Genomic DNA, 54,782 nt, shown 5'->3' with positions numbered 1-54,782 from the left:
CGCCCTTAGGATACAACCATGTCCGGCGTCGCGAACCGTCGCCGGGTGCTGTCATCCATCACATTGATCTGAGGGCACTCCATGCAGTCGACCCGTCTACTCGCCGGCCTGGGCCTGGCGCTCTGCCTGGGCAGTTCCGTGGCGCTGGCCAGCCCTGTCCATCACCACGTTGACGCCCATGCCGCCCGTAACGGCCACGCACAGCAGCGGCCACCAGCGGATTTCGGCCCGGTGCGCCAGTCGATCCATGCCCAGCGCCACCACATTGGCCGCGGCCCGGCACTGCCGGCGCACGTGAAAATCGTCAAGGGCAGACCGCTGCCGCCTGGCTGGGGCCACCGGCTGAGTACCAGGCAACTGCATCACCTGCCGCACTACCACGGCTACGAGTGGCGCCGCGCTGGCAGCAATCTGCTGCTGGTCGACAGCCGTAATGGCATCGTCCACGAGGTTCTGCACGGCGTACTGGACTGAGCTCCCCGCTCAGTCCTGGGGAACCCAGACCTTGCCTTCCATCAGACGGCGTGCGCTGCGGCTCATCACCACCCGGGTTATCCGCCAGGTGCCGTCGCTCTGCCGTGCCTCGGCGCCCACCGCGAGCACGCCCGAGGCGTGGCCGAAGCGCAGTGTGCTGGCCAGTTCGCGACCGATCATCCGCCGCACCAGGGTACCGGGAACGGCCGCGGCGGCGGCCAGCGCCACCGCCCCGGTGCCGGTCATGGCGTGGTGCAGCCGGCCCATCGAGAGGATGCGCGCCTGCAGGTCGATCTCCGCGGCGCGCACCCGCTTGCCGCCGGCGGCCTGGAAGTCGGCGGCGGGCGCCACGAAGGCCAGCTTGGGGGTAGCCGGGCGCAGCCGGGTGGCCTCCTCTGTCGTCGTCGCCAGGCCCATGGCCACCGCCGCACAGGCGCGGATCGCCTCGCAGCGGGCGAGTAGGGCGGGATTGTCGTTGACTTCCGCCTGGCCTTCGTCGCCGCGCAGGCCGAGGGCCCTGGCCTCGATGAACACGGTGGGATTGCCGGCGTCGATCAGGGTCACTTCGAGCCGTCCCGCGTCGGGCACCTCCAGGACATCGAGCGGCCGGCCGGTTGGGAACAGGGCGCCGTCGGCGGCCGGATCGAGAAATTCCAGGCGGATCTCCGCGCCTGGAAAGCTCACCCCGTCGAGCATGAAACCGCCGCTTTCCAGCGGCTGTCCCTGGCGGACGGGGACATGGGCCAGGATCTGCTTGCCGATATTGGCCTGCCAGAGGCGCACCACGGCCATTCCCTCGGCGGGCGCCGCGACCAGCCCACGGGCGATGGCGAAGGGGCCGACGGCGCCGGTCAGGTTGCCGCAGTTGCCGCTCCAGTCGATGATCGGGGCGTCGATCGCCACCGCGCCGAACCAGTAGTCGAGGTCGCAGTCCTCGCGCGTGCTGGGCGAGACCAGCACCACCTTGCTGGTGCTGGAGAAGCCGCCGCCCAGGCCGTCGATCTGCTTGCCGTACGGATCGGGACTGCCGAGGGCGCGCAGCAGCAGCCGGTCGCGGGCCGGACCGGGCTCGCGGGCGGCGGCGGGCAGGTCGCCAAGGGCGAGGAACAGGCCCTTGCTGGTGCCGCCGCGCATGAGGGTGGCCTGGAGGGCGAGCGGCGGGAGGGAAGCGCTCATGGGGGCTCCTGGGAAAGAGCTGAAGGGAGGTTCGGGGCTGAGGATCAGGGCGCGCCGGCCTGGCCGACGCGCAGCGCCAGCGGCCAGCGGACCGTGCGGCGCGCCGTGGGATCGCCCCAGACCTCGGCCAGTTCGGCGGCAAAGCACTCCACGGGCCTGCGGCCCAAGGCCTTTTCCTGTTCCCGCACGGCGGACCAGGTGTCGATGTAGCCGAGCAGATCGGCCAGCCGCCACTGCACCTCGATCGCCAGCGCAGGTGTCTGGCATTCCGCGAAGGGGAAGGGGAGGCTCCGGTAGCCTTCCTCGACATGGTGCCGCTCGGCCGGCCACCAGGGGCCGAGCACCTGGTAATAGAAGTGCTCGACGACCGGAGCGGGCGCGCCTTCCACATGCAGCACTCCATAGCTGATCAGCGCCAGCATCGCACCCGGCCGGGCGACCCGCCGCACTTCTGCGTAGAAGCGTTCGAGATCGAGCCAGTGGGCGGCCTGGGCGACTGTGACCAGATCGACGCTGGCCGGCGGCAGGCCGCTGTCCTCGGCAAGCGCGATGCGGTACTCCACGCCCGGATGCGGCTCGGCATTGGCGATCTGCGCCGCACTGGCATCGGTTGCCACCACGCGCGCGAAGCGCCCGGCCAGCAGTACCGAGAGCTGGCCGGTGCCACAGCCGCAGTCCAGGGCGCAGGCGGTGGCCGGCGCGAGTCCTGCCAGGTAGTCGATCAGTGCGGCGGGATAGCTGGGGCGGTGCGTCGCATAGCCAGCCGCCGCTGCGGAGAAATGGTCCTTGAAGGGGCGTGGTGCTGTCATGGGGAGGCGTCCGGCATTCCGATTCGACTTGGCTCTGATTGGCCCTTGGACCGCCTGCGTCTTGCGGTCCGCAGGCAGGGCCGGCCTGCAGGCATCCGCGATGCTTGGGAACACCGGCAGGCCCGACGAGCCTACGCTATCAGGCCGAGCGGCCGAGATCTATTGCAGGGACGTCCGCGGGGCCACCGGGCGGTCGTCCTCATCGGCGATGGTCACCTCCACCCGCCGGTTCATGGCGCGGCCGGCCGGGGTGGCATTGCTCGCCACCGGATACCGCTTGCCATAGCCCTGCATGGCGATGCGTCGCGGGTCGATGCCCATCTTGATCAGGGCGATACGAACCGCCTCGGCGCGGCGTTCGGAGAGGCGCTGGTTGTAGGCGTCGGAGCCGGTGCTGTCGGTGTAGCCCTCGACGATGACCTGGCGCTGCGGGCTGGCCTTGAGGAACTCGCCCAGCTTCTGCAGGTCGCGCATGCCGCCGGGCTTGAGTTCGGCGCGGTCGTAGTCGAACAGCACGTCGCTGAAGGTCACCAGGGTACCGCGCTCGGTATGCTTGGCCTGCAGCTCCTCCTGCAGTTGGCGGATCTGCGCGTCGCGGGACTGCAGGCGCGCTTCGCCGCGTTGCGCCGAGGACCGCTGGATTTCCTGTTCGGCGTTGCGCAGGATGATGGTCTGTTCGGCGAACTCCACGCGGCGCCGGGTCAGATAGGCCAACTGGTCGACCTTCTCGGCGCTGGCGCCGCTCTGGTGGGCCTTTTCGGCCTGGTCCAGCAGGTTACCGGCATCCTGGGTTTCCAGGGCGGCGAGCTGGCTGGCGCGCGGATTGTTTTGCAGGGCGATGAAGGCGTCGCGGGCCTGTTCCAGATTGGGGTTGGGCTTGATGGCGCAGGCGGCGAGGCCGATGGCCAGCGCCAGCAGAGACGGCAGGGTGGCGAGCTTGTGCATGGGATTATCCTCCGGCGGTGAACGGGTCGTCGATGGCGAAGCGGCATCTCACTGGATGGTGCGCATGCCTTCTTCGCGCAGTTCCTGGATGCCTTGCTTCATCTCCTCCACAGCCCTCTGTGCCTTGGACGCACGGGCCTTGCGCTCGGCGACGTGGGCATCCCACTCGGCCTGCTCGGCGAGGATGCGGGCCCGCTCGTAGTCCTTCTTCTGCATGGCCAGCTCGGCCTCACGCCATTTTTCCTGTGCCGCGCGCATTTCCAACGGGGCGTATTGAGTGCCGCCAGCACTCACGGCGTCCCTGACGGAGGATTCGGTGAGGGCGAACTGCTCGGTCGGCGGGTTGCCCGCGCAGCCGACCAGGAACAGGCCGCCGAGAGCCAGGGCCGTCAGCCCGGGTATCGGCAGGCGCGAGGCGGTGCTTGTGTCGTTATTGTTCTTCATGGTCGGCCTCCGGTCGAAATTGCCAGGAATACGCGAAACAGGAAGCACCGCCGAAAAAGGCCGGGGCTTATGTTGTGAGCCCGTGCAGCAGCAAATGTTCCTTGGCGCTGCCCGGCGGGCGTCCCCTGTGCGCGACAACCGGAGCCTGCGCAGCGTCGGCGAGCGTGGTCCGGCGATCCTGGAGAGCTGCCAGTTCATCGAGAAAATCACCCACTTCGACCGCGAGCGGACTCACGAGCGCCTGGTCTCGATCGCAACCCCGCGAACGTCTTCGCCGAGACCGAGCAGGCGGCTTTCGGCACCGGTGTACTGGTCGAGGACATCGACTTTTCCGACGACAAGATGCTGCAGGGGCGCACCCTGTCCTATTCCGACACCTAGCGCTATACATTTTCACCGTACTCAGACTCACCTTTCTGGGGCGGCCAGAATAACGGCAGGCGTGGATTTCTCCCCTCTCCCATGCTTGGGAGAGGGGCCAGGGGAGAGGGAGATGGTCGAGTGGAGGAGAGCCGCCGCTAAGGCGGGAGGGGGCTGGCGGGACCATGCGGTCCCCGTCAGCTCAGAGCGGCTCGCTCCACAGGCAGAGGCCCAGGGTGGCGCTCTGGTCGGGGGCGAGCTCCACGGCGTCGTCCAGCACGTTGGCCGTCTCGATGCAAAGCATGCGCTGCCAGGCGTCGTCGGCGAACTGCGAGAGGCGCGCGGCCTTGTCGATCCAGGGGTTCCAGACGATGGCCGAGTGCGAACCACGGGCTTCGAGGCAGATCCGTCGCTTCCAGCCGGGGTCGACCAGGTCGAGGCGCGGCGGGGTGTCCAGATAGATGCGGTCGGTCTCGCCGGTGAAATGCAGGATGCCGCGCTGCTGGCGCTCTTCCCAGTCCTCCAGGGTTTCGATGTAGCGCAGGCCGTCGAGGCCCTCGATGCTCGTCTCGCGGATGTCGCTGACCGCCAGGTAGGTGTGCAGCGCCTGGCTCAGGGCGACCCGGTAGCTGCCGGGGTTGTGGGTGGTCAGGCTGAGGTCAAGGCGCTCGTCGAGGCGGATGGCCAGGGTCAGGTCGAGCGCGTGGGGCCAGCCGGGCAGTCCACCGGCCGGCTGCGGCAGGCTGAAGGCCAGGGTCACCGCGCCGTTCTCCTTGGTGATGTCCTGCAGCTGCCAGTCGCGGCCGCGCACCTCGCCGTGGGCCGGTGCCGGGCCGAGGCCCTCGCGCATGGCGCGCACGCCGGCCGGGTTGCGTGCCAGATCGCCGAACCAGGGCCAGCACACCGGCACGCCGCCGCGCACCGATTGGCTCCGGCGAAACTCCGCCTGCTCGCTGAGCCAGATCAGTGGCGGCTCGTCAATGCGCTGGTAGCTGAGCACCTGGGCGCCCTGTTCGGCGACCAGCAGTTCGGCCGCGGCGGTCCTGATCCGCCAGCAGGGCAGTTCGCCCATTTCGACCCGTTCGACCTGGGGGGCTGTAGAGTGTTGGTTCATGATGAGATCCTCTCAATGCAGATGCTGCATTATTAGATCCCACGTGGTGGAAAAGCTCCATCACGCGGAAGGGGGCCTGCTCGGCTAGGAGAGGGGCGTTAGCGGCGCGGCACCGCGCGGGTGCGGCCGCCGCCGTCGATGGCGACGAAGACGAATACCGCCTCGGTCACCTTGCGCCATTCGCTGAACAGCGGGTCGTCGCTCCACACCTCGACGAGCATCTGGATCGAGCTGCGACCCTGCTGCAGGAGCTTGGTATAGAAGGAGAGTTGGGCACCGACCGCCACCGGCACCATGAAGGCCATGCGGTCGATCGCCACTGTGGCCACCCGTCCGCCGGCCAGTCGGCTGGCCGTGGCGGTGCCGGCCAGATCCATCTGGGCGACCAGCCAGCCGCCGTAGATGTCGCCGAAACCGTTGGCATCGCGGGGCAGTGCGGTGATCTGCAGGGCCAGATCGCCCTGGGGAACCGGGTCATCCTGTTCGAATTCGTTCATGAGGTAGGTTCGTCGGGCGCTTGTCGGGCGGCTGGGAGAGTGCCCCGATTATAATGGGAAGGCCTGGCGGCAGGCGAGCGTGGCCGGAGTGGGATTGTCAAGCACGAGGTTTTCGCCGCATATTTCGCGGTGTGCCGAGTCATGTGGGAAAAGTTCCGTCGGATTGTTTGAAGTCACAAAGCTGTCATGTTCCGTTCATAGAGTGGTCATGCGGCCTGCTGATACTGGCCCACGATCCGACCAACACCGTCCTGCTAGGGAGCAAGGCATGAAACTGAAGTGTTTGATGGCGTCCATGACGTTCGTTGCCGCTGGTATGGCGACCGCGAGCGCGGTTGCCGCCGTCGATCCGGCCCTGCCGGCCTACGAGAAGACCTCCGGCGTTTCCGGTAACCTGTCCAGCGTCGGTTCCGACACCCTGGCCAACCTCATGACCCTGTGGGCCGAAGAGTTCAAGCGCCAGTATCCGAACGTCAACATCCAGATCCAGGCCGCCGGCTCCTCCACTGCGCCGCCGGCCCTGACCGAGGGCACCTCCAACCTCGGCCCGATGAGCCGCGCCATGAAGGACAACGAGCTGCAGGCCTTCGAGGAGAAGTATGGCTACAAGCCGACCGCCGTGCCGGTGGCCATCGACGCTCTGGCGGTGTTCGTGCACAAGGACAACCCGATCAAGAGCCTGGACATCGCCCAGGTCGACGCCATCTTCTCCAGCACCCGTCTGTGCGGCGGCGCCAAGGACATCAAGACCTGGGGCGACCTGGGCCTGACCGGCGAGTGGGCGGCCAAGCCGATCCAGCTGTTCGGCCGCAACTCGGTGTCCGGTACCTACGGCTACTTCAAGGAAGAGGCTCTGTGCAAGGGTGACTTCAAGGCCAACGTCAACGAGCAGCCGGGCTCCGCCTCGGTGGTGCAGTCGGTGTCCAGCACCCTGAACGCCATCGGCTACTCCGGCATCGGCTACAAGACCTCCAGCGTGCGCGCCGTGCCGTTGTCGAAGAAGGGCGGCGAAGCCTTCGAGGCCAACGAGGCCAACGCCCTGGCGGGCAAGTTCCCGCTGGCGCGCTACCTCTACGTCTACGTGAACAAGGCGCCGAACAAGCCGCTGAGTCCGATGGAGGCCGAGTTCGTCAAGCTGGTCCTGTCCAAGCAGGGGCAGGAAGTGGTGGTCAAGGACGGCTACATTCCGATGCCGAAGCGGGTCGCGGACAAGACTCTGAAGGAGCTCGGCCTCTAATTCGGGGGCTGCCAGCCCGGCACGGAGGCCGGGGATTGAAGGCGGGAGCGCCGTGCCCGTCACTCGTTGCGAGTGACGGGCCTTGGCTCGTCACCGCGTTGTAATCTTTCTGTCACAGATGGCGATTAGAGTGCCGCCGGCCGACGCTCGTTGAATGAACGGCGAGCGACGGCCAGGCCGCAAAGCCGCTGCAGCAGCTCATCGACGGCCCGCTGAACGCCCATGCAACCGAGCCCTAATGATGACCGACATGGCAAAAGACCTCCCGACCGCCGTCCCCCAGACGCCGCGCCTGGACTTCAATACTCCCGCCCTGCAACGCAAGCGCCGGCGGCGTGCCCTTCAGGACCGCCTGGCGCGCTGGTACGTCACCATGGGCGGGCTGGCCGTGCTGGGGGCCATTACCCTGATCTTCTTCTATCTGGCCCAGGTGGTTCTGCCGATGTTCCAGGGCGCCGAGCTGAGCGCGCGCGGCGAGCCGCAGCGGCCCGCCTGGCTGGCCGATCAGGGCCGGGCGCTGCTGATGGCGGTCGAGGAGCAGAACAGGGTCGCCATGCGCCTGGATGCCCGCGGCCAGGTACTGTTCTTCGAGCCGGACGGCGAAACGCTGCTCAGCCAGGTCGCGCTGCCGATCCCCGCGGGGGCCGAGATCGTTTCCCTGGGGCAGGACCAGCCCGGCAGCAACCGCCTGGTGCTGGGGCTCTCCAACGGCCAGGTGCTGGTGTTCAGCCATGCCTACCGGGTGACCTATCCAGATAACCGCAAGACCGTCACCCCGCGCATCGAATACCCATTCGGCGAAGCGCCGATCCAGCTCGATCCGCAGGGCCGCCCGCTGCACCAGGTGGCGATGAACGTTGGCAGCGACGGACTGCTGCTGGCCGGCTCGACCGGCAACCAGGTCCTGGCCCTGGAGCTGAGTCGCGAGGAGAACCTGATGACCGGCGAGGTCACCCTGGACGAGCGGCGCCTCGAGCTGCCGCAACTCACGGGATCGGTCAAGGCGCTGCTGATCGATCCGCGCCAGCTCTGGCTGTACGTGATCAGCGGACGTTCCACCGCCGATGTGTTCGATCTGCGCCAGCAGCGGCTGAACGGCCGCTACAAGCTGCTCGCCGATCCCCAGGCGGAGGTGACCGAGGTGACGGCCCTGCTCGGCGGCATCTCGCTGATGGTCGGCGACTCCAGGGGTGGCATCCAGCAGTGGTTCATGGCGCGCGGCGAGACCGGCGTCGAGCTGAAGAACATCCGCGGCTTCCAACTGGCCGACAGCGCCATCGTCCAGATCCTCCCGGAAGAGCGCCGCAAGGGCTTCCTCGCCCTGGATGCCGCCGGCAACCTGGGCGTGTTCCACAGTACCGCGCACCGTACCCTGCTGGTCGAGCCGGTGGCCAAGGCTGGCGCGCTGGCCGCGCTGTCGCCGCGCGCCAACCGCGTACTGGTGGAGTCCGGCGGCCAGCTGCAGGGCTTCGGGCTGGACAACCCGCACCCGGAAGTCTCCTGGAACTCCCTGTGGGGCAAGGTCTGGTACGAGAGCTATGACGAACCCCAGTACGTCTGGCAGTCGACCTCCGGCAACTCCGACTTCGAGCCCAAGCTGAGCCTTTCGCCGCTCGCCTTCGGCACACTCAAGGCGGCTTTCTACGCCATGCTGCTGGCCGCGCCCATGGCCATCTGTGCGGCTATCTATACCGCCTACTTCATGGCTCCGGCGATGCGCACCAAGGTCAAGCCGGTGATCGAGCTGATGGAGGCGCTGCCCACGGTGATCCTCGGCTTCTTCGCCGGCCTGTTCCTCGCTCCCTACGTGGAGGCCCATCTGCCGGGCATCTTCAGCCTGCTGCTGCTGACCCCGCTGGGCATCCTCGCCGCCGCCTACGGTTGGAGTCGCCTGCCGGAGAGCATCCGCCTGCGCGTGCCGGACGGCTGGGAGGCGGCCCTGCTGATCCCGGTGATCCTCGCTGTCGGCGCCCTTGCCCTGGGCATGAGCGGTCACCTGGAGAACTGGTTCTTCGGCGGTGACATGCGCCTCTGGCTGTCCAACGACCTGGGCATTCCGTTCGACCAGCGCAACGCCCTGGTGGTTGGCCTGGCGATGGGCTTCGCGGTGATCCCGACTATCTACTCGATCGCCGAGGACGCTGTGTTCAGCGTGCCGAAGAGTCTCACCCTGGGCTCCCTGGCGCTCGGCGCGACGCCCTGGCAGACCCTGACCCGGGTGGTCATCCTCACCGCCAGCCCGGGGATCTTCTCGGCGCTGATGATCGGCATGGGCCGCGCCGTCGGCGAGACCATGATCGTGCTGATGGCCACCGGCAACACGCCGATCATGGAGGCCAACATTTTCGAGGGCCTGCGCACCCTGGCGGCCAACGTGGCAGTGGAAATGCCCGAGTCGGAGGTCGGCAGCAGCCATTACCGTGTGCTGTTCCTAGCCGCGCTGGTGCTGCTGCTGTTCACCTTCGTGATGAACACCGCGGCCGAACTGATCCGTACCCGCCTGCGCAAGAAGTATTCGTCGCTCTGAGCTCCGAGAAAAGGTAGACGACCGTGAAACAGCAAAATCTGAAGACCTGGTTCAAGAGCGGCTCGCCCTGGGTATGGTTCACCGGCGGCGGGGTGTCCATCGCCGTGATCATGACCATCGGTCTGCTGGCGCTGATCGCGGTGCGCGGCCTCGGCCACTTCTGGCCGGCCGACGTGCTGGAGGCCGACTACCGGGTTCCCGGCGAGCCGGTCCGGGTGTTCGCCGGGGAGGTGGTGGAGGCCGAGGAGGTGCCGCGCGCGCGGCTGGCCGCCAGTGGCCTGCCGGTGGATGCCAACGGCGGCGAGTTCATGACCCGCGAGCTGCTCAAGGTGGGTAACCGCGAGCTGTACGGCGCCGATTTCAGCTGGGTGGTCGGCGAATGGCTGGAGAATCCACGCAGGCCGGAAAGCCTGATGGCGGTCGAGCGCCGCGAGTGGGGCAACTTCTATGGCTACCTGCTCGGCATGAAGGAGAATGGCCGGCTGGTGGCCGAGGGTGAAGGCGCCTGGAATGCGCTGCAGCAGCGCATCGATCGGGTCGCCGACCTGCACGGGCAACTGGCCCGCCTGCAGAAGAAGGACATCGGCCGTATCAACCACGCCCTCGAGCGGCTGCGCCTGAAGACCCGCGCGCTGGAGCTCGATGGCCGACTGGACGCCGCCGCGCAGGCCGATCTCGCCGCCGAGCGCGCCCAGTGGGACGCAGAATACCAGCAGCTGGAAGGCCGGCTGATCGCGCTGCAGCAGGAGTTCAACCGCGACAGCATGCTGGTGCGCACTGCCGACGGCCACGAGCAGGAGATCAGCCTGGGCAAGGTGGTCCGCGCCTACCAGCCGAACGCCATGGGCCTCGGTGAGAAACTCGGCTTCTACGCCGCCAAGCTCTGGGAGTTCGTCTCCGACGAGCCGCGTGAGGCCAATACCGAGGGCGGCATCTTCCCGGCGATCTTCGGTACCGTGCTGATGACCCTGATCATGGCCGCCATCGTCACCCCGTTCGGGGTGGTCGCCGCCGTCTACTTGCGCGAATACGCGAGGCAAGGGCCGCTGACCCGGGTGATCCGCATCGCGGTGAACAACCTGGCCGGCGTGCCGGCGATCGTCTACGGTGTGTTCGGCCTGGGCTTCTTCGTCTACGTGCTGGGCGGCTCCATCGACCGCCTGTTCTTCCCCGAGGCCGCGCCGGCGCCGACCTTCGGCACCCCGGGCCTGATGTGGGCCTCGCTGACCCTGGCGATCCTCACCCTGCCGGTGGTGATCGTCGCCACCGAGGAAGGCCTGGCGCGCATTCCGCGCGCCCTGCGCGAAGGCTCGCTGGCGCTCGGCGCGACCAAGGCGGAAACTCTCTGGAAGGTAGTGATCCCCATGGCCAGCCCGGCGATGATGACCGGCCTGATCCTCGCCGTGGCCCGCGCCGCCGGCGAAGTGGCGCCGCTGATGCTGGTCGGCGTGGTCAAGCTGGCGCCGAGCCTGCCGCTGGACGGCAACTACCCGTACCTGCACCTCGATCAGAAGATCATGCACCTGGGCTTCCACATCTACGACGTCGGCTTCCAGAGCCCCAACGTCGAGGCGGCCCGCCCGCTGGTGTATGCCACTGCGCTGCTGCTGGTGCTGGTGATCGCCCTGCTCAACATGAGTGCGGTGTACATCCGCAACCACCTGCGCGAGAAGTACAAGGCGCTGGAACACTAAACACTGGCTGGAAGCCGGCGGCCCGAACCCAGGAGGGGTTCCAGCCGGCCGGCTTCGGGCTCCACGCTTGAACGGAGTGAGTCATGCGACACGAATCCCCCAGCCACGGCATCAACCTCGACGCCCTCGGCCGCAAGAAGCAGACCTTCGACCTGGCCAGCGAGCCGGTGGCCCTCGAGGTGCCCGGCCTCAAGCTGTTCTACGGCGACAAGCAGGCGCTCCACGACATCCGGATGAATGTTCCGAAGAACCGCGTGACCGCCTTCATCGGTCCGAGCGGCTGCGGCAAGTCGACCCTGCTGCGCTGCTTCAACCGGATGAACGATCTGGTCGATGGCTGCCGGATCGAGGGCGGGATCAACCTCGACGGGCAGAATATCTACCGCAAGGGGGTGGACGTCGCCGAACTGCGCCGGCGGGTCGGCATGGTGTTCCAGAAGCCCAACCCCTTTCCCAAGAGCGTCTACGAGAACGTGGTCTACGGCCTGCGCATCCAGGGCATCAACAAGAAACGCGTGCTCGACGAGGCGGTGGAGTGGGCGCTGAAGGGCGCAGCGCTGTGGGAGGAGGTCAAGGACCGCCTGCACGACTCGGCCCTCGGCCTCTCCGGCGGCCAGCAGCAGCGCCTGATCATTGCCCGCACCATCGCGGTCGAACCGGAAGTGCTGCTGCTCGACGAGCCCTGCTCGGCGCTCGACCCGATCTCCACCCTCAAGGTCGAGGAGCTGATCTTCGAGCTGAAGTCCAGGTACACCATCGTCATCGTCACCCACAACATGCAGCAGGCCGCGCGGGTGTCCGACTACACCGCGTTCATGTACATGGGCAAGCTGATCGAATACGGCGATACCGATACCCTGTTCACCAACCCGGCGCAGAAGCAGACCGAGGACTACATCACCGGCCGCTACGGCTAGCGGCCGGCCGATCGGGGACCGGGACCAAGCAGCTTGAGCCTTCAGCTTTCGTGCGGAGCGAACCATGATCGACAAAGACAATATATCCCTGCATATCTCCCAGCAGTTCAACGTTGAGCTGGAGGATGTGCGCAGCCACCTGCTGGCCATGGGCGGCCTGGTCGAGAAGCAGGTCAACGATGCGGTCACCGCCCTGATCGAAGCCGACTCGGGGCTTGCCACGCAGGTGCGCGAGATCGACACGCAGACCAATCAGATGGAGCGCAGCATCGACGAGGAGTGCGTGCGCATCCTCGCCCGCCGCCAGCCGGCGGCCTCCGACCTGCGGCTGATCATCAGCATCTCCAAGTCGGTGATCGACCTCGAGCGTATCGGCGACGAGGCCACCAAGATCGCCAAGCGTGCCATCCTGCTCAGCGAGGAGGGCGAGGCGCCGCGCGGCTATGTGGAGATCCGCCACATCGGCGAGCAGGTGCGCCGGATGGTCCAGGAGGCACTCGATGCCTTCGCCCGCTTCGATGCCGACCTCGCGCTGTCGGTGGCGCAGTACGACAAGACCGTCGACCGCGAGTACAAGACCGCCCTGCGCGAGCTGGTCACCTACATGATGGAAGACCCGCGCTCGATCTCCCGCGTGCTGAACGTGATCTGGGTGCTGCGCTCCCTGGAGCGGATCGGCGATCATGCGCGCAACATCGCCGAATTGGTAATCTACCTGGTGCGCGGTACCGATGTGCGGCACACCGGGCTGGCGCGCCAGAAGCCGGCTGGGGAGAAAAGCGCCGATGAAACGCCGGCTCAGGACTGAAGCTGCCTGCCGCTCGTCGGCTCGGACGCCATCTTCGTCACAGGCTTGACTTCGCCGTCTCGCGATAAGCGGACGACGCTGTTAGTCTTCGCGCTCCGTCCATATTGTTGAGCCATGCATCGATGCTGGGACGCTCGCTACTGTTCGCCATTCTTTTCGCCTTGGCCGCACCGGCGACGGCCGTGACCATCTACGAACACGTCGATGCCAACGGCGTGGTCAGCTATGGCGACCAGGCCCGCCCTGGCGCGCGGGTTGTCCACATCATTCAGCCTGGGCGCGGCCTGCGCGGCTTGCGGTCGGTACCGACGCGGTTGCCGGGGACGATGTCGCGAAGCGACGCGCCGGATGACCGGGTGCGTCTGGATACTCTCAAGCATGCCGGCGGCCATACCCTGCGGGTGCAGAACGACATGTTCGCCCCGGTGGAGGTCGAGCTGCGCCTGGACGGGCTCGGCAACGTCAGCGGTGCGCCGAACGGGCCGATCCGCTGGATAGTTCCGCCGCGCAGCCAGATCCGCCTGGCCACCCTGGCGCCGCGCGATCCGGACAAGCCGCTGCGTTACACTCCCAAGCTGCGCCATGCCCTCGGCGATCCGCGCCTCCGGCCGCTGCCGCACCGTTATCCTCTGCCCTGGCGCGGCGGCCCGTTCCGCCTGACCCAGGGCTCCAACGGTCAGTACAGCCATTACACCCCCAAGGGGCGCTACGCCGTGGACATCGCCATGCCGATAGGTACGCCGATCGTCGCCGCCCGCAGTGGGGTGGTGGTGCAGACCGAGAACGCCCAGCGCGGGCGCCGCCCCAGCCCGGCCGGTAATCACGTGCGCATCCTCCACGACGACGGCACCATGGGTGTCTATCTGCACCTGCAGGAGGGGTCGGTGCGGGTGAGCGAGGGACAGCGGGTTCAGGCCGGCACGCCGATCGCCCGCTCCGGCAACACAGGCCGCAGCACCGGACCGCACCTGCACTTCGTGGTGCAGCGCAACGTCGGTCTGGCGGTGGAATCGATTCCCTTCCAGTTCAACCAGCCGGTCAACGCCCTGCCGAACTTCGCCGTCGGCGGCGACTGAGCCTCCCTTGCGCGCGGCCGGAGCGCATCCGGCCACGTCTCGCTCCTCAGCCCAGCCTCAGCACCTTGGCCAGGACGACCCTCGGACCCTTCATTTTCTTGACGATGATCCGCAGGCCCTGGGTTTCCAGCACCTCATCCTCTTCCGGCAGCCGCTTGAGGGTCTCGTGGATCAGCCCGGACAGGGTGTCGGCCTCGACGCCCGGCGGCAGGCTGATCTGCAGCAGGCGCTCGACCTTGAACAGCGGAGTGTCGCCGCGCACCAGCAGCTTGCCCGGCTGGTAGGCGACGATGCCGCGCTCGGCCTTGCGGTGCTCGTCCTGGATATCGCCGACCAGCACCTCCAGCACATCCTCCATGGTCAGATAGCCCACCACCTTGCCGTCGGCCTCCTCGACCAGGGCGAAATGCGAGCCGCCGCGGCGGAAACGCTCGAGCAGTTCGGTCAGCGGCATGTGCCGGTCGACCCGCTCGATCGGACGCATCAGCTCGTCGAGCTTCAGCGCCGAGGGCAGCATCTCCAGCAGGGACATGTGCATCAAGAGGTCCTTGATGTGCAGCACGCCGACGAAGCGCCCGGCGCTCTCGTCGTACACCGGGTAGCGGCTGTACTTGTGCCGGCGAAAGGTGCTCATGACCTCGTCCAGCGGCGCGCTGCGCTCCAGGTAGACCAGGTCCTCGCGGGAGTTGGCCCAGTCCACCACCTCCAGCTCGCCCATCTCCACCGCCGAGGCGAGCACGCGCATGTCCTGGTCGCTGGGGTCGTGGGCCCGGCTGGAATGCAGGATCAGCTTCAGTTCGTCGAGGCTGTACTGGTGCTCGTGATGGGCGCCCGCCCCGCCCTGACCGGCAATGCGCAGGATGGCGTTGGCGCTGGCGTTGAGCAGCCAGATCGCCGGGTACATCAGCCAGTAGAACAGGTACAGCGGCACCGCGGTCCACAGCGACAGCCGCTCCGGCTGGCGGATCGCCCAGGACTTGGGGGCCAGCTCGCCGACCACGATGTGCAGGTAGGAAATGATGAAGAAGGCGGTGAAGAAGGACACCCCGTGGACCAGTGCCGGCGTGTCGATGCCAAGCTTCGACATGAGCGGTTCGAGCAGGTGGGCGAAGGCCGGCTCGCCGACCCAGCCGAGGCCTAGCGAGGCGAGGGTGATGCCCAGCTGGCAGGCCGAGAGGTAGGCGTCCAGCTGGCTGTGCACGCGGCGCAGGATCTGCCCGCTCCAGCCGTGCCGGCCGGCGATCAGCTCCACGCGGGTAGTGCGCAGCTTGACCATGGCGAATTCGGCGGCGACGAAAAAGCCATTCAGCAGGACCAGGAACAGGGCGAAGAGAATGAGGCCAAGGTCGGCGAAATAGGCGAAGCCAGTACTGGGGGAGGGGTCCATGAAGTATTCGCGGAATGACTGACAAGAGGGGGCATATGAGGGCGTTGGGCCACACTTTCAAGAGGCATTGCCGAGCGCCCGGCGAACCACCAGCTGCGCCGGGGGGAAGTGGCAGGTGAACAGGCTGCCCTTGCCGGGCTCGCTGGCGATTTCCAGACGGGCGTTGTGGTGGATCAGCGCATGCTTGACGATAGCCAGGCCCAGGCCGGTGCCGCCGGTGCTGGCCGAGCGGCTGGAGTCGACCCGGTAGAAGCGTTCGGTCAGCCGCGACAGATGTCTGGACTCGATGCCGATGCCGGTGTCCTGCACGCTCAGGTGCCCGCCGTCCTGGTCGCTCCACCAGCGGATGCGGATTTCGCCGCCGGGCGGGGTGTATTTCACCGCGTTGAACACCAGGTTGGAGAAGGCGCTGCTCAGCTCTGCCTCGTTGCCCCTGAGTTCGAGCCGCGGCTCGGCTTCGAGCAGGATGCGGTGGCTGCCCTCGCCGGAGAGGGCCTGGGCGTCTCTTATGATCGCCTGCAACAGCGGCTCCACCGCCACCGGCTGCTTGTCCAGGAGGTTATCGCTGGCCTCCAGTCGGGCCAGCAGCAGCAGGTCGTCGAGCAGGTTCTTCATGCGTTCGGCCTGCTGCTGCATCTGCTGCAGGGGGCGGCGCCAGCGCGGGCTCACCTCGTCGGCATGGTCCAGCAGGGGCTCCAGATAGCCGGCGATCACCGTCAGCGGGGTGCGCAGTTCGTGGGAGACGTTGGCGACGAAGTCCTTGCGCATCTGCTCCAGCTGGCGCACATGGGTCACGTCGCGGACCAGCATCAGCTGCTCGTCGTTGCCGTAGCGGGTGATCTGCAGCTGCAGGTGGAGGCGGTCGTTGAGCGGCGAGGGCAGTTCGAGGGCGTCCTTGAAGTCGCCCTGCGCCATATAAGCCTTGAAGCGCGGATGGCGGACCAGATTGGTGATCGGCTGGCCGCTGTCCTGTGGCGTCTTCAGGCCGAGCAGGGTTTCCGCGGCGCGGTTCCACCACTCCAGGTTGCCTTCGGCGTCGAGCATGATCACCGCATCCTTGAGGGCGGCGGTGGACTCCTGCACGCGGTCGATCACCGCCTGCAGGCGGCCGCGCACGCGCTGGTCGCGGCGCTGGATGCTGTAGAGGCTGTCGAATACCTCGCCCCACAGACCATGGCCGTCCGGCGGTGGCTCGTCGGGCTGGTAGGTCTTCAGCCAGCGATGCAGGCGGATGAGCTGGTAGAGGTTCCAGGCGAGGTAGGCGGCCAGGCCGACGGCCAGCGACCAGCCGTAGTTTCCGGCGATGAAGCCGAGCAGCAGGCCGGCGGCGGTGGGCGGTAGGAGGCTGCGCAGCAGCAGGCCGAGCCAGTTGTGTTTCACGGGCGGAGCGTCCTTGACCTTCGGGCCGATTTGGCGCCGGGTTCAGCTCTTGGTGGAGAAGCGATAGCCAGTGCCGCGCACCGTCTGCACCAGATTCTCGTAGGCTCCGCCGAGGGCCTTGCGCAGGCGGCGAATGTGCACGTCGACGGTGCGTTCCTCGACATAGACGTTGCCGCCCCAGACCTGGTCGAGCAACTGGCCGCGAGTGTAGGCGCGCTCCTGATGGGTCATGAAGAACTGCAGCAGGCGGTATTCGGTGGGACCCATCTCGGCCGGTTTGCCGTCGATTGTGACCCGGTGGCTGACCGGGTCAAGCAGCAGGCCGCCGACCTCGATCGGCGTTTCGCTGTCGCTGGGACCGGTGCGACGCAGCACGGCCTTCAGACGGGCGACCAGCTCACGCGGCGAGAAGGGCTTGGTGATGTAGTCGTCGGCGCCGACCTCCAGCCCCTGGATCTTGTTGTCTTCCTCGCCCTTGGCGGTGAGCATGATCAGTGGGATACCGGCGGTCAACTCGTCGCGTTTCAGGCGGCGGGCCAGCTCGATGCCGGAGGTGCCGGGCAGCATCCAGTCGAGAAGAATCAGGTCGGGCTTGCGGTCGACGATGATGGCGTGGGCCTGTTGGGTGTTTTCCGCTTCGAGGCACTCGTAGCCGGCCATTTCCAGGGCAACGGCGATCATCTCGCGGATGGGGGCCTCGTCGTCGACGATAAGGATTGTCTTGCCAGCCATGGGCAACTGTCCCGTTGTGGTTCCTGTCAGTGCAGCGCATTAGATAACGGAATTATTGCAGCCGTGTGACAGATAGAGGCTTCCGCGGGAAGGCCTGGCCTGCGCAAAGCCTCAGGCTAGAGCCTGTAGTCGAGGAGCAGGCCGATCAGAATCGCCAGGCCGGCCCAGTGGTTGTGCAGAAAGGCCCGGAAGCAGGCCAGCGGATCGCGCCGGCGGGTGGCGACGAACTCCCAGGCGAAGCACAGTGCGGCCACCAGCAGGCCGAGGTGGAAGTACGGGCCGAGCCCCTCGCGTATCCCGACCGCCAGCAGGAGGCCGAGAGTCAGACCCTGCAGGGCGAGGATGATCGCCCGGTCGGCGGCACCGAAGAGGATGGCGGTGGATTTGACGCCGATCTTCAGGTCGTCCTCGCGGTCGGTCATCGCGTAGTAGGTGTCATAGCCCACGGTCCACGCCAGATTGGCGATGTAGAGCAGCCAGGCCTCGAGCGGCAGGCTGCCGGTCGCGGCGGTGAAGGCCATGAGGATGCCCCAGGAGTAGGCTGCCCCGAGCACCACCTGCGGGAGGTGGGTGTAACGCTTCATGAAGGGGTAGAGCGAGGCCACCGCCAGGGCGCCGAAGGACAGGGCGACGGTCATCGGGTCGGTCAGCAGGACCAGGCCGAAGCTCAGCGCCACCAACACGGCGAACAGCTTCCAGGCTTCACGCGTCCTGATCCGGCCGGTTGCCAGCGGGCGCTGACGGGTGCGGCTGACGCGGCCATCGAAGTTGCGGTCGGCGAAGTCATTGATCACGCAGCCGGCCGAACGCATGAGGATCACGCCGCCGGTGAAGATCAGCACATGCTTCAGGCTGGGCGTACCGTCGGCGGCGAGCCACACCGCCCAGAGGGTTGGCCAGAGCAGCAGGTAGATGCCGATCGGCCGATCCAGGCGCATCAGCTGGATGAAGTCCCAGGCGCGTGGATGCAGGCGGTTCATCGATTGCAGCAGGGCGGTATACATGGTCGGCTCTCCCGGACGGCTCCGCGGATTATAAGGTGTCCGGGTCGATCCCTTGGTACTGCCACAGATCCGGCAGGAAGACCTCCGCCACCAGCACCCCCAGGGCCTCGCGGTGGAAGCAGGAGCGCCGCCCCCAGAGCCCGGCGCGGCGCACCGCGGCAGGCAGCCAGGCCGGCGGATAGCGGGTCGCCTGGATGGGGCCGCGTTCGAAGGCGACATCGCTGAACAGCAGCTCGCCGAGGGGCCGGCGGCCCAGCTCGGCCAGCACCGGGGCAAAGCCTTCCAGGGCTGCGCGCGCCGCCACGCTGCGGGCGAACACCCAGGGTTGCTCCTCTCCGAGCAGGTAGACCTCGCGCACCCAGCCTTCGCTGCTGGGCGCCACCCCGAGGGCGGCGCACTCGTCGTCGCGCAGGGGCTGCCAGCCTTCCTCCAGCGGGGTCACGGCGAAGCGGCCGGCGGAGAGGGCTGTCAGCCGGCGGGTCAGCGAGCCGGTATCGAACAGCCAGTGGGCCAGGCAGGCTGTGGGGGCAGGGTGCAACTGGTCGGCGCCGAGCCAGTGGAAAGCGGGAGCAGCGGTCACAGGGGCATTCCGGCAGAGTGGACGGGGAGGCGAGTCTAGCATGCGCCGCTGTGCCGGCCGGTCCCGGTCTTGGCACTGCCGGCGGCTTGCAGTAGCTTGGAGTATCCGGTCATCTGGAGGTGAGCCATGCGCAAGTGGCAATGCATCGTCTGCGGCTTTATCTATGACGAGGCCAGCGGTCTTCCTGAGGAGGGCATTGCGCCAGGGACTGCCTGGGAGGACGTGCCGCCCGACTGGCTGTGCCCCGAATGCGGTGCCAGCAAGCAGGATTTCGAGATGATCGAGATCGTTTGACTCTGATCGCCCGCTTCTCCTCGGACTTTATCTTGCAAACGAGCCGTTGGGTGCGGGTTGCGGCCTTGCCGGGCGACGCGGCCGGCCATGGGGCGACTGGCGAAGAGCCGTATGGCATGCCATTCTCCCAGTACCGGCTGCAGCAGGGAGCCGTTGCAGCCTTGGGAAGAGCGTATGGACACAACAACAAGAAACGTCAAAGAGGCAATCATGCGTAAACCGGAACTAGCTGCCGCCATCGCAGAAAAGACCGATCTCACCCGGGATCAGGCCAATCGGGTACTCAATGCGATGCTCGAAGAAATCACCAGCGCGCTGAACCGCAAGGACAACGTCACCTTGGTCGGCTTTGGCACCTTTCTGCAACGCCATCGCGGCGCCCGAACCGGAAAGAATCCGCAGACCGGCCAGCCGGTCAAGATCAGGGCCAGCAACACGGTGGCCTTCAAGCCGGGCAAATTACTCCGGGATGCGGTCAACTGATCGAGCGAAGGCCGTGTCGCCCGAACGGGAGGGGGCGGGCGATTGCCTCTTTTGAAATTGGAGGCGGGGCGGCGCTCGGGGAGAGCGCAGCCGCTGTGCCGCACGGCAATCCAGCCCCTCGGTGAGCGGTCCCGACCCGGCCCCAATCCTCACGCTTGCCCGCCTAGGATAAGGCCTGCGGAATCAATTGGTTATAAGCTATTCGATGGGCGCGGCCGCAGCTGCGCGCACGACGGCCTATCTTCATCTACAGGTTCTGCCCTGTCTCATTCCGGATGTGCCAGCAGCACGCGCAACGCCGTTTCCGCTGCCAGCACCCGATCCAGAGCCTCCTCGGCCCTAGCCCTGGTCAGCCCCAGATCGTCGAGCAGCCGCTGGGGAATCTCCTCCTGCGGCGTGCCGCCGATGCCGCGGTTACGCAGCAGGTTGACCGCCAGGTAGACCAGGTTGGCATACACTGCATGGCGGCCGCGGTAGTCGGGATCGTGCTGGCAGTTCAGCGCGACCGCCAGTTCCTCGGGCATTTGCCAGTGCTCCATCAGCCAGGCGCCGATCTGCTCGCGGGTGATGCCGAGCAGATGGTGCTCGATCAGGAGGTGCGGCACGTGCGGGTTGATCTGCAGGTGCTGGCTGAGCAGCCTGAAGTAGGGGGGGAAGATATGCGCGAGGGTCAGGTAGCCGAAGTTGTGCAGCAGTCCGGCCAGGTAGGCGAGGCCCGGCTCGGGCCGCTTGCTGCGTGGCATCGCCCGGCACAGGCCGTCCATTAAGGTGGCGGTGTAGAGGGCTTCCTCCCAGTAGGGTGTCATGTCCTCATGGGGTTCGGAGCGCCCGGTGAGCTTGCCTTCGGACAGGCCGAGCGACAGGTTGAGCACCACGTCGGAGCCGAGCACCCGCACGATGGCGTCCTCCACCGAGAGAACCCTTTCCGGCGTCGGATGGTGGATGGTGCCGGCTAGCCCGGCCCAACTGACCACCTGGGCAGCCAGGGCCGGATCGGTCTCGATCAGGTCGGTGACGTCGTCGTCGCTGCAGGCACGGGGATTGCCGTACAGCTGGCGGATCCTGCGCACGGTGTTCCTCCGTGGCGGGATCTCCACCCGGCGCTCCAGGCGTTGGCGGATGCGTCGGGCGGTGAAGCTCTGCACGGCCTCCATCGGATCCTCGGCGTGCACCTGCAGGTTGTGGCGCAGACGGATCAGCGGCACGCCGAAATGGGTGCTGGCAGCATCGACGAGCAGGCCGCGATAGACTTCGCTGTCGATCTCCAGGAGGACATGGGGCTGACCGGAATCGAGCAGCACGTTCGGTCCCTGCAGCAGGCGTTCATCGTACAGGCAGGGACCGTCGATCAGCGCCGGCAGGCCGGGCAGCGCACTCAGCCGTTCGCTGTCGAACAGCTGCCGCAGGCGTGCCTCGGCCGGGACGAGGCTACGGCCGAGGACTCTCTTCAGACGGTTGAGGTCAAGCAGTTGGTCGCGGGGGAACAGCACCAGCAGGATGCCGGTGGCGTCCTCGAGCAGCGCGGCTTGTACCCGCGGCTGGCCGGGGCCTGGCCGCTCGTGCACGGCTCGTACGGGAATCCCGAGACATGTCAGCAGATCACGAATGATCTGCGGCAGCTGGGGTTGAAGCAACTCGGCGGCGGTTGGCGCAGTCTCGGGCATAAAGCGTTCTGCCGGATGGGGCGAGGTCGGGGGGAGTATAACCAGTCGGCCGGGCGCTGCACTGACTTGGGCCAGTATGGCTCAGACTTGCCCGTACTGCTGGCCATGCCGCAGCCAGCGCTCCAAGAGCGGACTGACATGTTGCGGCCAGCGCGCCAACAGGCTCTGCGCCGCCTCGCGCACTGCCGGCAGCAGATCGGCATCGCGCATCAGGTCGGCCACCTTGAACTGTAGAAGACCGGTCTGGCGGGTGCCGAGCATCTCGCCGGGGCCGCGCAGCTCCAGGTCCTTCTCGGCGATGACGAAACCGTCCGAGGTCTCGCGCATGATCGCCAGGCGCTCGCGGCCGAGTTGCGACAGCGGCGCGTGATAGAGCAGCACGCAGTGGCTGGCCGCGTTGCCGCGGCCGACTCGCCCGCGCAGCTGGTGCAGCTGGGCAAGTCCCAGGCGTTCGGGGTTCTCGATGATCATCAGGCTGGCGTTGGGCACATCCACGCCCACCTCGATCACCGTGGTGGCGATCAGGAGTTGCAGGTGGCCCTGCTTGAACTCATCCATCACCGCGGCCTTCTCCGCCGGTTTCATGCGTCCGTGGATCAGTCCGACGGCCAGCTCGCCAAGGGCAGAGGAGAGCTCCTCGAAGGTGGTCTCCGCCGCCTGGCAGGTCAGCTCCTCGGATTCCTCGATCAGCGTGCATACCCAATAGGCCTGGCGGCCCTCGCGGCAGGCGGCGCGGACCCGCTCGATCACCTCCAGCCGCCGGCCGTCGGCGATCACCAGGGTGTTCACCGGGGTGCGCCCGGGTGGCAGTTCGTCGAGAATCGAGGTGTCGAGGTCGGCATAGGCACTCATCGCCAGGGTACGCGGGATGGGCGTGGCGGTCATGATCAGCTGGTGCGGGCAGAGGCGGCCGTCGACGCCCTTTTGGCGCAAGGCCAGGCGCTGTTGCACGCCGAAGCGGTGCTGTTCGTCGATGATCGCCAGGGCCAGGTTGCGAAAGCGCACCTCATCCTGAAACAGTGCGTGGGTGCCGACCACCATCGGGCAGCCGCTTGCGATCCTCTCCTGTGCCGTAGTGCGGGTCTTGCCTTTGAGCTTGCCGGCCAGCCAGGCGAGGTCAATGCCCAGCGGCTCCAGCCAGCGGCTGAAGTTGAGATAGTGCTGCTCGGCAAGGATCTCGGTGGGTGCCATCAGCGCCACCTGATAACCCGCCTCGATGGCCTGCAGCGCGGCCAGGGCGGCGACCACTGTCTTGCCGGCACCGACGTCGCCCTGCACCAGACGCAGCATGGGTTCCGGCTGGCTGAGGTCGTGGGCGATCTCGGCGCCGACGCGCCGCTGGGCGCCGGTGGGGGCGAAGCCGAGGTTGCCCAGGAACAGCCGCGGCAGCCTTCTGGCCGGTGGCAGGGCCGGCGCCTGCTGGCTGCGCAGGCTCTCGCGCAGCCGCTGCAGGGACAACTGGTGGGTCAGCAGCTCCTCGAAGGCCAGGCGGTGCTGGGCCCAGTGACGGCCTTCGGCCAGCTCTTCGAGGTCGGCGTCCGGTGGCGGCCGGTGCAGGTAGCGGATCGCCTCGTCCAGCGCGCCGAGGCGGTGGGCGCGGGCCAGCTCCGCCGGCAGCCAGTCCGGCAGGCTGTGCGGGCCGAGGCGGGCCAGGGCCTGATCGGTCAGGCCGCGCAGGCGCTGCTGGGTGAGGCCCTCGGTGCTCGGGTAGATGGGTGTCAGGGTCTGCTCCACCGGCGCCGGTTCGACGCCATTCTGCGCGCGGTATTCCGGGTGGTAGATCTCCAGGCCCGAGGCGCCGGGGCGCACCTCGCCGTAGCAGCGCAGCAGGGTGCCGCGCTTCAGGCCATCGCTCTGCGCCTGACTGAAGTGGAAGAAGCGCAGGCCGAGGGTGCCGCTGCCGTCCTGCAGGCGCACCAGCAGGCTGCGCCGGCGACCCATGACGATGTCGGCGGCGGCCACCGTGCCTTCGACCACCGCATCCTGGCCCGGGCGCAGGGCGCCGATCGGGGTGATGCGGGTGCGGTCCTGGTAGCGCAGCGGCAGGTGGAACAGCAGGTCCTGGAGGTTTTCCAGGCCGACCCGGGCGAGCTTCTCGGCCAGCGCCGCGCCGACGCCCTTGAGCGCCGTGACCGGAACCTCCGCCAGTCCGCTCATGCCGTCTGTTGGGCAGGCCCGGTCGGCGAATGGGTCACCGAGCACAGGCGGATGGAGTTGGCCAGCAGCTCGATCGCCTTCGGCCGCGGGAAGCTGGCGCGCCAGGCGATGGCCACGGTGCGGAACGGCACCGGCGAGGTCAGTGGGCGGACCTCGAGCACACCGGGGGCGTAATGGTGACTGTTCACCGCGCTGAACGGCAGCACCGAGATGCCGAGTCCGGAGGCAACCATGTGGCGGATGGTTTCCAGCGAGCTGGATTCCACCGTGGTGTGGCGGTGCGCCTCGTCAGTCTTGCGCAGCGACGGGCAGGCCTCCAGCACTTGGTCGCGGAAGCAGTGGCCCTCGCCGAGCAGCAGCAGGCTTTTGTCGTTGAGCATCTCGCTGTCGATGGCCTGCAGTCGGGTCCAGGGATGGCCGGCCGGCAGCAGGGCGTAGAAGGGCTCGTCGTAGAGCGGCTTGGTCAGCACGTCCGCCTCGTTGAACGGCAGGGCGACGATGATCGCGTCGAGTTCGCCGGTGCGCAGCTTGTCGCGCAGCACATGGGTGAAGTTTTCCTCGATGTACAGCGGCATCTGCGCCGCCGCCTTGTGCAGCTGCGGAATCAGGTGCGGGAACAGGTAGGGGCCGATGGTGTAGATGGCGCCGACCTTGAGCGGCGCGGCCAGCTGGTTCTTGCCGGCCTGGGCCAGTTCGCGGATGCTCTGCGCCTGCTCCAGCACCTTCTGCGCCTGGGTGACGATGCCCTCGCCGACCGGGGTCAGGCGCACGGCGGTCTTGCTGCGTTCGAAGATTGGCACGCCGAGCTCGTCCTCGAGCTTCTTCACGCCCACCGAGAGCGTCGGCTGGCTGACGTGGCAGCGCTCGGCGGCGCGTCCGAAATGCTGTTCCTGGGCGAGGGTGACGATGTAGCGCAGTTCGGTGAGGGTCATAGCAAATTTCCATTAGCTCCCCAGCAAGAATAGCCTTTGCTTGGCCGAGAACCAACCATGCCCGCGGGGGCCACAGGAGGAGAATCGGATGGAAACCACACATCCGGTGCTGCTGATCGCCGGTTGCGGCGACGTCGGCAGCCGGCTCGGCGAGCGGCTTGCCGCCGCCGGCTGGCGCGTGCATGGTCTGCGCCGGCAGGTGGCGGCTTTGCCGCCGGCGATCCTGCCGCTGCGCGGCGATCTCGAAGCTGCGCAGTGTCCGCCGGACTGGCCGCCGGGGCCGCTCGACTACCTGGTCTACAGCGCGGCGGCCAGCCGTCACGACGAGCCCGGCTACCGTGCCGCCTATGTGGATGGCCTGCGCCATGTGCTGGACTGGCTGGCGCGGCACGGCCAGCGGCCGCGGCGGTTGCTGTTCGTCTCCAGTACCGGGGTCTACGGCCAGCAGGACGGCGAATGGGTCGACGAGACCTCGCCGACCGAGCCGTCGGGCTTCTCCGGGCGGATCCTGCTGGAAGCCGAGCGCCTGGCGTTGGGTAGCGGCCTGCCGGCCAGCGTGGTGCGCCTCGCCGGCATCTACGGGCCCGGCCGCGAGTGGCTGATCGGGCAGGTACGCCGCGGTGGCCGGGCGGTCGAGGCGCCGCCGCTTTACGGCAACCGCATTCACCGCGACGATGCTGCCGGGCTTTTGGCCTTTCTGCTCGAGGCCGATGCCCGCGGCGTTCTGCTGGCCGACTGCTATCTGGGCGTGGACGATGCGCCGTCGCCGCTGCACGAGGTGGTGGCCTGGCTGCGCGGGCGGCTGGGTGTGACCGGCGAGGGCACGGAGACCATCGGCCGGCGCGGCGGCAGCAAGCGCTGCAGCAACGCGCGGGCCCGCGCCCTCGGCTGGGTGCCACGCTACCCCAGCTACCGCGAGGGCTATGCGGCACTGCTGGACGGGACCTGAGTCAAGGCGCCTGCCAGTCGCAGAAACAGCCCTCGGTCAGGGTTCCGCCGGTACGCACTGGGCGGCCCTCGAGCACGGCGTCGAGGACCGGTTCGACGAAGCTGTTGGCCGAGGTGCAGGTCGCGCCCACGCTGTAGGGGCCGAAATAGGCCAGGCGGCCTTGACGGTCCCAGATGGCTAGCGCCGGGCTGGCCGGTAGCCGTTCGCTGCCGGGGAGCGGCGCCAGCGGCTGCAGCACGGCCAGTGCCGGCGGCAGGCCTCCCCGGCTGCCCGGCCTCTGCACGGCATGGAAGACCACCCCCTGCGGGGCATAGCGCTCGACCAGTTCGGCCAGATGCTGCTGGTTGCCGACGTTGCAGGGACAGGCCGGGTCGTGGAAGTGCACCAGGCGGATCGGCCCGGGCCCTTCCAGCCCGGGCGGCAGGCGCAGGTCGGCGGCGTCGAACAGCACTGTCCGCTGGTAGCGGCCGCGGTACCAGTCGTAGGCTGCGGCCAGGACGGCAAGGCAGAAGAGGCCGAGCAGAATGGCAAGCAGGGTCTTGCGCTTTGGGGAAAGCATGGCGTAAAGACGGGATAAGGGTGCCCAAGCTTGCCATGTCGTGTTCGCCGAATGAAGCGTGCCGGCGTGGTGGGCCGCTGGGCATAGCTTCCTCTCCGGACGAGCCGTGCCATGTCAGAGTCCTTTCAGCCCGACCTCCTGCGCCCCCTGCTGCAACCTCTGGTCGCGGGCGGCGACGAGCTGCCACAGATCCAGGCCTACCGCCGCTACTACGGGCTTGACCTGGGCGAGCAGTGGCCAGGGGTGCAGGGCCGCCTCGGCTGTTTTTCCGTCGGCGCCTACCGAATCGTCGCCCAGGTTTGGTGGCCGGCGCAGCCGCGTGCGACGCTGCTGCTGATGCATGGCTACTACGATCACATGGGCCTCTACCGGCACGTCCTCGACTGGGCGCTGGGCATGGGCTTCGCCGTGCTCTCCTGCGATCTGCCGGGGCACGGACTATCCAGCGGCGCGCCGGCCAGCATCGATGACTTCGCCGAGTATCAGGCAGTGTTCCAGGGGCTTCTGGACGAGGCCGCCGCACTCGACCTTCCCAAGCCCTGGCACCTGTTCGGGCAGAGTACCGGCGGCGCCATCCTGCTGGACTACTTGCTGACCGGCGCGCCGCGGCCCGAAGTGGGCGAGACCCTCCTCTTCGCACCGCTGGTGCGGCCGCGCAGCTGGACGCTGTCGAAGCTCAGCTACCAGGCGCTCAGGCCGTTCGTCGCATCGATCCCGCGGCGCTTCACCGACAATTCTGGCGACGAGGCCTTCCTCGAATTCATCCAGCGCGATCCGCTGCAGGCACGCATCCTGCCCACCGCCTGGGTCGGCGCGCTGGCGCGCTGGATCCCGCGGATCGAGGGTGCGCCGCGCAGCGGGCGCAGTCCGCTGATCATCCAGGGCGATGCCGACCTGACCGTCGACTGGCGGCACAATCTGGACGTCCTGCAGGGCAAGTTCCGTGATCCGCAGCTCCTGATGCTACCGAGCGCGCGCCATCACTTGGCCAACGAGCGCGAGGCGGTGCGCCAGCGCTACTTCGAGTTTCTCCGCGAGCGGCTGGGCTAGGGCCTGTCAACATTTCCGCAATCGGGGAAATAATTGATGACAGCCCCTAACTATTGCTGGCCGACCGCCAGGCCGGCGCGCAGGGCGGACAGGGCGGCTTGGTAGTAGGCCTGGCCGGCGGGGGACTGGGCGAAGTCGACGAACTCCTCCAGCTCGGGGTCGGACAGGTCCCGATAGACATACATCAGGGTGTTGTCCAAGTCCTGCTCGATCTCCTCGCGGATGCGCTGGCGCTGGTTGTCGAACATGCCGAGGGTCTGGTCGCCGCCGCCGAACAGGCCGAAGCCGGGCACCATCTGGCTTAGGCTGTCGGCCGCCACGCCGGCCAGCGCCAGGCTGAGTTCGGCACCGGCCTCGCCGGCCGGAATGGCCTGGGCCAGGTGGCGGATCAGCAGGCGGCGGGTGGCGTCGGCCTGCATGCGCGGCAGGCCGTTGGCGTGCCTGGCCAGTTGGTCGCTGCGGGTGGCGGCCAGTTCGGCGGCGACGATCTTGCGTCCCAACGGGCTCTCGAAGAAGGTCAGCGCCGGACCCGGCTGGGCCAGCCGGGAGCGCAACGCCGCCAGGGCGCGGCGATCCATGGCCTGGGCGGCGAAACGCTGGTTGCTGTTATTGACCAGGGCCTGGTAGATCGCCGGCGGCAGGTTGGCACGGTAGCGCTGCTGGGCGGCAGCGAGGGCGGCGTGGAAGTGCTCGCGCTGCTCTGGCCAGCCTCCGCTCCGGTAGAGCTGCAGGTAGTCGTCGGCAAAGCCGGGCAGGCTGAGCAGGGCGAGGACGAGGAAGGCGAGGGCGCGCATGGGAGCTCCGGTCGTTCGTGGCACTATTGTCGACGGCCCCATGCGCAAAAGTCGAGTGGCCGTATCTGCATGGCGGCAGGCGCCCTGCTAGAATGCCGTCCATGCATCCCTCCTCCGCTCATCTCCTGCTGCTGCGCATCGTCGACGATCTGGCCGGCCTTGGCTGGTCGCAGCAAAGCATCTTCCTGCCGCCGATTCTGACTGCCGAACTGGCGGCGGAATGTCGTGCGCGGGCGGCTGCCGGCGAGCTGACCCCCGCCGCCATTGGCCGCGGCGACCGGCAACTGGTGCAGGAGGGCGTGCGCGGCGACTACACCGCCTGGCTGGAGTCCGGCCAGTGCGCCCCGGGCGATGCCTATCTGGCGCTGATGGAGTCCCTGCGCCAGACCCTCAACCGCGAGCTGTTCCTCGGTTTGGAGGAGCTGGAGTGCCACTTCGCGCTTTATCCGCCGGGGGCCTACTACCAACGTCACCTCGACCGCTTCCGCGACGACGACAGTCGCTCGGTGACCGTGGTGCTCTACCTCAACGCAGCCTGGCAGCCCGACGAGGGCGGCGAGTTGCGCCTGTACCTGCCGGGCGGCCGGGCGCACGACGTGATGCCGCAGGGCGGCAGCCTGGCCTGCTTCATGTCGGCGGACTTTCCCCATGAGGTGCTGCCGGCGACCCGCGATCGGCTGTCGCTGACCGGCTGGTTTCGGCGGCGCGCCGATAATCCCCTGGAAACCCTGTAGGCCGGGCCGCTTCGCGGTCCGCGCCGCCGCATCGGAGCCCCGCCATGCAGAAGATCTTGGTCAGCCGCTGCCTGCTCGGCGAGCCGGTCCGCTACGACGGTGGCACCCATGGCCCCTTCGCCCTGCTCGAGGCTTGGCGACGCCAGGGGCGCCTGGTGGCGGTCTGTCCGGAGGTTGCCGGCGGCCTGCCAACGCCCCGCCCTCCGGCGGAGATCCCCGGCGGGCAGGGCGCCCGGGTGCTGGACGGCGAGTGCGGCGTGGTAACGATCGACGGTGCGGAGGTCGGCGCGGCCTTCCTCGTCGGCGCCCGGGCCGCCCTGCAGCTGGTCAAGGCCCACGGCATCCGCCTCGCCGTGCTCAAGGCGCGCAGCCCCTCCTGCGGCAACCGCGAGAACTACGACGGCAGCTTCGGCGGCTTGCGGGTGCCCGGCGAGGGCGTCACCGCCGCGCTGCTCAGGCGCCATGGGGTGCTGGTGTTCAGCGAGGAGGATCTTGAGGCCGCGGCCGCCGCCCTGGCGGCGCTGGAGGCGGGCGGCGGCGTTGCCTGACGATGCCCTGGTATTGGCTTCCACCAATTGCTACCTAACGCCGGATAGACCTGTTCAATCGAGCTGTCGATAATTCCCCTGAGTGTACCTTTTCGTACAGATGACACTCATCCTCGCCATGGAGAATTGGAGTTGTCGCAGTCGCCGCGCTTTTCGCTTCGTACCTGGCCACCTGCATTGCAGTGGCTGGCCCTGCTGGTCACCGCCGGGGCCGGCGGCTGGCTGCTCGGCCACTGCGGCCTGCCGGCCGCCTGGTTTCTCGGCCCCATGCTGGTGGCCGTGGTCTTCGGCGTCTGCGGCGCGACCATCCACATGCCCATGCCGGCCTTCAAGCTGGGACAGGGCTGCGTCGGCATCCTGGTCGCCCAGTCCATGACCCTGTCGGTGCTGCTGACCCTGGCGCACTCCTGGCACGTGATGCTGCTGGCGACGGCGCTGACCCTCGCCCTCAGCCTGCTGGTGAGCCTGGGGCTGGTCTGGTTCGGCGGCATTCCCGGCAGCACCGCCGCCTGGGGGATGGCGCCGGGAGCTGCGTCCGCCATGGTCTCGATGGCCGAGGAGGACGGCGCCGACGGCCGTGTGGTGGCGACCATGCAGTATGTGCGGGTGGTCTGCGTGGTGCTGGTCGGGGCGCTGGTCGGGCACCTGACCGGCTCGCCGGGCACCGGCGCCGAGCCCCTCGGCATGCCGCTGCTGCCGGGAGAGACCGCGCTGGCGGATCTGGGGCCGAGCCTGGCGCTGATTCCGTGCGGGGTACTGGCTGGCGCGCGTCTGCCCGCTGGCGCCTTGCTGCTGCCGCTGCTGATCGGCGCTGCCCTGCAGGTGGGTGGCGTGCTGCGGCTTGGTCTGCCGGACTGGCTGCCGCCCTTGGCCTATGGGGCGATCGGATGCTATATCGGGTTGCGTTTCGATCTTGCGACGCTGAGCCATGTCTGGCGCCGCCTGCCGGCGATGATCGTCGGCGCGGTGGTGCTGATCGTGCTCTGCGCGCTATCGGCCTGGCTGATAGCGCTGCTGCTCGGCAAGGACTTCCTCTCGGTCTATCTGGCGACCACCCCCGGCGGGCTGGATGCCATGGCGATCATCGCCGTGGACACCCGCTCGGATGTCGGTCTGGTGCTGGCCATGCAGGCCCTCCGCCTGTTCGGGGTGATTCTCACGGGAGCCTTCTTCGCGCGGCAGATCATGCGCCTGGCGCAGCGCTAATCCCCCTTCAAGCTGCCGGAGTTCTTCAGTCGTGGCCGTCCTGCAAGCAATTTTGCCTATCTTCGCCCTGATCGTGCTGGGCTACGCTCTGGGCCACCGTCAATGGCTGAGCAACCAGACCGCCAAGGAACTTGGCAACCTGACCTTCAAGCTGTTCATGCCGATGCTGCTGTTCAGCGGCATCGCCAAGGCTGCGCTGGACGAGGGGTTTTCCCCCGACCTGCTGGTAGCCTACTTCGTGCCGGCCCTGGGCATCTTCGCCGGGGTGAACCTGATCGGCCATCGCCTGCGCGGGCGTCCCACGCCGTTCGGCCTGACCGCCGGCTTCTCCAACAACGTGCTGGTGGGCATCCCGCTGGTGGCCAGCCTGTTCGGCAGCCCTGGGCTGGTCTACGTGTTCACAGTGCTGGCCTTCCACAGCCTGCTGCTGTTCTCCTTCCAGAGCCTGTACGGCGCGCTGGCCGGCAAGGAGGTTGTGAATATCCGCTCCCTGCTGCTGAACCTGGCCAACCCGATGATCGTCGGGCTGCTGCTGGGAGTGCTGCTGAACCTCTCCGGCTTGCAGCTGCCCGATCCTCTCGAGCACCTGACCCAGTGGCTGGCCCAGGCAGCGCTGCCCTGCGCACTGATCGTGCTCGGGGTCAGCCTCTCGAACTACCGCCTGCGCCCCAGCCGCGAGGCGCTCGGCATCGTCTTCGCCAAGCTGCTGGTGTTTCCGCTGGCGGTGCTCGTCCTGTGTGCCGGGCTCGGGCTGGGTCCGCTGGCCAGCTCGGTGCTGACCGCCATGGCGGCCTGCCCGAGCGGAGTGAACGTGTTCGGCTTCGTCCGCCATCAGGAGGACAGCGGGGTGGTCAGCTCGGCGATCACCCTGTCGACTCTGCTGGCGGCCCTGACCCTGCCGCTGTGGGTGTTTCTCAGTGGGCATGTCCTGCCCTAGAAACGACGAGGCCCGTACCTGGGCGGTACGGGCCTCGTCATCAGGGACGGCCTGCGGGCGCGAGGCGCCGGCCTCTCAGAACAGCACGCGGCTGCGAATGGTGCCGTTCACCTGCTGGAGCTTTTCCAGGGCCATTTCCGAGTACTCGGCGTCGACGTCGATCACCACGTAGCCGACCTTCTCGTTGGTCTGCAGGAACTGGCCGGAGATGTTGATGCCGTTCTCGGCGAAGACCTTGTTGATCTCGCTCATCACCCCGGGGACGTTCCGGTGGATGTGCAGCAGACGGTGCTTGCCTGGGTGGGAGGGCAGGGCCACCTCCGGGAAGTTGACCGAGGATACCGAGGTGCCGTTGTCGCTGTACTTCACCAGCTTCTCGGCCACTTCCGAGCCGATGTTGGCCTGGGCCTCCATGGTCGAGCCGCCAACATGCGGGGTGAGGATGACGTTGTCGAACTCGCGCAGCGGGCTGACGAACTCCTCGCCGTTGGCGCGTGGCTCCACCGGGAACACGTCGATGGCCGCGCCGTTCAGGTGCTTGTCGGCGAGAGCCGCGGCCAGCGCGTCGATGTCGACCACGGTACCGCGGGCGGCGTTGAGCAGAATGGCGCCTTTCTTCATGGCGCGGACTTCCTTGTCGCCGATCATCCACTTGGTCGCGGCGGTTTCCGGCACGTGCAGGGTGACGATGTCGCACTGGCCGAGCAGGTCGTAGAGGTTGCCGACCTGGCTGGCGTTGCCCAGCGGCAGCTTGGTCACCACGTCGTAGAACAGCACCTGCATGCCCAGGCTCTCGGCCAGCACGGAGAGCTGGGTGCCGATCGAGCCGTAGCCGACGATGCCGAGCTTCTTGCCGCGGATCTCGTAGGAGTTGCTCGCGCTCTTCAGCCAGCCGCCTCGGTGGCAGACCGCGTTCTTCTCGGGAATGCCGCGCAGCAGCAGGATCGCCTCGGCGAGGACCAGTTCGGCCACCGAGCGGGTGTTGGAGTAGGGCGCGTTGAACACCGCGATGCCGCGCTCGCGGGCGGCCTCCAGGTCGACATGATTGGTGCCGATGCAGAAGCAGCCGACGGCGACCAGCTTCTTCGCACAGTCGAAGACCTCCTCGGTCAGCTGGGTGCGCGAGCGGATACCGACAAAGTGGGCGTCGGCGATCTTCTCCTTCAACTGGTCCTCGGGCAGCGAGCCGGCCAGGTATTCGATGTTGCTGTAGCCGGCAGCCTTGAGCGTGTCCAATGCAGTCTGGTGAACGCCTTCCAGCAGAAGGAAGCGGATCTTGCTCTTGTCGAGAGAGGTCTTGCTCATCTACGTAAACCTATTTTCCTGGAGGTGTGTGGCGATGTAGGCGGGCAGCTTGGGTAGTGCTGCCCGAAAAGGGCTACAGCCGTTCCGGAAATCGGCATGCGGCACGACTCACGGGGCGGCTATGCTAGCATATCGAGTTCGCTAAACCGCCATCCCTGGTACTTGAAGAGTACTCAGGCCGGCCATGAGTCCTGTGAGAGTTGCGCCATGACCAATCCTGCCCTGATCGACGAGTTGAAGACCCTGGTGGAGCCCGGCAAGGTGCTCACCGACGCCGATTCCCTCAACGCCTATGGCAAGGACTGGACCAAGCATTTCGCTCCCGCCCCCCTGGCCATCGTGTTCCCGAAGAGCATAAAGCAGGTCCAGGCCATCGTCCGCTGGGCCAATGGGCGCAAGGTCGCGCTGGTGCCCTCGGGCGGGCGCACCGGGCTGTCCGCCGCCGCCGTCGCCGCCCATGGCGAAGTGGTGGTGGCCTTCGACTACATGAACCAGATCCTGCAGTTCAACGAAATCGACCGCACCGTGGTCTGCCAGCCTGGCGTGGTGACCAAGCAGCTGCAGGACTTCGCCGCGGACAAGGGGCTGTACTACCCGGTCGACTTCGCCTCGGCCGGCTCCAGCCAGATCGGCGGCAATATCGGCACCAATGCCGGCGGGATCAAGGTGATCCGCTACGGCATGACCCGCAACTGGGTAGCCGGCCTCAAGGTGGTCACCGGCAAGGGCGACCTGCTCGAGCTGAACAAGGATCTGATCAAGAACGCCACCGGCTATGACCTGCGCCAGCTGTTCATCGGCGCCGAAGGCACCCTGGGCTTCGTCGTGGAAGCCACCATGCGCCTGGACCGCGCGCCGACCAACCTCACCGCCATGGTCCTCGGCACTCCAGACCTCGACTCCATCATGCCGGTGCTGCATGCCTTCCAGGACAAGATGGATCTGACCGCCTTCGAGTTCTTCTCCGACAAGGCACTGGCCAAGGTGCTGGCGCGTGGCGACGTGCCGGCGCCGTTCGAGACCGAGTGTCCCTTCTATGCGCTGCTGGAGTTCGAGGCCACCACCGACGAGCGCGCCGACCAGGCGCTGGCCACCTTCGAGCATTGTGTCGAGCAGGGCTGGGTGCTGGACGGGGTGATGAGCCAGAGCGAGCAGCAGCTGCAGAACCTGTGGAAGCTGCGCGAGTACATATCCGAGACCATCTCCCACTGGACGCCGTACAAGAACGACGTCTCGGTCACGATCGGCAAGGTGCCGGCCTTTCTCAAGGAAATCGACGCGATCGTCGGCGAGCACTACCCGGATTTCGAGATCGTCTGGTTCGGCCACATCGGCGATGGCAACCTGCATCTGAATATCCTCAAGCCCGATGCCATGGACAAGGACGAGTTCTTCGCCAAGTGCGCGACGGTGAACAAGTGGGTGTTCGAGATCGTCGAGAAATACAACGGCTCGATCTCCGCCGAACACGGCGTGGGCATGACCAAGCGCGACTACCTGGGCTACAGTCGCTCGGAGGCCGAGATCGCCTACATGCAGGCGATCAAGGCGGTATTCGATCCGAACGGCATCATGAACCCCGGCAAGATCTTCTCCTGACACGCCTGTGTCCCGGACGCAGGCCCGTGCGGTCTGCGTTCCTGCCCTTTTCCGCTCCTGGTGCCCGTGCCCGGTGCCCGCGCCCGGAAAAGCCTTCGATGCCGTGTGGATTTGCCGTAGAGTCGTCGCCATGGAATTCAGGCCATAAAAACACGAGGAGCCTTGCATGAGTTACCAGCACCAATACATCGACGGTACCCGCATCCACTACCCGCTGGGCAAGGTGATCTGCGTCGGCCGCAACTACGCCGAGCACGCCCGGGAGCTGAACAACCCGGTGCCCAGCGAGCCCCTGCTGTTCATCAAGCCGGGCAGCTGCACCGTGCCGCTGGAAGGCGGCTTCGCCATTCCGCGGGAGCGCGGCGCGGTGCATTACGAGGCGGAGATCGCCGTGCTGATCGGCAAGCCGCTGTCGCACCAGCCGAGTGTCGAGGAGGTGCGCGATGCCATCTCCGGCTTCGCCCCGGCCCTCGACCTCACCCTGCGCGACGTGCAGGCCGGGCTCAAGGAAAAAGGCCTGCCCTGGGAGCTGGCCAAGGCCTTCGACGGCGCCTACGTGCTGGCTCCCTTCGTGTCCGGCGACTCCGTCGAGGACCTCGCCGACATCGGCATTCGCCTGAGCATCAACGGCGAAGTACACCAGGATGGCAACAGCCGCGACATGCTCAATCCCATCGTGGCGCTGATCCAGCACATCGCCGGGCACTTCAGCCTGCAGCCGGGCGACGTGGTGTCTACCGGCACGCCGGCCGGCGTCGGCCCGCTGCAGGGCGGCGACAGCCTGGTGCTGGAGCTGACCGGTCTGTCCCGCTTCGAAAGCCGGGTGCTCTGAAGCCTCCGGCCGGGCGCGCCGGCGCCGCCCGGTCGCCTGGCATTTTCATCTTCAAGTAAGTCGGCTCTGGCACGCTTCCGGGCGGCCTTGTCCTGCGGAAGCCAATCCATGCCCATTCCCTTTGCCCGTGCGCCCCGCCGGCGCCTGCTGCTCAATCTCGCCCTGCTGCTGCTTGCCCTGGCCGTTCTGATCGTTGGCCGAGAGTGGCGCTGGCTCGACCTGGTCCGGCTGTCCTGGCAAGAGCGCTCGGCCACTCCGCAGGCGCGCGCCGCCGGCGTCTGGCTGCCCGACTACCGGCTGGCGCTGGAAACCACGCTGAACGGACTGGAGCAGGACGAAACCTCCGGGCTGACCTGGAACCCGCAGAGCGGCACCCTGTTCACCGTCACCGGCAAGCATCCCCAGCTGGTGGAGCTCAGTCCCGAGGGTGCGGTTCTGCGGCGCATCCGCCTCACCGGCTTCTCCGATCCGGAAGGGGTGGAGGCGCTCGGCGACGGGCGCCTGGCCATCGTCGATGAGCGCCGCCGCCAGCTGGCGCTGTTCCGCCTCCCGCCGGGCGTGGACAGCTTCGATCTGGGCGATGCGCAGCGCCGCGACCTCGGTTTCGCCGACGCCGGCAACAAGGGCTTCGAGGGACTGGGCTGGGACGCGCGGACGAACCGCCTGCTACTGGCCCTGGAGCGCCCGCCGGCGCTGTTCGGCCTGGCCGTCGCCGAGGGCGGAATCGTCGGCGGTCTGCAGCCGCTGCCCGGCGAGCGGCTGCCGGTGCGCGATCTGTCCTCGCTGACCGTCGACCCGCGCAGCGGTCATTTCCTGTTGCTTTCCGACGAGTCCCGGCTGCTGGTGGAGCTCGACCGCGAGGGCCGGCCGTTCAGCTTCATCAGCCTGCTCGGCGGCTTCAACGGTCTGCATCGCGGTATCCGTCAGGCCGAGGGCGTGGCGATGGACGATGCGGGCAATCTCTACGTGGTTGGCGAACCGAACCGCTTCTACGTGTTTCGCAAGGCGCAACCCTGAATCCGGGCAGGCGTCCGTTCCTGTCCCTGCTGCGGGATCAGGGGCGCTCGATCCGCTCCACCCCGTTGCCGGTGCCGAGCAGCAGCAGGTCGGCCGGACGCGCGGCGAACAGGCCGTTGCAGACCACCCCGACGATATTGTTGATGTCTGCTTCCAGCTGTCTGGGATTGATGATCTGCAGATTGTGCACATCGAGGATCACGTTGCCGTTGTCTGTCGTCACGCCCTCACGGTAGACCGGGTCGCCGCCCAGCCTGAGCAGCTGGCGCGCCACATGGCTGCGGGCCATGGGAACCACCTCCACCGGCAGCGGGAAGGCGCCGAGGAAATCGACCCGCTTGCTTTCGTCGGCGATGCAGATAAAGGTCTTGGCTACCGCGGCGACGATCTTCTCGCGGGTCAGCGCGGCGCCGCCGCCCTTGATCAGCTCCAGGTACTTGTTGCACTCGTCGGCGCCATCCACGTAGAACTCCAGCTCGATGACGCTGTTCAGGTCGTACACCGGGATGCCGTGGCCCTTGAGGCGGGCAGCGGTGGCTTCGGAGCTGGCCACGGCGCCGTCGAAGGCCATCCGGTGACGGGCCAGCAGGTCGATGAAGAAGTTGGCGGTGGAGCCGGTGCCGACCCCGACGACGCTCTTCTCGGTGAGCTTTGGAAGGATGTAGTCGAGGGCGGCTTGGGCCACGGCCTGCTTGAGCTGGTCCTGGGTCATGCTGGGATCTTCGTCGGAGGGGGAAGGTGGGGCAATTATAGCCGCGTCCGGTTCGGCCTGGCGCCCGCCGGCACGCCGATGGTGGTCGGCCACGACGGTGACGGGGTAGACTGCCCGGCATTCCTTTCCTGCTCCCCGATGTCCTCCGATGCTCGAACAGTACGTCAAGAAGATCCTCACCTCGCGCGTCTACGACGTCGCCGTCGAAACTCCCCTGCAGCCCGCCCGCCAGCTTTCCGAGCGCTTCGACAACCAGATCCTGCTCAAGCGCGAGGATCTGCAGCCGGTGTTCTCCTTCAAGATCCGCGGCGCCTACAACAAGGTGGCCCAGCTGAGCGAGGCGGAACTGGCACGCGGCGTGGTCACCGCCTCGGCCGGCAATCATGCCCAGGGCGTGGCCCTGGCGGCGAAGCACCTGGGCATCAAGGCTGTCATCGTGATGCCCAGGACCACTCCGGAGATCAAGGTCCAGGCGGTGCGCGCCCGCGGTGGCAAGGTGGTGCTGCACGGTGATGCCTTCCCCGATGCGTTGGCCCATGCGCTGAGGCTGGTTGAGGAGAAGGGGTATACCTTCGTGCCGCCCTACGACGATCCCGATGTGATCGCCGGCCAGGGCACCGTGGCCATGGAGATCCTTCGCCAGCAACCGGGCCGGCTGGATGCCGTCTTCGTACCGGTCGGCGGCGGCGGGCTGATCGCGGGCATCGCCGCCTACGTGAAATACCTGCGCCCTGAGATCAAGGTGATCGGCGTCGAGCCGGAGGATTCCAACTGCCTGCAGGCGGCGCTGGCCGCCGGCGAACGGGTGGTGCTGCCGCAGGTCGGGCTGTTCGCCGATGGCGTGGCGGTGGCGCAGATCGGCGCCTACACCTTCGACATCTGCCGCTACCATGTGGACGAGGTGGTCACCGTCAGCACCGACGAGATCTGTGCGGCGATCAAGGACATCTACGACGACACCCGCTCGATCACCGAGCCGGCCGGCGCTCTGGCAGTGGCCGGAATCAAGCGCTACGTCGAGCGCGAGGGGGCGGCCGGGCAGACCCTGGTGGCCATCGACTCCGGCGCCAACATCAACTTCGACCGCCTGCGTCATGTCGCCGAACGTGCCGAACTGGGCGAGAAGCGCGAGGCGATCATCGCCGTGACCATCCCCGAACAGCCGGGCAGCTTCAAGGCGTTCTGCCAGGCTATCGGCAAGCGGCAGATCACCGAATTCAACTATCGCTACAACCGCCCGGACCACGCGCACATCTTCGTCGGCGTGCAGACCCATCCGGAGAACGATCCGCGCGAGCAGCTGGTGGCCAGCCTGCGCGAGCAGGGCTTCCCGGTGCTCGACCTGACCGACGACGAGCTGGCCAAGCTGCACATCCGCCACATGGTCGGCGGCCACGCGGCGGGTGTCAGCGACGAGATGGTGCTGCGCTTCGAGTTTCCCGAGCGGCCCGGCGCGCTGTTCAACTTCCTCAGCAAGCTCGGCGGGCGCTGGAACATCTCGATGTTCCACTACCGCAACCACGGCGCCGCCGACGGCCGCGTGGTGGCCGGCCTGCAGGTGCCGGCGGGCGAGCGCCACCTGCTGCCGGCCGCTCTCGACGCCATTGGCTATCCGTACTGGGACGAAACAGACAACCCGGCTTACCGGCTGTTCCTCGGCTGAGCCGCTCACGGCATCCGGCTGACCTGACAAGGACGAGGGCCCGATGGAAAACTTCCTGCTGTTCAGGGTGCTGCATGGCGTGGCCGGCGTGCTGCTGTTCGTGGCCTTCTTCGCACTCACCGGGTTCTGCTGGCGGTCGCGCCGCGTCGCGGCGGAGGGGGTGCCGCTGCGCCCGTCGCGGTGGCCCGCTCTCTGCGCCGGCCTGCTGCTGCTCTGCCTGGTCGGTTTGCCGGTCAGTGGCTGGTGGCTGGCGCATCTGGCCGGCTGGCCGTTGGGGCAGCGCTGGCTGCTGGGCAGTTCGCTGCTGTTCCTGCCGGGGGCGTCCTGCGGACTGTGGCTGGCGGCGCGGGTCGCTGGTCGGGTAGCGGGCATCCGGTTCGGTCTGGGGCTGGCTGTGGCGGGGCTGCTGTGCTTCGCCGCCATCCTCGGGCTGATGGTGGCGAAGCCCGTCTGAGGCTCAGCGCAGCGAGATCACCGGCCAGCCACGCCGTTCGGCTTCCGCCTGCAGGCGCGGGTCGGGGTCGACCGCCACCGGATGGCTGACCCGCTCGAGCAGCGGCAGGTCGTTGTGCGAGTCGCTGTAGAAGTGGCTGCCCTCCAGCGAATGGCCGGTTTCTGCCAGCCAGCGGTTCAGGCGCTCGACCTTGCCTTCCTTGAAGCAGGGCACGTCAGTGGTACGCCCCGTGTAACGGCCGTCGGCCATTTCGCATTCGGTGGCAAGCAAGGTGTCGACGCCCAGACGACGGGCGATCGGTGCGGTGACGAAGCGGTTGGTGGCGGTGATGATCGCCAGCTTGTCGCCCTGGCTGCGGTGCCGCTTGATGAGTGCCTGGCCCTTGGCGAGGATGATCGGCTCGATGCACTCGCGCATGAACGCCTGATGCCACTCGTCGAGCACGGCCAGCTCGGTGCGGCCGAGGATCTCCAGGCTGAAGTTCAGGTAGTCGACGATGTTCAACTGGCCGGCCAGGTAGTCTTGGTAGAAGGCGTCGTTGCGCGCCTTGTAGGCTTCGCCGTCGAGGATGCCGCGCTCGCAGAGCCAGTCGCCCCAGGCATGGTCGCTGTCGCCGGCCAGCAGGGTGTTGTCGAGATCGAATAGAGCCAGACGCACGCTAGAACCTCGGTCAGGGAAGGGGAATCGGAGTGCGGCGAAGCATAACGGTTCCACGGCAAAAAAAGCAGGAGCGCCGCCGGTGCTCCCCCTTGTCCAGCCCGCTTCTGGCGCGAACCTTTTTATGGAACAATGCACGCACATGCGTTCGCAAGGTTCATTGTCGTGATCGACCCCGATGGATTTCGCCCCAATGTCGGCATCATCCTGACCAATGACATGGGTCAGGTGCTCTGGGCGCGGCGGATCAACCAGGATGCCTGGCAGTTTCCCCAGGGCGGCATCGACGCACGGGAGTTGCCGGAAGACGCGCTGTTCCGCGAGCTCAACGAGGAGGTTGGGCTGGAGCAGCGGGATGTGCAGATCCTCGCCTGCACCCGTGGCTGGTTGCGCTATCGGCTGCCGCAGCGCCTGGTGCGCTCGCACAGCCAGCCGCTGTGCATCGGCCAGAAACAGAAGTGGTTTCTCCTGCGGCTGCTCTCCGACGAGCAGCGCGTGCGCGTGGATCTCACCGGCAAGCCCGAATTCGACGGTTGGCGCTGGGTCAGCTACTGGTATCCGCTGGGCCAGGTGGTCGCCTTCAAGCGCGAAGTCTACCGGCGTGCCCTGAAAGAACTCGCTCCGCGCCTGCTGGCGCGCGACTGATCAGACGGAGCTCGATGCGAGCCATGCTCAACACGCTGCGCAAGATCGTCCAGGAAGTGAATGCCGCCAAGGATCTCAAGACGGCACTGGGCATCATTGTGCAGCGGGTCAAGGAGACCATGCGCAGTCAGGTCTGCTCGGTCTACCTGCTCGATCCGGAGACCAACCGTTTCGTACTTATGGCCACCGAGGGGCTCAACAAGCGCTCCATCGGCAAAGTCAGCATGGCCTCCAACGAGGGCCTGGTGGGCCTGGTCGGCACCCGCGAGGAGCCGCTCAACCTGGAGAATGCGGCTGCCCACCCGCGCTACCGCTACTTCGCCGAGACCGGCGAGGAGCGCTATGCCTCCTTTCTCGGCGCACCGATCATCCACCACCGGCGGGTGATGGGCGTGCTGGTCATCCAGCAGAAGGAGCGCCGCGAGTTCGACGAGGGCGAGGAGGCCTTCCTGGTGACCATGAGCGCGCAGCTCGCCGGGGTCATCGCCCATGCGGAGGCAACCGGCTCGATCCGCGGCCTCGGCCGGCAGGGCAAGGGTATCCAGGAGGCGCGCTTTGTCGGCGTACCGGCCGCGCCGGGCGTCGCCGTCGGCAAGGCCGTGGTGGTGCTACCCCCGGCCGATCTGGACGTGGTGCCGGACAAGCAGGCGGAAAACCTCAGGGCCGAACTGGACCTGTTCAACAGCGCCCTGGAGGCCGTGCGCGCCGACATCCGCGCGCTGTCCATCAAGCTGGCCACCCAGTTGCGCCCGGAAGAGCGCGCGCTGTTCGACGTCTACCTGATGATGCTCGACGACGCCTCCCTGGGCAGCGAGGTGCAGCGGGTGATCCGGACCGGCCAGTGGGCCCAGGGCGCACTGCGCCAGGTGGTCACCGAGCACGTCAAGCGCTTCGAGCTGATGGACGACGCCTACTTGCGCGAGCGGGCCTCCGACGTCAAGGACCTTGGCCGGCGTCTGCTCGCCTACCTGCAGCAGGCCCGCCAGCAGACTATGGTCTATGCGGAGAACACCATCCTGGTCAGCGAGGAGCTGAGCCCGGCGATGCTCGGCGACCTGCCCGAGGGCAAGCTGGTCGGCCTGGTCTCGGTGCAGGGCTCGGGCAACTCCCACGTGGCGATCCTCGCCCGCGCCATGGGCATTCCCACGGTGATGGGGGCGGTCGATCTGCCCTATTCGAAGATGGACGGCATCGACCTGATTGTCGACGGCTATCACGGCGAGGTCTATACGAATCCCAGCGAGATGCTGCGCCAGCAGTTTGCCGAGCTGGTCGAGGAAGAGCGCCAACTGACCCAGGGCCTGGACGCCCTGCGCGAGTTGCCCTGCGAGACCCTCGACGGCTACCGCCTGCCGCTGTGGGTCAACACCGGCTTGCTGGCCGATGTCGCTCGCGCCCAGGAGCGTGGCGCCGAAGGAGTGGGCCTGTATCGCACCGAAGTGCCGTTCATGAATAATGAGCGCTTCCCCAGCGAGAAAGAGCAACTGGCGATCTACCGCGACCAGCTATCCGCCTTCCATCCGCTGCCGGTGACCATGCGCACCCTGGACATCGGCGGCGACAAGTCGCTGTCATACTTCCCGATCAAGGAAAGCAACCCCTTCCTCGGCTGGCGCGGCATCCGCGTCACCCTCGACCACCCGGAAATCTTCCTGGTGCAGGTCCGCGCCATGCTCAAGGCCAGCGAGGGGCTCAACAACCTGCGCATCCTCCTGCCGATGATCTCCTCCATCCACGAACTGGACGAGGCACTGCACCTGATCCATCGCGCCTGGGGCGAGGTCCGCGACGAGGGCACCGACGTGCCGATGCCGCCGGTGGGGGTGATGGTGGAGATTCCCGCGGCGGTCTACCAGACCCGCGAACTGGCGCGTCTGGTGGATTTCCTCTCGGTCGGCTCCAACGACCTGACCCAGTACCTGCTGGCGGTGGACCGCAACAACCCGCGGGTCGCCGATCTCTATGACTACCTGCATCCGGCGGTGCTGCAGGCGCTCAACAAAGTGGTGCAGGACGGCCATGCCGAAGGCAAGCCGGTGAGCATCTGCGGCGAAATGGCCGGCGATCCCTCGGCGGCGGTGCTGCTGCTGGCGATGGGCTTCGACAGCCTGTCGATGAACGCCACCAACCTGCCCAAGGTCAAGTGGCTGCTGCGCCAGATCACCCTGGGCAAGGCCCGGGAGCTGCTCGCCCAGCTGATGACCATGGACAATGCGCAGGTCATCCACAGCACGCTGCAGCTGGCCCTGCGCAACCTCGGCCTCGGCCGGGTGATCAATCCGGTGGCCTCGCTGCAGAGCTGAGACGCCATCCCGGAAAGCCCCCGACCGATAGGAGCCTGCCAGTTGGCTCCCTACACTGGCAGACGCACCTCGCCCAGCTCTGCCCCATAGGGGCCGTAGCTGCGCTCGACCAGCTGCCGCGAGCCGTCCGCCGCGACGATCAGCGCGGTGCTGGAGCGGGTGCCGTAATTCAGGCTGGCGATGAATACGCTCGACAGCAGGCGCTCACTGGCCAGGCCGATCCCGGTATCCGGCAGCTCCGCATCCGCCGCCGGCTGGGGGGCGTGCAGCGCTGCCAGCAGGCAGTCCGCCCGCGGCGTTTCCAGGCACTCGGCCAGGGCTGCCTTGGCGCGGCGCAGCTTCGGCCAGGGGCTGTCCAGGCACGCGTTGGACAGGCCGTAGAGGCCCGCCGGCAGGCGCCGCGGCGCCGCCTCGCGGGCGTGGTAGTACCAGAGCTCCTCGGCCGTGCCGGCCAGCAAATTGAAGCCGGAATAGTTCTGCACCCGTTCCGCCACCTGCTCCAGGTAGGCTTCGGGGGACAGTTCGCCGAGCAGAAAGCCCGCCGGCAGTTCGCCGCGGCTGCGCCGGCCCAGCGGCTGGGTGGGATCGCGGATGTTGGTCAGGGCGGCGAAGCGCCCCCCGGGGCCGACCCCCAGCCAGGTGCCGCCGGCCTCCAGGTCGCGTCCGGCATATACCCCCGGCGCCTCCGGCCAGGCCGCCAGGGGCAGGCTGGGGCGGGCGTAGAACTCGTCGCGGTTGGCGGCCAGCACCAGGGGCGTGCCGTGGCCGGGACGCCAGGCGAAAACGATCAGGCACATGGGATTTCCTGCCGGTAGCTATGGGACGCCGGCAGTCGACGGCCGGGCTGCTTGGGCTGCATGGGATATCCGGGCTGAACCGCTCAGTTCGCCATCGCGTCGAAGCTGTCGGCGCGGGCCACTTTCCACATGCGCGCATGGAGATGGAGCTTACCCTTGCTTTTGCCCTGACCCTCGCTGTCGAGCAGCTCGCCCGGTTTGAGGAAGGCATGCTGCTGGGAGAACAGCTTGATCTCGGTGGCGGAAATGCGCCGCACCAGATGCTTGGCATCCACCTGCGAAGGCTGCTCCAGACCGGCGGCGGCGAGCATTTCGGCCAAGGCCTTGAGGGTGTTGCGGTGGAAGTTGTACACCTGCTGGGCCTTGTCCTCGACCACGACCGCACGCTGGCGCAGCGGGTCCTGGGTGGCGATGCCGGTGGGGCACTTGTTGGTGTGGCACGATTGCGACTGGATGCAGCCGAGGGCGAACATGAAGCCGCGCGCCGAGTTGGCCCAGTCGGCGCCGATGGCCAGCACGCTGAGGATGTCGAAGGCGCTGACGATCTTGCCGCTGGTGCCCAGCTTGATCTTGTCGCGCAGATTTGTCCCGACCAGGGTGTTGTGAACGAACAGCAGAGCCTCGCGCATCGGCACGCCGATGTGGTCGGCGAATTCCAGCGGTGCCGCGCCGGTACCGCCTTCCTTGCCGTCGATGACGATGAAGTCGGGCAGGATGCCGGTTTCCAGCATCGCCTTGACGATGCTCATGAACTCCCATAGATGGCCCAGGCAGAACTTGAAACCGACCGGCTTGCCTCCGGACAGCTCGCGCAGCTGGGCAATGAACTGCATCAGCTCGATCGGGGTGGAGAAGGCGCTGTGGCGCGCCGGCGACACGCAGTCCTCCGTCATCGTCACGCCGCGGGTCGCGGAAATTTCCGGGGTGATCTTGTGCTTCGGCAGGATGCCGCCGTGGCCCGGCTTGGCGCCCTGGCTGAGCTTGATCTCGATCATACGCACCTGGGGGCTCCGGGCCTGGACGGCGAAGCGTTCCGGGTCGAAGCGGCCATCGCTGGTGCGGCAGCCGAAATAGCCGCTGCCCAGCTCCCACACCAGGTCGCCGCCGTGTTCGCTGTGGTGGGGGCTGATGCCGCCTTCGCCGCTGTCATGGTAGAAGTTGCCGAGCTTGGCGCCCTTGTTCAGGGCGCGGATGGCATTGGCGCTGAGCGAGCCGAAGCTCATCGCCGAAATGTTGAACAGCGAGGCCGAATAGGGTTGGGTGCATTGCGGCCCGCCGATGACGACGCGGAAGCTATCGGGGTCGGCGACTGGTGCTGGGCGCATGGAGTGGCCGATGAATTCGAAGCCGCTCTCATAGACATCGACCAGCGTACCGAAGGGCTTGTCCGCACTCTTGTTCTTTGCCCGCGCGTAGATCAGCAGACGCTGGGTCCGGGAGAAGGGCAGCCGGTCGTTGTCGCCCTCTATCAGGTACTGGCGGATCTCCGGGCGAATGCTTTCTATCAGGTAGCGGAGATTGCCGAGAATCGGGTAGTTGCGCCGTACCGCATGGCGCGTCTGCAGCAGATCGACGATACCGAGCATGGTCAGGGCGGCGCCAGCCAGCGTGAATGGCCGGAGCCATTCGTGACTCCAGAAGGGAAGGCTGAGCAGAGTGGACAGTACGCAGAAGACAAGGAAGGCGTAACGACTCAGCAGCGAGACATTCATAAGCGAGAAGTGCATGCAATGACCTGGAATACTTTTTGATCTGTAGTTGGCATCCTGCATGGTTTTTGCAGAATTTGCCAAGTGGGCGAGGGTGGCATTCATAGCGTCCCGGGGTGAAGATGACGATGCCTGTACGCCAGCCGAACCTGGAGCCGGCGATACAGGCCATAAGCCATGGGGGCTTCGTGCGATTGCTCCAAGAGGGCGCCCGACCTTCACCGCCTGACTTGCAAATTCCGGTACCATGCCGCTTTGCTCAAGAGGGAGTACCGATGGAGTTTCTGCTGTATCTGCCGCTGGGAGCGGCAGCCGGCGTGCTGGCCGGGCTGTTCGGCATCGGCGGAGGGATCATCATCGTCCCGGTGCTGGTGTTCAGCTTCACCGCCCAAGGCTTCGATCAATCCGTGCTCACCCACCTGGCCGTAGGCACTTCGCTTGCTACCATCGTCTTTACCTCGATCAACTCGGTGCTGGCGCATCAGCGCAAGGGCGCGGTGCGCTGGTCGATCTTCATCTGGCTGACGATCGGCATCCTGTTCGGCGCGGTGCTCGGCAGCCTGACCGCGGCGGCGATCCAGGGGCCGATGCTGCAGAAGATCATCGGCGTATTCGCCATCGCCGTGGCGATCCAGATGAGTATCGACTTCAATCCCAAGGCCGGTCGCGCCGTACCGGGCAAGCCCGTCCTCAGTCTGGTCGGCGTGGTGATCGGCTGGGCCTCGACGATCTTCGGCATCGGTGGCGGCTCGCTCAACGTGCCCTTCCTGACCTGGCGTGGCGTGCCGGTACAGCAGGCGGTGGCGACCTCGGCGGCCTGCGGCCTGCCGATCGCCCTGAGTGGCGCGTTGAGCTTCATGGTCGTCGGCTGGAGCGATGTCCATCTGCCGGAGTGGAGCCTGGGGTTCGTCTACCTGCCGGCAATGCTCGGCATCGCCTTCACCAGCATGTTCTCCGCCCGGTTCGGCGCCCACCTGGCGCACCGCCTGCCGCCGCGCGTGCTCAAGCGCCTGTTTGCCCTGCAGCTGCTGGCTGTCGGGTTGGTTTTCCTGTTCTGAGGAGCCCTGGATGCTGCCCTATCCGCAAATCGACCCCGTGGCCATTTCCCTCGGTCCGCTGAAGGTGCACTGGTACGGCCTGATGTACCTGGTCGGCATCGGCGGCGCCTGGTGGCTGGCGTCGCGCCGACTGGCCGGTTTTGCCCCGGACTGGAGCCGCGAGAAGCTCTCCGACCTGGTGTTCTGGGTCGCCCTGGGGGTGATCGCCGGCGGCCGCCTGGGCTACGTGCTGTTCTACGACCTGGCGGCCTATCTGAACGATCCCAGCCTGATCCTGCAGGTCTGGAAGGGTGGTATGTCCTTCCACGGGGGGCTGCTCGGCGTGCTGCTGTGCAGCTGGATCTTCGCCCGGCGCAACGGCAAGGGCTTCTTCGAACTGATGGACTTCATCGCCCCGCTGGTGCCTATCGGCCTGGGCGCCGGACGGATCGGCAACTTCATCAACGCCGAGCTGTGGGGCAAGGCCACCGACCTGCCCTGGGCGATGATCTTCCCCACCGATCCGCAGCAACTGCCGCGCCATCCGTCGCAGCTCTACCAGTTCGCCCTGGAGGGCGTCGCGCTGTTCGCCATTCTCTGGATCTACTCGCGCAAGCCGCGGCCGACCATGGCGGTGTCCGGGCTGTTCGCCGTCTGCTACGGCATCTTCCGTTTCATCGTCGAGTTCGTCCGGGTGCCGGACGCCCAGCTCGGCTACCTCGCCTTCGATTGGCTGACCATGGGCCAGCTGCTCTGCCTGCCGATGATCCTCGGCGGCGCCGGCATGATGGCCTGGGCCTACCATTGCCATACACCCGGCAGGGTGGAAAAGTCGCGCAGCGATTTTCCACCACCCTAGGCCGTGGTGGAAAAGACCTGCGGTCGTTTTCCACCCTGTGCCATGGGCCCGGCGCTTGAGCCGGGCCGGCTGGCCTCTTACCATGCCCCGTCCCGTGTCCCCGAGCCTTCCATGAAACAGTACCTCGACCTGATGCGCCTGGTGCGCGAGCGCGGCACCTTCAAGAGCGACCGCACCGGCACCGGCACCTGGAGTGTGTTCGGCCACCAGATGCGCTTCGACCTGGCCGAGGGCTTTCCCCTGGTGACCACCAAGAAGTGCCACCTGAAGTCCATCGTTCATGAGCTCTTGTGGTTCCTCAAGGGCGACACCAACATCCGCTACCTGAAGGACAACGGCGTGAAAATCTGGGACGAGTGGGCCGACGAGAGCGGCGACCTCGGCCCGGTCTATGGCTACCAGTGGCGCAGCTGGCCGGCGCCGGACGGCCGGCACATCGACCAGATCGCCAATGTCGTCGAAATGATCAGGAAGACTCCGGACTCGCGCCGGCTGATCGTCTCGGCCTGGAACCCGGCGCTGATCGACGAGATGAAGCTGCCGCCGTGCCACGCGCTGTTCCAGTTCTACGTCGCCGAGGGCCGGCTGTCCTGCCAGCTGTACCAGCGCTCGGCGGACATCTTTCTTGGCGTGCCCTTCAACATCGCCAGCTATGCCCTGCTGACGATGATGGTGGCGCAGGTCTGCGATCTGCAGCCCGGCGAGTTCGTCTGGACCGGCGGCGACTGCCACCTCTACGCCAACCACCTGGAGCAGGCCGACCTGCAGCTCTCCCGCGAGCCCCTGCCGCTGCCGACCATGCAGCTCAACCCGGCAGTGAACGACCTGTTCGCCTTTCGTTACGAGGACTTCGAGCTGGCCGGCTATCAGTCCCACCCGCACATCAAGGCGCCGGTGGCGGTGTGACGGGCAAACCGGGGCTACTTGCGTAGCCCCCGTAGGGCGGGTGAAACCCGCCGTTGCGAATCAGTCCCTCGCCATTGCGGCGGGTTTCACCCGCCCTACGTCCCGAACGCCTAACCCAGCTCCGCGGCCAGCCGGACGATCTGTTCCTGGCGCTCGGGCTGCTCGCGCCGCCTTCCGGGATTGAGCGACGACCATTCCGGGTGGGCGCGGGCCCGCTGCAGGGGCTCGGGTAGCCTATCTTCACGCCAGTTGCGCTCCTGCGGGGTATCCAGCCGGATCGCCTGCTGCGCGGCGTGGCCGCGGGCGGCGAGGGCGGTGAGCAGTTGGCGCTGGCGCAGGGCGAGCAGGCGCAGCACGGCGTCGTCCACGGTCAGTTCGCGCTCGCCGCGCAGTTTCCCCATGATGCGATTGCCGTAGTGGCGGGCGGTCTGCGCGCCGCCGCCGGCCAGCGCGCCGAGCAGCGTGGCGGCGCCCAGGGTCAGGCCGCCGACCACGAGGTCCACCCCGGCGCCGGCCGCCGCGCCCGCGGCCATGCCGCCGCCGATCTTCACGCCGAGCTGGCGGAGGGTTTCCGGATTGAACAGGTCGTCGCCCCAGCGCCCGTCGAGCAGCGGCAGGTCGGCGGCGGTGGCGTCTTCCGGGCGGAAGGCATAGAGGCGCAGCAGGGCCTCGACGCAGCGCTGCTCGCGCTGACGCACGGCCTCGTGCAGTTCGCGGATGGCTTCCTGCTCCGGCTCCGCCCGGGCCTCGACGCGGCGTCGGCAGGCGGCGACGTCGAGCAGCAGGTCGGCGATCAGTTGGTTGCCGCTCTCCAGGCGGGCGGCGGTCTGGGCCTCGTGGGACTGGATCAGCCGCTCCAGTTGTGGGCGGGCTTTCTCCAGCAGCAGGGCCAGGCTTTCGTAAAGACGCCGCTCGCCGTCCTGCGGCGGCGCCACGGTGTCGAAGCGCACCATGGCGTGCAGGCCGAGACGGCCCAGGGCGGCACGCCAGGCGTCCTCGCGGGTGCCGGCGCGGCCGACGAAGTTCAGCACCGGCAGCAGCGGCCGGCCGCAGGCGGCGAGCGCCTCGAGTTCGTCGCGGTACTTGGCCAACACCGGCTCGCGGGCATCGATCACGTAGAGCCCGGCGGCGGAGCCGAGCAGCTGGCGCAGCACCTTGGCCTCCTGCTCGAAGCGCTGGCATGCCTCGGCGCCGTCAAGGAAGCGGGCGATCCTCGCCGGGCCGTCAAGGCGCTCGCCGGGACGGTCCAGGCGCTCGAGGTGCTCGAGCAGGGCGATGGCGTCCTCCAGGCCGGGAGTGTCGTACAGCTCGAGCAGCGCCTCGCCGTCCACCGACAGACGCGCGCCCTCGACGTGGCGGGTGGTGCTCGGCCGGTGCGAGACCTCGCCGAAGCCGATGTCGCGGGTCAGGGTGCGCAAGAGCGAGGTCTTGCCGACGTTGGTGTGGCCGACCACGGCGAGTTTCAGCGGTTCAGTCATGTCCGGTCTCCAGCCAGGTCAGAGGGGCTTCGCTGCCGTGGGGCAGCCCCAGCTGGTTGAGGGCGATGCGCCAGTCGTCAAGGCGCTCGTCGTTCGGCGTCTCGCCGGGCGGCGGAGGGAGCAGCCAGATCCGCGTCCGACCGGCGCTGCGCGAGAGTTCGCCGAGCAGCGCCAGGGTGCCGCGATCCGGTGAGCGCAGCGGGTCGACGGCCACCGCCAGGCGTGCCGGCGGCCGTCCGGCAAGGCGTTCGAGCAACTGGCGGCGCTCCTCGCGGCTGTCGAGGACGCCGGCATCGCCGATTCCGCCGGGCAGCGCCGGCGGCCAGGGACGGCTCTCGTCCAGCTCGACGGCCACCAGCAGGGCGGTGGCGCCCTCGACCTGGCCGTTCAGAGCGCTGGCCGGCACCTCGGGCAGAACCTGCGGCGCGGCATCACAGACGCCGATGCGTTCGCTGGAGGGCTGCAGGCGCTCGGCGAGCAGGCGATAGCCGGGAAGCGACAGGTCCAGGGCCAGGCGGGCGCGGCCGGAGAGCCAGCGGCTCAGGCAGAGCAGGGTGAGTAGCAGGCGCGGCAGCAGGCCATACACCAGCAGCACGCCGATCAGCCAGCCGGCCCAGGCCTGGCGGGCGGCCTCGGCGGTCAGTGCCTGATCGGCGCTGGCACGGATCGTCGCGGCGTCCGGCAGGGCGAAGCCGAACAGCGCCGGCAGGGCGCCGAGGCCCTGAGTCAGGGCGACGAAGGTGTCGCCGTCGAGCAGGGTGGTTTCCCAATAGAAGCCATAACTACGGGTCGACAGCAGCGCCAGCAGGGTGAGCAGCGCCGTCGACAGGGCGAGCAGCCAGAAGCCGTGGACCAAGAGGCCCATCCCCCAGCGGCCGAGGCGCTGGCGCTGCAACAGCAGCAGCAGCGCCGGGATCAGCTGCGCCGCCTTGGCGTCGCGGGCGAGCTTTTCGCTGAGCCACAGCCACAGGCGGCCGAGGGCGCCGCCGCTGTCGCCGGTGAAGAGCAGGCCGAACAGCCAGGCACAGAGGGTCAAGAGGTGCAGGCCGAGCAGGCTGCCGAGGGCCCAGAACACATTGATCGGTCCCTTCTGCTCGGTGCCGAGGGCGGCCATCGCCAGACCGGCGCCGCCGGCCAGGGCGAGCGCCAGCAGGACGAGCAGCGCCAGACCGCCGCCCTGGTGCCAGTGGTTCAGGGCGGCGAGCAGGCCGTCGCGCTCGGCCAGCCACAGGGCGCGGGTCTGGATACGTCGGGTCAGGTCGCCCCCGGCGGCACGGGCGCGGCGGTTGGCTTCGCCGTCCTCCAGCGGGCCGGCGAACTCTTCGCGCAGGCGGATGGTTTCGGTCAGCCAGAGGCGGTGTAAATCGGTCAGTGGAGGGGAGGCAGTGGTCACGCGGTCTCTCGATGGCGGTTCGGTTCCAGCCATGAGGATACCCGTTCGGGCCGGGCCGCGGGCAAGTCGATACGGGCGCACCGGCTGCGCCCGGCACGCCCTCGGCCGCAGGAGACTACGGCCGCTCGCGCAGGCGCAGGGGGATGTTCGGCTGGTCGCTGAACAGACCGTCGATGCCGGCCTCGAGGAAGGCGCGGATCTCCGCCTCCAGGTCGCCGTGCGCGCTGGGTTCGTCGCTGCTGCGCAGCCCGGTCGGCAGGAAATGGTTTTCCGCGCGGAAGGTGAAGGGATGCACCTTGAGACCGGCGGCATGGGCGTTGGGCACGAAGTCGGTGGGGCTGCCCAGGTTGCCGTTGGCGTCCCGCGGGATGATGTAGCCCTTGTCCGGGCCGACGCCGTCGGCATAGGCAGCGATGGCTTGCAGCCCGGCCGGAGTGGCCATCTGCGCGTAGGTCAGGGCGCTGCCGATCACTTCCTGGTCGTAGGGCTGGCCGGCGCCGAACAGTTGGACCAGGCGCAGCGGAGTCAGCCGGCGCAGGGTCTTGAGGTTCTCCACCTCGAAGGACTGGATGTACACTGGCGACGTGCGGCTGTGGTAGCCGTTGCGGCGGAGGATCTCCACCAGCGGCTCCTCCATCGCCAGACCGAGGTACTGGAAGTGGGTCGGGTGCTTGGTTTCCGGGTACAGGCCGATGCGCCGCCCCTGGTTTTCTTCCAGGCTCTTCACCAGGTCGATGATCTCCTGCAGGGTGGGGACCTCGAAGGACTTGTCCAGGCGGGCATTGCCGGGGCGGATGTCCGGGATGCGCTCGATGGCACGCAGGGACTTGATCTCCTCCAGGCTGAAGTCCTCGCTGAACCAGCCTGTCAAGTCACGGCCGTCGATGCTCTTGGTGCGCTTGCGGTCGGCGAATTCTGGATGCGCGGCGACATCGGTGGTCAGGTCCAGCTGGTTGTCGTGGCGGGCGACCAATTGGCCGTCCAGGGTCATCACCAGATCCGGCTCGACGTAGTCGGCGCCCTGCAGCACCGCCAACGCGTAGGCGGCCAGGGTGTGCTCCGGCACGTAACCGCTGGCGCCGCGGTGGGCGATGACCAGCGGTTGGGGTTCGCCGGCGTGGGGATGTGGTGGCGCCGGCGGTTCCGGGGCGGCGCAGGCCATCAGGGGCAGCAGCAGGCTGCCGGCGCTCAGCCAGTGACGAAGGGGGGCGGGGTGTTTCGGGGGCATCGCTTGCGCTCCAGGGACAATGGAGCGCAAAGCCTGCCCGAGGGGGGTGACGCTTCGGCGATGGCGAAGTAACAGTCTCGTGGCGATTGGGTGACCGGCCACTCGATCGCGAGCCTACCGGCATCCATGCCGGCCGGCGCTGCTCATGGCCTGGCCGGTCCGGCTGGCGAAAGGCGCTTCATCCGCACGGCGTAGGAGATCAGGTACCACATCAGGAACCAGGCAACGGCGAACTCGCGCAGCTCGCTGCTGCCAAGATCGTCGAGCGCCGAGTGGGGCAGCCAGCCGGCGATCCGGGTCACCGCAAACAACAGCCCCGCCGGCAGCAAGGCTGTCTGCGGCAGAATCCAGGGCTCTGCCGTCGCCATCATGGCGCCATGCGAGATGATCGGCCCCCGCTTGCCCGCCAGGCGCCACAGCGGAATCAGGAAGCCTCCTGTCAGGAGAAACAGCTCGACCAGCAGGCGGGGCTTCTGGTCGAGCCACGAGCTCATGTTGTGCAGATTGGTCTCGCCCTGGTCATTGACCCTGGCGAGGAAATCCGGCGTGCTCCAACCGAAATACCATTGCCCCCAGCTGACCTCTTCGCCGGCGAAGTAGACACAGGCCAGCGACCAGGCCAGCAGCCAGTAACCCAGGATCGGGAGCGGCAGCCGGTCGCGGTAGGCCCAGAAGGCATGCAGGCCGAGCAGAATGCCGGGGATCAGCACGATGACGGTCAGGTGCTCGAAGGCTCCGGCTCCTTCCGGCGAGCCGTCCTTTGCCAACTGTTTCGCGAACTCCTCCGGATCCAGCCAGGCAAATAGCAGTATGGCGATCAATAGAAGCAGGCTCGAGCCGATGGCGAGCAGCTCGAACCCGCGTGAAGAGTGGTTGGTGGTGATGGATGCATCCATGATTCGTCGGCTCCCGAATGACCTTCATGGCCCGACGTCTTAATCGAGGCCTGCGGTCGCTGCAGTTAAAAGCGGACTAGCATACATCCAGTGGCCTGTGCGGTTAAGTTGGACGGGCTCGGGTTAGACAGACTGGGTGCCGAGCCTGACGAGAGAGAAGGCGGGGGACAGGGAGGGAAGCAGGAGGACAAATCCGCGAGAAGCCGCCCATTCGCTGCCTCGGGCCTGCTCGCAGCGGGGCGCGCGGCTCTGCTATCCTCGCTGCCATGAACACGCCCCGACTCCCCCTCGCTTTGATCGCCGCCGTCGCCGCCAACGGCGTGATCGGCCGCGACAACCGCATGACCTGGCACTTGCCGGCGGATCTCAAGCACTTCAAGGCCACCACCCTCGGCAAGCCGATCGTCATGGGCCGCAAGACCTGGGACTCCCTCGGCCGCCCACTGCCCGGCCGGCTCAACCTGGTGGTCAGCCACCAGCCGGACCTCGCCCCCGAAGGCGCCGAAGCCTTCGCCTCGCTCGACGCCGCCCTGGCCCGCGCCGACGCCTGGGCCCGCGAGCAGGGCGCAAACGAGCTGATGCTGATCGGCGGCGCACAACTCTATGCCGAAGCATTGCCGCAGGCCGAGCGCATCTACCTGACCTGCATCGACCTTTCCCCGGAGGGCGACGCCTTCTTCCCCGACTGGAACCCCGCCGACTGGCGCCGCGTCTCCCGTGAGGAACACCCGGCCACGGCGGACGCGCCGGGGTATGCCTTCGAAGTGTGGGAGCGGGGGTAAGGGAGGCTGGCGGGCATCGTCCACCTGAGCCGCTGGCGTACTGCCCGCAGCCCTCGGTCCTGCGTAGGGTGGAAAACTCGCGAAGCGATTTTCCACCAATAGAAATATCCGAGCGGTTGCAGGAACTGAGTGCAGCACGGGTACTGGATTGAAGTAGGCAGCCTCATGCTGCAACGCCATCACCTCTGTCATGACCTCAATCGAGCACTTCCAGTTGAAGCGCTTGCGAGGCATAAACAATGGCGGCAAAAAACTCTGCTTTATTTTGAGACGGTAAGTCATCACCAAGAATTTAGGTCATCATAGATGCCCCCTACAGACACCGGCGATACCCTCATGAAACTCCCACTTCTTACCGTTGACCGGGGTCAGGATTATCAGCCGACTTTTTGTTGGGCACTTGCCACCCACCCGGTTCCACGGCCAACTTCAATACCCTCTTGAAATCGGCGACATGCTGCAGCAACTCACCAAGTTGCCCGCCATCACCTGCTAACCCCTCCTTCCAGAGCTTCTTGTCTATCGTCCCCAGCACCAGATACGCGCTGCCTATGACTTCAGGGGCAATCTGACTGAAGCTGTGCGCCAGCTGGGCCTCGAGTTCATCCTGGTGCACTATGATCAACTCGCATTGCGAGCAGTAGCGACAGGTCTTGCCGAGCGCCATCGGCCCCCACTCGTCGATATGGATGAAGAGGGCGAATTTCCGCAGATAAGTTGGTTTCTGGCACCGGGGACACTTGCTGAGACGCTCATCTGCATACGGATTCAGAATGAATGCATAGCGTGGCGGTAGCTTCCCAATTCTCTTCTTCGCCATAGGCGCGTACTCCAAAACTCGCTAGCTGCCTAATCTAGATAGGAAGAAGCCTCACGGCTCCTCTCTCCCACACCACCGGACATACGGATCACGTATCCAGCGGTTGATGAATTGAACTCCTAGCACTACAGTTGCATTTTTGAAATGAGATGAGCCCGCCTGGCCCCGGCCTGATGAGCCCTTCGCCAACATGACCAGGCAATGATCTGTGCCGGATCGATC

Annotated in this window: 52 protein-coding genes and 2 pseudogenes; 28 read left to right on the top strand and 26 right to left on the bottom strand. The window is 67.3% G+C overall.

Annotated features, from left to right (window positions below; all coding sequences use genetic code 11):
* Positions 1-81 precede the first annotated feature (81 nt).
* On the top strand, positions 82-474 hold the full coding sequence (locus ACYVD0_RS07045; protein ID WP_460426157.1) for an RcnB family protein: 393 nt from the start codon (positions 82-84) through the stop codon (positions 472-474).
* A gap of 9 nt (positions 475-483) precedes the next feature.
* Here ACYVD0_RS07045 and prpF read toward each other — a convergent pair whose 3' ends face one another.
* The 4 genes from prpF to ACYVD0_RS07025 form a co-directional block, all read right to left on the bottom strand.
* Positions 484-1,650: a 2-methylaconitate cis-trans isomerase PrpF family protein gene (gene prpF / locus ACYVD0_RS07040; RefSeq protein WP_460426156.1), complete on the bottom strand. Its 1,167-nt coding sequence runs from the start codon at positions 1,648-1,650 to the stop codon at positions 484-486.
* 44 nt (positions 1,651-1,694) lie between these two features.
* Positions 1,695-2,459 carry a class I SAM-dependent methyltransferase gene (locus ACYVD0_RS07035; protein ID WP_460426155.1) on the bottom strand — a complete coding sequence of 255 codons (765 nt, stop codon included), beginning with the start codon at positions 2,457-2,459 and terminating at the stop codon, positions 1,695-1,697.
* Positions 2,460-2,618: 159 nt separating this feature from the next.
* Positions 2,619-3,404: an OmpA family protein gene (locus ACYVD0_RS07030; RefSeq protein WP_460426154.1), complete on the bottom strand. Its 786-nt coding sequence runs from the start codon at positions 3,402-3,404 to the stop codon at positions 2,619-2,621.
* Between the two features lie 48 nt (positions 3,405-3,452).
* Positions 3,453-3,848: a DUF4398 domain-containing protein gene (locus ACYVD0_RS07025; protein WP_460426153.1), complete on the bottom strand. Its 396-nt coding sequence runs from the start codon at positions 3,846-3,848 to the stop codon at positions 3,453-3,455.
* Here ACYVD0_RS07025 and ACYVD0_RS07020 point away from each other — a divergent pair.
* Together ACYVD0_RS07020 and ACYVD0_RS07015 are read left to right on the top strand one after the other, a co-directional pair.
* A pseudogene (locus tag ACYVD0_RS07020) lies at positions 3,847-4,035 on the top strand (hypothetical protein); the annotation flags it as partial. The gene ACYVD0_RS07025 and the pseudogene ACYVD0_RS07020 sit on opposite strands and share 2 nt — an antisense overlap.
* Positions 4,036-4,094: 59 nt before the next feature.
* A pseudogene (locus tag ACYVD0_RS07015) lies at positions 4,095-4,226 on the top strand (catalase); the annotation flags it as partial.
* Positions 4,227-4,410: 184 nt separating this feature from the next.
* Here ACYVD0_RS07015 and ACYVD0_RS07010 read toward each other — a convergent pair.
* Positions 4,411-5,322, bottom strand: a complete 912-nt coding sequence (locus tag ACYVD0_RS07010) for a D-hexose-6-phosphate mutarotase (RefSeq protein WP_460426152.1) — start codon at positions 5,320-5,322, stop codon at positions 4,411-4,413.
* Positions 5,323-5,420: 98 nt separating this feature from the next.
* Positions 5,421-5,819: an acyl-CoA thioesterase gene (locus tag ACYVD0_RS07005; RefSeq protein ID WP_460426151.1), complete on the bottom strand. Its 399-nt coding sequence runs from the start codon at positions 5,817-5,819 to the stop codon at positions 5,421-5,423.
* Between the two features lie 268 nt (positions 5,820-6,087).
* Here ACYVD0_RS07005 and ACYVD0_RS07000 point away from each other — a divergent pair, with 268 nt between their 5' ends.
* From ACYVD0_RS07000 to ACYVD0_RS06975, 6 genes are all read left to right on the top strand, one after another.
* Positions 6,088-7,056, top strand: a complete 969-nt coding sequence (locus tag ACYVD0_RS07000; RefSeq protein ID WP_460426150.1) for a type 2 periplasmic-binding domain-containing protein — start codon at positions 6,088-6,090, stop codon at positions 7,054-7,056.
* Between the two features lie 241 nt (positions 7,057-7,297).
* The gene (locus tag ACYVD0_RS06995; protein WP_460426149.1) at positions 7,298-9,583 is read left to right on the top strand and encodes an ABC transporter permease subunit; all 2,286 of its coding nucleotides are present in this window, start codon (positions 7,298-7,300) and stop codon (positions 9,581-9,583) included.
* A 23-nt stretch (positions 9,584-9,606) separates the two neighbouring features.
* Positions 9,607-11,277: a phosphate ABC transporter permease PstA gene (gene pstA, locus ACYVD0_RS06990; protein WP_460426148.1), complete on the top strand. Its 1,671-nt coding sequence runs from the start codon at positions 9,607-9,609 to the stop codon at positions 11,275-11,277.
* 83 nt (positions 11,278-11,360) lie between these two features.
* Positions 11,361-12,194, top strand: a complete 834-nt coding sequence (gene pstB / locus ACYVD0_RS06985; protein WP_460426147.1) for a phosphate ABC transporter ATP-binding protein — start codon at positions 11,361-11,363, stop codon at positions 12,192-12,194.
* Positions 12,195-12,258: 64 nt separating this feature from the next.
* Positions 12,259-13,002 (top strand): phosphate signaling complex protein PhoU, encoded by a 744-nt coding sequence (gene phoU / locus ACYVD0_RS06980; RefSeq protein ID WP_460426146.1) that lies wholly within the window; start codon positions 12,259-12,261, stop codon positions 13,000-13,002.
* Positions 13,003-13,124: 122 nt separating this feature from the next.
* Positions 13,125-14,078, top strand: coding sequence for a peptidoglycan DD-metalloendopeptidase family protein (locus ACYVD0_RS06975; RefSeq protein WP_460426145.1), 954 nt, complete (start codon positions 13,125-13,127; stop codon positions 14,076-14,078).
* Between the two features lie 46 nt (positions 14,079-14,124).
* Here the strand turns inward: ACYVD0_RS06975 and ACYVD0_RS06970 are convergent, their stop codons facing one another.
* The 5 genes from ACYVD0_RS06970 to ACYVD0_RS06950 form a co-directional block, all read right to left on the bottom strand.
* Positions 14,125-15,465 (bottom strand): hemolysin family protein, encoded by a 1,341-nt coding sequence (locus ACYVD0_RS06970; protein WP_460426144.1) that lies wholly within the window; start codon positions 15,463-15,465, stop codon positions 14,125-14,127.
* Positions 15,466-15,522: 57 nt separating this feature from the next.
* On the bottom strand, positions 15,523-16,845 hold the full coding sequence (phoR, locus tag ACYVD0_RS06965) for a phosphate regulon sensor histidine kinase PhoR (RefSeq protein ID WP_460426143.1): 1,323 nt from the start codon (positions 16,843-16,845) through the stop codon (positions 15,523-15,525).
* A 42-nt stretch (positions 16,846-16,887) separates the two neighbouring features.
* Positions 16,888-17,577: a response regulator transcription factor PhoB gene (gene phoB / locus ACYVD0_RS06960; RefSeq protein WP_460426142.1), complete on the bottom strand. Its 690-nt coding sequence runs from the start codon at positions 17,575-17,577 to the stop codon at positions 16,888-16,890.
* Between the two features lie 116 nt (positions 17,578-17,693).
* Complete coding sequence (gene ubiA / locus ACYVD0_RS06955) at positions 17,694-18,581, bottom strand: UbiA prenyltransferase family protein (RefSeq protein WP_460426141.1); 888 nt, start codon at positions 18,579-18,581, stop codon at positions 17,694-17,696.
* 28 nt (positions 18,582-18,609) lie between these two features.
* The gene (locus ACYVD0_RS06950) at positions 18,610-19,161 is read right to left on the bottom strand and encodes a chorismate--pyruvate lyase family protein (RefSeq protein ID WP_460426140.1); all 552 of its coding nucleotides are present in this window, start codon (positions 19,159-19,161) and stop codon (positions 18,610-18,612) included.
* Positions 19,162-19,287: 126 nt separating this feature from the next.
* On the opposite strand from ACYVD0_RS06950, the gene ACYVD0_RS06945 reads away from it, so the two are divergent.
* Together ACYVD0_RS06945 and ACYVD0_RS06940 are read left to right on the top strand one after the other, a co-directional pair.
* Entirely contained in the window at positions 19,288-19,455 is a 168-nt protein-coding gene (locus tag ACYVD0_RS06945) for a rubredoxin (RefSeq protein ID WP_460426139.1), read from the top strand.
* A 210-nt stretch (positions 19,456-19,665) separates the two neighbouring features.
* Entirely contained in the window at positions 19,666-19,938 is a 273-nt protein-coding gene (locus tag ACYVD0_RS06940) for an HU family DNA-binding protein (RefSeq protein ID WP_460426280.1), read from the top strand.
* A gap of 266 nt (positions 19,939-20,204) precedes the next feature.
* Here the strand turns inward: ACYVD0_RS06940 and ACYVD0_RS06935 are convergent, their stop codons facing one another.
* The 3 genes from ACYVD0_RS06935 to ACYVD0_RS06925 all read right to left on the bottom strand — a co-directional run bounded on the left by ACYVD0_RS06935 (position 20,205) and on the right by ACYVD0_RS06925 (position 24,691).
* Complete coding sequence (locus ACYVD0_RS06935; protein WP_460426138.1) at positions 20,205-21,602, bottom strand: aminoacyl-tRNA deacylase and HDOD domain-containing protein; 1,398 nt, start codon at positions 21,600-21,602, stop codon at positions 20,205-20,207.
* A gap of 81 nt (positions 21,603-21,683) precedes the next feature.
* Positions 21,684-23,759 (bottom strand): ATP-dependent DNA helicase RecG, encoded by a 2,076-nt coding sequence (gene recG / locus ACYVD0_RS06930; protein ID WP_460426137.1) that lies wholly within the window; start codon positions 23,757-23,759, stop codon positions 21,684-21,686.
* Positions 23,756-24,691 carry a hydrogen peroxide-inducible genes activator gene (locus ACYVD0_RS06925; RefSeq protein WP_460426136.1) on the bottom strand — a complete coding sequence of 312 codons (936 nt, stop codon included), beginning with the start codon at positions 24,689-24,691 and terminating at the stop codon, positions 23,756-23,758. Before ACYVD0_RS06925 ends, recG begins: the two co-directional genes overlap by 4 nt.
* A gap of 88 nt (positions 24,692-24,779) precedes the next feature.
* Between ACYVD0_RS06925 and ACYVD0_RS06920 the strand changes: the two genes are divergently transcribed.
* Positions 24,780-25,640 carry an SDR family oxidoreductase gene (locus ACYVD0_RS06920; protein ID WP_460426135.1) on the top strand — a complete coding sequence of 287 codons (861 nt, stop codon included), beginning with the start codon at positions 24,780-24,782 and terminating at the stop codon, positions 25,638-25,640.
* A gap of 1 nt (position 25,641) precedes the next feature.
* Here ACYVD0_RS06920 and ACYVD0_RS06915 read toward each other — a convergent pair whose 3' ends face one another.
* Positions 25,642-26,199 (bottom strand): DUF6436 domain-containing protein, encoded by a 558-nt coding sequence (locus ACYVD0_RS06915; protein WP_460426134.1) that lies wholly within the window; start codon positions 26,197-26,199, stop codon positions 25,642-25,644.
* A 111-nt stretch (positions 26,200-26,310) separates the two neighbouring features.
* Between ACYVD0_RS06915 and bipL the strand changes: the two genes are divergently transcribed.
* The gene (gene bipL, locus ACYVD0_RS06910) at positions 26,311-27,249 is read left to right on the top strand and encodes an alpha/beta hydrolase (RefSeq protein ID WP_460426133.1); all 939 of its coding nucleotides are present in this window, start codon (positions 26,311-26,313) and stop codon (positions 27,247-27,249) included.
* A 50-nt stretch (positions 27,250-27,299) separates the two neighbouring features.
* On the opposite strand, the gene ACYVD0_RS06905 is transcribed toward bipL, so the two are convergent.
* The gene (locus ACYVD0_RS06905; protein WP_460426132.1) at positions 27,300-28,043 is read right to left on the bottom strand and encodes a DUF2059 domain-containing protein; all 744 of its coding nucleotides are present in this window, start codon (positions 28,041-28,043) and stop codon (positions 27,300-27,302) included.
* A gap of 92 nt (positions 28,044-28,135) precedes the next feature.
* On the opposite strand from ACYVD0_RS06905, the gene ACYVD0_RS06900 reads away from it, so the two are divergent.
* From ACYVD0_RS06900 to ACYVD0_RS06885, 4 genes are all read left to right on the top strand, one after another.
* Positions 28,136-28,777 carry a 2OG-Fe(II) oxygenase gene (locus ACYVD0_RS06900; RefSeq protein ID WP_460426131.1) on the top strand — a complete coding sequence of 214 codons (642 nt, stop codon included), beginning with the start codon at positions 28,136-28,138 and terminating at the stop codon, positions 28,775-28,777.
* Positions 28,778-28,821: 44 nt separating this feature from the next.
* Positions 28,822-29,325 (top strand): 2-thiouracil desulfurase family protein, encoded by a 504-nt coding sequence (locus ACYVD0_RS06895; RefSeq protein WP_460426130.1) that lies wholly within the window; start codon positions 28,822-28,824, stop codon positions 29,323-29,325.
* A gap of 132 nt (positions 29,326-29,457) precedes the next feature.
* Complete coding sequence (locus tag ACYVD0_RS06890) at positions 29,458-30,531, top strand: AbrB family transcriptional regulator (RefSeq protein ID WP_460426129.1); 1,074 nt, start codon at positions 29,458-29,460, stop codon at positions 30,529-30,531.
* Positions 30,532-30,562: 31 nt separating this feature from the next.
* The gene (locus ACYVD0_RS06885) at positions 30,563-31,468 is read left to right on the top strand and encodes an AEC family transporter (protein ID WP_460426128.1); all 906 of its coding nucleotides are present in this window, start codon (positions 30,563-30,565) and stop codon (positions 31,466-31,468) included.
* 75 nt (positions 31,469-31,543) lie between these two features.
* Here ACYVD0_RS06885 and serA read toward each other — a convergent pair whose 3' ends face one another.
* Positions 31,544-32,773, bottom strand: coding sequence for a phosphoglycerate dehydrogenase (serA, locus tag ACYVD0_RS06880; RefSeq protein ID WP_460426127.1), 1,230 nt, complete (start codon positions 32,771-32,773; stop codon positions 31,544-31,546).
* A gap of 207 nt (positions 32,774-32,980) precedes the next feature.
* Here serA and ACYVD0_RS06875 point away from each other — a divergent pair, with 207 nt between their 5' ends.
* From ACYVD0_RS06875 to ACYVD0_RS06865, 3 genes are all read left to right on the top strand, one after another.
* A complete protein-coding gene (locus ACYVD0_RS06875; RefSeq protein ID WP_460426126.1) occupies positions 32,981-34,372 on the top strand; it encodes an FAD-binding oxidoreductase in 1,392 nt (463 codons plus the stop codon).
* 166 nt (positions 34,373-34,538) lie between these two features.
* Positions 34,539-35,204 (top strand): fumarylacetoacetate hydrolase family protein, encoded by a 666-nt coding sequence (locus ACYVD0_RS06870; protein WP_460426125.1) that lies wholly within the window; start codon positions 34,539-34,541, stop codon positions 35,202-35,204.
* Between the two features lie 108 nt (positions 35,205-35,312).
* Entirely contained in the window at positions 35,313-36,221 is a 909-nt protein-coding gene (locus ACYVD0_RS06865; protein WP_460426124.1) for an SdiA-regulated domain-containing protein, read from the top strand.
* 37 nt (positions 36,222-36,258) lie between these two features.
* Here ACYVD0_RS06865 and rpiA read toward each other — a convergent pair whose 3' ends face one another.
* Complete coding sequence (gene rpiA, locus ACYVD0_RS06860) at positions 36,259-36,933, bottom strand: ribose-5-phosphate isomerase A (protein ID WP_460426123.1); 675 nt, start codon at positions 36,931-36,933, stop codon at positions 36,259-36,261.
* Between the two features lie 148 nt (positions 36,934-37,081).
* On the opposite strand from rpiA, the gene ilvA reads away from it, so the two are divergent.
* Positions 37,082-38,596, top strand: coding sequence for a threonine ammonia-lyase (ilvA, locus tag ACYVD0_RS06855; protein WP_460426122.1), 1,515 nt, complete (start codon positions 37,082-37,084; stop codon positions 38,594-38,596).
* Between the two features lie 43 nt (positions 38,597-38,639).
* Positions 38,640-39,050 (top strand): DUF2269 family protein, encoded by a 411-nt coding sequence (locus tag ACYVD0_RS06850; RefSeq protein WP_460426121.1) that lies wholly within the window; start codon positions 38,640-38,642, stop codon positions 39,048-39,050.
* Between the two features lie 3 nt (positions 39,051-39,053).
* On the opposite strand, the gene ACYVD0_RS06845 is transcribed toward ACYVD0_RS06850, so the two are convergent.
* Positions 39,054-39,707 carry an HAD family hydrolase gene (locus ACYVD0_RS06845; protein ID WP_460426120.1) on the bottom strand — a complete coding sequence of 218 codons (654 nt, stop codon included), beginning with the start codon at positions 39,705-39,707 and terminating at the stop codon, positions 39,054-39,056.
* Between the two features lie 165 nt (positions 39,708-39,872).
* On the opposite strand from ACYVD0_RS06845, the gene ACYVD0_RS06840 reads away from it, so the two are divergent.
* Complete coding sequence (locus ACYVD0_RS06840) at positions 39,873-40,352, top strand: RNA pyrophosphohydrolase (protein WP_460426119.1); 480 nt, start codon at positions 39,873-39,875, stop codon at positions 40,350-40,352.
* Positions 40,353-40,375: 23 nt separating this feature from the next.
* Complete coding sequence (gene ptsP, locus ACYVD0_RS06835) at positions 40,376-42,655, top strand: phosphoenolpyruvate--protein phosphotransferase (RefSeq protein ID WP_460426118.1); 2,280 nt, start codon at positions 40,376-40,378, stop codon at positions 42,653-42,655.
* Positions 42,656-42,705: 50 nt separating this feature from the next.
* Here ptsP and ACYVD0_RS06830 read toward each other — a convergent pair whose 3' ends face one another.
* Both ACYVD0_RS06830 and ACYVD0_RS06825 read right to left on the bottom strand, forming a co-directional pair.
* Positions 42,706-43,452, bottom strand: a complete 747-nt coding sequence (locus ACYVD0_RS06830; protein ID WP_460426117.1) for an NRDE family protein — start codon at positions 43,450-43,452, stop codon at positions 42,706-42,708.
* An 83-nt stretch (positions 43,453-43,535) separates the two neighbouring features.
* Complete coding sequence (locus tag ACYVD0_RS06825; protein WP_460426279.1) at positions 43,536-45,164, bottom strand: FMN-binding glutamate synthase family protein; 1,629 nt, start codon at positions 45,162-45,164, stop codon at positions 43,536-43,538.
* 272 nt (positions 45,165-45,436) lie between these two features.
* Here ACYVD0_RS06825 and ACYVD0_RS06820 point away from each other — a divergent pair, with 272 nt between their 5' ends.
* The 3 genes from ACYVD0_RS06820 to ACYVD0_RS06810 all read left to right on the top strand — a co-directional run bounded on the left by ACYVD0_RS06820 (position 45,437) and on the right by ACYVD0_RS06810 (position 47,963).
* Positions 45,437-46,219 (top strand): sulfite exporter TauE/SafE family protein, encoded by a 783-nt coding sequence (locus ACYVD0_RS06820; protein ID WP_460426116.1) that lies wholly within the window; start codon positions 45,437-45,439, stop codon positions 46,217-46,219.
* 10 nt (positions 46,220-46,229) lie between these two features.
* On the top strand, positions 46,230-47,057 hold the full coding sequence (gene lgt, locus ACYVD0_RS06815) for a prolipoprotein diacylglyceryl transferase (protein WP_460426115.1): 828 nt from the start codon (positions 46,230-46,232) through the stop codon (positions 47,055-47,057).
* A gap of 111 nt (positions 47,058-47,168) precedes the next feature.
* Positions 47,169-47,963, top strand: a complete 795-nt coding sequence (locus tag ACYVD0_RS06810) for a thymidylate synthase (protein WP_460426114.1) — start codon at positions 47,169-47,171, stop codon at positions 47,961-47,963.
* A gap of 110 nt (positions 47,964-48,073) precedes the next feature.
* Here ACYVD0_RS06810 and ACYVD0_RS06805 read toward each other — a convergent pair whose 3' ends face one another.
* From ACYVD0_RS06805 to ACYVD0_RS06790, 4 genes are all read right to left on the bottom strand, one after another.
* Complete coding sequence (locus ACYVD0_RS06805; RefSeq protein ID WP_460426113.1) at positions 48,074-49,441, bottom strand: DUF3482 domain-containing protein; 1,368 nt, start codon at positions 49,439-49,441, stop codon at positions 48,074-48,076.
* Positions 49,434-50,867 (bottom strand): DUF2868 domain-containing protein, encoded by a 1,434-nt coding sequence (locus ACYVD0_RS06800; protein WP_460426112.1) that lies wholly within the window; start codon positions 50,865-50,867, stop codon positions 49,434-49,436. The genes ACYVD0_RS06805 and ACYVD0_RS06800 overlap by 8 nt, the downstream gene beginning before the upstream one ends.
* A gap of 82 nt (positions 50,868-50,949) precedes the next feature.
* Positions 50,950-52,062, bottom strand: a complete 1,113-nt coding sequence (locus ACYVD0_RS06795; protein WP_460426111.1) for a glycerophosphodiester phosphodiesterase — start codon at positions 52,060-52,062, stop codon at positions 50,950-50,952.
* A 143-nt stretch (positions 52,063-52,205) separates the two neighbouring features.
* Entirely contained in the window at positions 52,206-52,958 is a 753-nt protein-coding gene (locus tag ACYVD0_RS06790) for a hypothetical protein (RefSeq protein WP_460426110.1), read from the bottom strand.
* A 266-nt stretch (positions 52,959-53,224) separates the two neighbouring features.
* Here ACYVD0_RS06790 and ACYVD0_RS06785 point away from each other — a divergent pair, with 266 nt between their 5' ends.
* Positions 53,225-53,740, top strand: a complete 516-nt coding sequence (locus ACYVD0_RS06785) for a dihydrofolate reductase (protein ID WP_460426109.1) — start codon at positions 53,225-53,227, stop codon at positions 53,738-53,740.
* A gap of 352 nt (positions 53,741-54,092) precedes the next feature.
* Here the strand turns inward: ACYVD0_RS06785 and ACYVD0_RS06780 are convergent, their stop codons facing one another.
* Complete coding sequence (locus ACYVD0_RS06780) at positions 54,093-54,560, bottom strand: hypothetical protein (protein WP_460426108.1); 468 nt, start codon at positions 54,558-54,560, stop codon at positions 54,093-54,095.
* Positions 54,561-54,782 lie beyond the last annotated feature (222 nt).

The organism is Azotobacter armeniacus, assembly GCF_054779355.1.
Note: the sequence above shows the minus strand (reverse complement) of the source record. Positions and strands in the feature narration are given on the sequence as shown.

Bases quoted from the DNA above. Each gene is read 5' to 3' on its own strand.
- ACYVD0_RS07045 (WP_460426157.1), top strand. From the start codon at position 82: ATGCAGTCGACCCGTCTACTCGCCGGCCTGGGCCTGGCGCTCTGCCTG.
- prpF (WP_460426156.1), bottom strand. From the start codon at position 1,650: ATGAGCGCTTCCCTCCCGCCGCTCGCCCTCCAGGCCACCCTCATGCGC.
- ACYVD0_RS07035 (WP_460426155.1), bottom strand. From the start codon at position 2,459: ATGACAGCACCACGCCCCTTCAAGGACCATTTCTCCGCAGCGGCGGCT.
- ACYVD0_RS07030 (WP_460426154.1), bottom strand. From the start codon at position 3,404: ATGCACAAGCTCGCCACCCTGCCGTCTCTGCTGGCGCTGGCCATCGGC.
- ACYVD0_RS07025 (WP_460426153.1), bottom strand. From the start codon at position 3,848: ATGAAGAACAATAACGACACAAGCACCGCCTCGCGCCTGCCGATACCC.
- ACYVD0_RS07010 (WP_460426152.1), bottom strand. From the start codon at position 5,322: ATGAACCAACACTCTACAGCCCCCCAGGTCGAACGGGTCGAAATGGGC.
- ACYVD0_RS07005 (WP_460426151.1), bottom strand. From the start codon at position 5,819: ATGAACGAATTCGAACAGGATGACCCGGTTCCCCAGGGCGATCTGGCC.
- ACYVD0_RS07000 (WP_460426150.1), top strand. From the start codon at position 6,088: ATGAAACTGAAGTGTTTGATGGCGTCCATGACGTTCGTTGCCGCTGGT.
- ACYVD0_RS06995 (WP_460426149.1), top strand. From the start codon at position 7,298: ATGACCGACATGGCAAAAGACCTCCCGACCGCCGTCCCCCAGACGCCG.
- pstB (WP_460426147.1), top strand. From the start codon at position 11,361: ATGCGACACGAATCCCCCAGCCACGGCATCAACCTCGACGCCCTCGGC.
- phoU (WP_460426146.1), top strand. From the start codon at position 12,259: ATGATCGACAAAGACAATATATCCCTGCATATCTCCCAGCAGTTCAAC.
- ACYVD0_RS06975 (WP_460426145.1), top strand. From the start codon at position 13,125: ATGCTGGGACGCTCGCTACTGTTCGCCATTCTTTTCGCCTTGGCCGCA.
- ACYVD0_RS06970 (WP_460426144.1), bottom strand. From the start codon at position 15,465: ATGGACCCCTCCCCCAGTACTGGCTTCGCCTATTTCGCCGACCTTGGC.
- phoB (WP_460426142.1), bottom strand. From the start codon at position 17,577: ATGGCTGGCAAGACAATCCTTATCGTCGACGACGAGGCCCCCATCCGC.
- ubiA (WP_460426141.1), bottom strand. From the start codon at position 18,581: ATGTATACCGCCCTGCTGCAATCGATGAACCGCCTGCATCCACGCGCC.
- ACYVD0_RS06945 (WP_460426139.1), top strand. From the start codon at position 19,288: ATGCGCAAGTGGCAATGCATCGTCTGCGGCTTTATCTATGACGAGGCC.
- ACYVD0_RS06940 (WP_460426280.1), top strand. From the start codon at position 19,666: ATGCGTAAACCGGAACTAGCTGCCGCCATCGCAGAAAAGACCGATCTC.
- ACYVD0_RS06935 (WP_460426138.1), bottom strand. From the start codon at position 21,602: ATGCCCGAGACTGCGCCAACCGCCGCCGAGTTGCTTCAACCCCAGCTG.
- recG (WP_460426137.1), bottom strand. From the start codon at position 23,759: ATGAGCGGACTGGCGGAGGTTCCGGTCACGGCGCTCAAGGGCGTCGGC.
- ACYVD0_RS06925 (WP_460426136.1), bottom strand. From the start codon at position 24,691: ATGACCCTCACCGAACTGCGCTACATCGTCACCCTCGCCCAGGAACAG.
- ACYVD0_RS06920 (WP_460426135.1), top strand. From the start codon at position 24,780: ATGGAAACCACACATCCGGTGCTGCTGATCGCCGGTTGCGGCGACGTC.
- ACYVD0_RS06915 (WP_460426134.1), bottom strand. From the start codon at position 26,199: ATGCTTTCCCCAAAGCGCAAGACCCTGCTTGCCATTCTGCTCGGCCTC.
- bipL (WP_460426133.1), top strand. From the start codon at position 26,311: ATGTCAGAGTCCTTTCAGCCCGACCTCCTGCGCCCCCTGCTGCAACCT.
- ACYVD0_RS06905 (WP_460426132.1), bottom strand. From the start codon at position 28,043: ATGCGCGCCCTCGCCTTCCTCGTCCTCGCCCTGCTCAGCCTGCCCGGC.
- ACYVD0_RS06900 (WP_460426131.1), top strand. From the start codon at position 28,136: ATGCCGTCCATGCATCCCTCCTCCGCTCATCTCCTGCTGCTGCGCATC.
- ACYVD0_RS06895 (WP_460426130.1), top strand. From the start codon at position 28,822: ATGCAGAAGATCTTGGTCAGCCGCTGCCTGCTCGGCGAGCCGGTCCGC.
- serA (WP_460426127.1), bottom strand. From the start codon at position 32,773: ATGAGCAAGACCTCTCTCGACAAGAGCAAGATCCGCTTCCTTCTGCTG.
- ACYVD0_RS06875 (WP_460426126.1), top strand. From the start codon at position 32,981: ATGACCAATCCTGCCCTGATCGACGAGTTGAAGACCCTGGTGGAGCCC.
- ACYVD0_RS06870 (WP_460426125.1), top strand. From the start codon at position 34,539: ATGAGTTACCAGCACCAATACATCGACGGTACCCGCATCCACTACCCG.
- ACYVD0_RS06865 (WP_460426124.1), top strand. From the start codon at position 35,313: ATGCCCATTCCCTTTGCCCGTGCGCCCCGCCGGCGCCTGCTGCTCAAT.
- rpiA (WP_460426123.1), bottom strand. From the start codon at position 36,933: ATGACCCAGGACCAGCTCAAGCAGGCCGTGGCCCAAGCCGCCCTCGAC.
- ilvA (WP_460426122.1), top strand. From the start codon at position 37,082: ATGCTCGAACAGTACGTCAAGAAGATCCTCACCTCGCGCGTCTACGAC.
- ACYVD0_RS06850 (WP_460426121.1), top strand. From the start codon at position 38,640: ATGGAAAACTTCCTGCTGTTCAGGGTGCTGCATGGCGTGGCCGGCGTG.
- ptsP (WP_460426118.1), top strand. From the start codon at position 40,376: ATGCTCAACACGCTGCGCAAGATCGTCCAGGAAGTGAATGCCGCCAAG.
- ACYVD0_RS06830 (WP_460426117.1), bottom strand. From the start codon at position 43,452: ATGTGCCTGATCGTTTTCGCCTGGCGTCCCGGCCACGGCACGCCCCTG.
- ACYVD0_RS06825 (WP_460426279.1), bottom strand. From the start codon at position 45,164: ATGAATGTCTCGCTGCTGAGTCGTTACGCCTTCCTTGTCTTCTGCGTA.
- ACYVD0_RS06820 (WP_460426116.1), top strand. From the start codon at position 45,437: ATGGAGTTTCTGCTGTATCTGCCGCTGGGAGCGGCAGCCGGCGTGCTG.
- lgt (WP_460426115.1), top strand. From the start codon at position 46,230: ATGCTGCCCTATCCGCAAATCGACCCCGTGGCCATTTCCCTCGGTCCG.
- ACYVD0_RS06810 (WP_460426114.1), top strand. From the start codon at position 47,169: ATGAAACAGTACCTCGACCTGATGCGCCTGGTGCGCGAGCGCGGCACC.
- ACYVD0_RS06805 (WP_460426113.1), bottom strand. From the start codon at position 49,441: ATGACTGAACCGCTGAAACTCGCCGTGGTCGGCCACACCAACGTCGGC.
- ACYVD0_RS06800 (WP_460426112.1), bottom strand. From the start codon at position 50,867: ATGGCTGGAACCGAACCGCCATCGAGAGACCGCGTGACCACTGCCTCC.
- ACYVD0_RS06795 (WP_460426111.1), bottom strand. From the start codon at position 52,062: ATGCCCCCGAAACACCCCGCCCCCCTTCGTCACTGGCTGAGCGCCGGC.
- ACYVD0_RS06790 (WP_460426110.1), bottom strand. From the start codon at position 52,958: ATGGATGCATCCATCACCACCAACCACTCTTCACGCGGGTTCGAGCTG.
- ACYVD0_RS06785 (WP_460426109.1), top strand. From the start codon at position 53,225: ATGAACACGCCCCGACTCCCCCTCGCTTTGATCGCCGCCGTCGCCGCC.
- ACYVD0_RS06780 (WP_460426108.1), bottom strand. From the start codon at position 54,560: ATGGCGAAGAAGAGAATTGGGAAGCTACCGCCACGCTATGCATTCATT.